This is a genomic window from Curtobacterium uvaldense, assembly GCF_028307415.1.
Classification (GTDB): domain Bacteria; phylum Actinomycetota; class Actinomycetes; order Actinomycetales; family Microbacteriaceae; genus Curtobacterium.
Genome location: NZ_JAQMHU010000001.1, coordinates 279,834 through 325,683 on the forward strand (window position 1 = coordinate 279,834; position 45,850 = coordinate 325,683).

36 protein-coding genes (1 of these 36 running past the window's edge) are annotated in these 45,850 nt (G+C 72.6%); 19 read left to right on the top strand and 17 right to left on the bottom strand.

Annotated features, from left to right (window positions below; translation table 11 throughout):
* Positions 1-175, bottom strand: partial view of a hypothetical protein gene (locus tag PIJ49_RS01380; RefSeq protein WP_271825330.1) — the beginning only. 884 nt of this gene lie to the left of the window's left edge; the window shows 175 of its 1,059 coding nt (coding positions 1-175); the start codon lies at positions 173-175; the stop codon falls past the left edge of the window.
* Positions 176-265: 90 nt separating this feature from the next.
* On the opposite strand from PIJ49_RS01380, the gene PIJ49_RS01385 reads away from it, so the two are divergent.
* The gene (locus tag PIJ49_RS01385) at positions 266-1,279 is read left to right on the top strand and encodes a lysylphosphatidylglycerol synthase domain-containing protein (RefSeq protein WP_271825331.1); all 1,014 of its coding nucleotides are present in this window, start codon (positions 266-268) and stop codon (positions 1,277-1,279) included.
* Between the two features lie 102 nt (positions 1,280-1,381).
* Here PIJ49_RS01385 and PIJ49_RS01390 read toward each other — a convergent pair whose 3' ends face one another.
* On the bottom strand, positions 1,382-2,956 hold the full coding sequence (locus PIJ49_RS01390) for a DUF2142 domain-containing protein (RefSeq protein WP_271825332.1): 1,575 nt from the start codon (positions 2,954-2,956) through the stop codon (positions 1,382-1,384).
* 24 nt (positions 2,957-2,980) lie between these two features.
* Positions 2,981-3,508: a GtrA family protein gene (locus PIJ49_RS01395; protein ID WP_271825333.1), complete on the bottom strand. Its 528-nt coding sequence runs from the start codon at positions 3,506-3,508 to the stop codon at positions 2,981-2,983.
* Positions 3,509-3,639: 131 nt separating this feature from the next.
* Between PIJ49_RS01395 and PIJ49_RS01400 the strand changes: the two genes are divergently transcribed.
* On the top strand, positions 3,640-4,776 hold the full coding sequence (locus PIJ49_RS01400; RefSeq protein ID WP_209685167.1) for a 5-(carboxyamino)imidazole ribonucleotide synthase: 1,137 nt from the start codon (positions 3,640-3,642) through the stop codon (positions 4,774-4,776).
* 124 nt (positions 4,777-4,900) lie between these two features.
* Positions 4,901-5,368: a 5-(carboxyamino)imidazole ribonucleotide mutase gene (purE, locus tag PIJ49_RS01405; RefSeq protein WP_209685282.1), complete on the top strand. Its 468-nt coding sequence runs from the start codon at positions 4,901-4,903 to the stop codon at positions 5,366-5,368.
* Between the two features lie 63 nt (positions 5,369-5,431).
* Here purE and PIJ49_RS01410 read toward each other — a convergent pair whose 3' ends face one another.
* Together PIJ49_RS01410 and PIJ49_RS01415 are read right to left on the bottom strand one after the other, a co-directional pair.
* Entirely contained in the window at positions 5,432-6,118 is a 687-nt protein-coding gene (locus PIJ49_RS01410; protein ID WP_251155547.1) for a hypothetical protein, read from the bottom strand.
* A 107-nt stretch (positions 6,119-6,225) separates the two neighbouring features.
* The gene (locus PIJ49_RS01415) at positions 6,226-7,365 is read right to left on the bottom strand and encodes a glycosyltransferase family 4 protein (protein ID WP_251155548.1); all 1,140 of its coding nucleotides are present in this window, start codon (positions 7,363-7,365) and stop codon (positions 6,226-6,228) included.
* A gap of 126 nt (positions 7,366-7,491) precedes the next feature.
* Here PIJ49_RS01415 and PIJ49_RS01420 point away from each other — a divergent pair, with 126 nt between their 5' ends.
* Both PIJ49_RS01420 and PIJ49_RS01425 read left to right on the top strand, forming a co-directional pair.
* The gene (locus PIJ49_RS01420; protein ID WP_271825334.1) at positions 7,492-9,036 is read left to right on the top strand and encodes a hypothetical protein; all 1,545 of its coding nucleotides are present in this window, start codon (positions 7,492-7,494) and stop codon (positions 9,034-9,036) included.
* Positions 9,033-10,052, top strand: coding sequence for a pentapeptide repeat-containing protein (locus PIJ49_RS01425; protein ID WP_251155550.1), 1,020 nt, complete (start codon positions 9,033-9,035; stop codon positions 10,050-10,052). The genes PIJ49_RS01420 and PIJ49_RS01425 overlap by 4 nt, the downstream gene beginning before the upstream one ends.
* 291 nt (positions 10,053-10,343) lie before the next feature.
* Here PIJ49_RS01425 and rfbD read toward each other — a convergent pair whose 3' ends face one another.
* From rfbD to PIJ49_RS01440, 3 genes are all read right to left on the bottom strand, one after another.
* Positions 10,344-11,198 carry a dTDP-4-dehydrorhamnose reductase gene (gene rfbD, locus PIJ49_RS01430; RefSeq protein ID WP_251155551.1) on the bottom strand — a complete coding sequence of 285 codons (855 nt, stop codon included), beginning with the start codon at positions 11,196-11,198 and terminating at the stop codon, positions 10,344-10,346.
* A complete protein-coding gene (gene rfbB / locus PIJ49_RS01435; protein WP_209685177.1) occupies positions 11,195-12,181 on the bottom strand; it encodes a dTDP-glucose 4,6-dehydratase in 987 nt (328 codons plus the stop codon). Before rfbB ends, rfbD begins: the two co-directional genes overlap by 4 nt.
* A gap of 83 nt (positions 12,182-12,264) precedes the next feature.
* Positions 12,265-13,206, bottom strand: coding sequence for a glycosyltransferase family 2 protein (locus PIJ49_RS01440; RefSeq protein ID WP_209685179.1), 942 nt, complete (start codon positions 13,204-13,206; stop codon positions 12,265-12,267).
* A gap of 110 nt (positions 13,207-13,316) precedes the next feature.
* Between PIJ49_RS01440 and PIJ49_RS01445 the strand changes: the two genes are divergently transcribed.
* From PIJ49_RS01445 to PIJ49_RS01460, 4 genes are read left to right on the top strand one after another with little or no spacing between them, the layout of a single operon-like run.
* A complete protein-coding gene (locus tag PIJ49_RS01445; RefSeq protein ID WP_271825335.1) occupies positions 13,317-14,429 on the top strand; it encodes a glycosyltransferase family protein in 1,113 nt (370 codons plus the stop codon).
* Between the two features lie 24 nt (positions 14,430-14,453).
* A complete protein-coding gene (locus PIJ49_RS01450; RefSeq protein ID WP_066655027.1) occupies positions 14,454-15,062 on the top strand; it encodes a dTDP-4-dehydrorhamnose 3,5-epimerase family protein in 609 nt (202 codons plus the stop codon).
* Between the two features lie 10 nt (positions 15,063-15,072).
* Complete coding sequence (rfbA, locus tag PIJ49_RS01455) at positions 15,073-15,936, top strand: glucose-1-phosphate thymidylyltransferase RfbA (RefSeq protein ID WP_066655026.1); 864 nt, start codon at positions 15,073-15,075, stop codon at positions 15,934-15,936.
* A complete protein-coding gene (locus PIJ49_RS01460; protein WP_271825337.1) occupies positions 15,936-17,861 on the top strand; it encodes a glycosyltransferase family protein in 1,926 nt (641 codons plus the stop codon). Before rfbA ends, PIJ49_RS01460 begins: the two co-directional genes overlap by 1 nt.
* Before the next feature lie 134 nt (positions 17,862-17,995).
* Here the strand turns inward: PIJ49_RS01460 and PIJ49_RS01465 are convergent, their stop codons facing one another.
* From PIJ49_RS01465 to PIJ49_RS01490, 6 genes are all read right to left on the bottom strand, one after another.
* Entirely contained in the window at positions 17,996-19,117 is a 1,122-nt protein-coding gene (locus PIJ49_RS01465; protein WP_251155555.1) for a glycosyltransferase family 2 protein, read from the bottom strand.
* 61 nt (positions 19,118-19,178) lie between these two features.
* Complete coding sequence (locus tag PIJ49_RS01470) at positions 19,179-20,054, bottom strand: glycosyltransferase family 2 protein (protein WP_271825340.1); 876 nt, start codon at positions 20,052-20,054, stop codon at positions 19,179-19,181.
* The gene (locus PIJ49_RS01475) at positions 20,051-21,178 is read right to left on the bottom strand and encodes a glycosyltransferase family 4 protein (protein ID WP_209685187.1); all 1,128 of its coding nucleotides are present in this window, start codon (positions 21,176-21,178) and stop codon (positions 20,051-20,053) included. The genes PIJ49_RS01470 and PIJ49_RS01475 overlap by 4 nt, the downstream gene beginning before the upstream one ends.
* A gap of 1 nt (position 21,179) precedes the next feature.
* On the bottom strand, positions 21,180-22,427 hold the full coding sequence (locus PIJ49_RS01480) for an ABC transporter ATP-binding protein (RefSeq protein ID WP_209685188.1): 1,248 nt from the start codon (positions 22,425-22,427) through the stop codon (positions 21,180-21,182).
* A gap of 3 nt (positions 22,428-22,430) precedes the next feature.
* Positions 22,431-23,327 carry an ABC transporter permease gene (locus PIJ49_RS01485; protein WP_209685190.1) on the bottom strand — a complete coding sequence of 299 codons (897 nt, stop codon included), beginning with the start codon at positions 23,325-23,327 and terminating at the stop codon, positions 22,431-22,433.
* A 91-nt stretch (positions 23,328-23,418) separates the two neighbouring features.
* Positions 23,419-25,986 carry a glycosyltransferase gene (locus PIJ49_RS01490; RefSeq protein WP_209685191.1) on the bottom strand — a complete coding sequence of 856 codons (2,568 nt, stop codon included), beginning with the start codon at positions 25,984-25,986 and terminating at the stop codon, positions 23,419-23,421.
* Between the two features lie 118 nt (positions 25,987-26,104).
* On the opposite strand from PIJ49_RS01490, the gene PIJ49_RS01495 reads away from it, so the two are divergent.
* From PIJ49_RS01495 to PIJ49_RS01510, 4 genes are all read left to right on the top strand, one after another.
* Positions 26,105-27,136 carry a glycosyltransferase family 2 protein gene (locus PIJ49_RS01495; protein WP_209685193.1) on the top strand — a complete coding sequence of 344 codons (1,032 nt, stop codon included), beginning with the start codon at positions 26,105-26,107 and terminating at the stop codon, positions 27,134-27,136.
* A 241-nt stretch (positions 27,137-27,377) separates the two neighbouring features.
* On the top strand, positions 27,378-29,465 hold the full coding sequence (locus PIJ49_RS01500) for a LasA N-terminal domain-containing protein (RefSeq protein WP_251155557.1): 2,088 nt from the start codon (positions 27,378-27,380) through the stop codon (positions 29,463-29,465).
* A 182-nt stretch (positions 29,466-29,647) separates the two neighbouring features.
* On the top strand, positions 29,648-31,018 hold the full coding sequence (locus PIJ49_RS01505) for a hypothetical protein (protein ID WP_209685197.1): 1,371 nt from the start codon (positions 29,648-29,650) through the stop codon (positions 31,016-31,018).
* Between the two features lie 32 nt (positions 31,019-31,050).
* Positions 31,051-31,809 carry a polyprenol monophosphomannose synthase gene (locus PIJ49_RS01510; RefSeq protein ID WP_209685199.1) on the top strand — a complete coding sequence of 253 codons (759 nt, stop codon included), beginning with the start codon at positions 31,051-31,053 and terminating at the stop codon, positions 31,807-31,809.
* 99 nt (positions 31,810-31,908) lie between these two features.
* Here the strand turns inward: PIJ49_RS01510 and PIJ49_RS01515 are convergent, their stop codons facing one another.
* Complete coding sequence (locus tag PIJ49_RS01515) at positions 31,909-33,228, bottom strand: O-antigen ligase family protein (protein WP_271825345.1); 1,320 nt, start codon at positions 33,226-33,228, stop codon at positions 31,909-31,911.
* 94 nt (positions 33,229-33,322) lie between these two features.
* Between PIJ49_RS01515 and PIJ49_RS01520 the strand changes: the two genes are divergently transcribed.
* Positions 33,323-34,849 carry a hypothetical protein gene (locus tag PIJ49_RS01520; RefSeq protein WP_271825346.1) on the top strand — a complete coding sequence of 509 codons (1,527 nt, stop codon included), beginning with the start codon at positions 33,323-33,325 and terminating at the stop codon, positions 34,847-34,849.
* Between the two features lie 9 nt (positions 34,850-34,858).
* On the opposite strand, the gene PIJ49_RS01525 is transcribed toward PIJ49_RS01520, so the two are convergent.
* The gene (locus PIJ49_RS01525) at positions 34,859-36,235 is read right to left on the bottom strand and encodes an O-antigen ligase family protein (protein ID WP_271825347.1); all 1,377 of its coding nucleotides are present in this window, start codon (positions 36,233-36,235) and stop codon (positions 34,859-34,861) included.
* Between the two features lie 24 nt (positions 36,236-36,259).
* Positions 36,260-38,344, bottom strand: a complete 2,085-nt coding sequence (locus PIJ49_RS01530; RefSeq protein WP_209685202.1) for an acyltransferase family protein — start codon at positions 38,342-38,344, stop codon at positions 36,260-36,262.
* A gap of 102 nt (positions 38,345-38,446) precedes the next feature.
* Here PIJ49_RS01530 and manA point away from each other — a divergent pair, with 102 nt between their 5' ends.
* The 5 genes from manA (at position 38,447) to PIJ49_RS01555 (ending at position 45,634) form a co-directional block, all read left to right on the top strand.
* Positions 38,447-39,655: a mannose-6-phosphate isomerase, class I gene (gene manA, locus PIJ49_RS01535; protein ID WP_271825348.1), complete on the top strand. Its 1,209-nt coding sequence runs from the start codon at positions 38,447-38,449 to the stop codon at positions 39,653-39,655.
* A 54-nt stretch (positions 39,656-39,709) separates the two neighbouring features.
* A complete protein-coding gene (gene galE / locus PIJ49_RS01540) occupies positions 39,710-40,672 on the top strand; it encodes a UDP-glucose 4-epimerase GalE (protein WP_066658396.1) in 963 nt (320 codons plus the stop codon).
* 190 nt (positions 40,673-40,862) lie between these two features.
* Entirely contained in the window at positions 40,863-41,201 is a 339-nt protein-coding gene (locus PIJ49_RS01545; RefSeq protein WP_081985311.1) for a WhiB family transcriptional regulator, read from the top strand.
* Positions 41,202-41,354: 153 nt separating this feature from the next.
* Positions 41,355-44,234 (top strand): glycosyltransferase family 2 protein, encoded by a 2,880-nt coding sequence (locus PIJ49_RS01550; RefSeq protein WP_271825349.1) that lies wholly within the window; start codon positions 41,355-41,357, stop codon positions 44,232-44,234.
* On the top strand, positions 44,231-45,634 hold the full coding sequence (locus tag PIJ49_RS01555) for a DUF5719 family protein (RefSeq protein WP_066654999.1): 1,404 nt from the start codon (positions 44,231-44,233) through the stop codon (positions 45,632-45,634). Before PIJ49_RS01550 ends, PIJ49_RS01555 begins: the two co-directional genes overlap by 4 nt.
* The last annotated feature ends 216 nt before the right edge of the window (positions 45,635-45,850 follow it).

Genomic DNA, 45,850 nt, shown 5'->3' on the forward strand with positions numbered 1-45,850 from the left:
CACGGCTCGGTGCGCGGTCGGCGATACGGACGTCCACCGTGAGCGGTGCGGCGGGGGCGTCGGCACTCGGCCGGGCGATGCGCGCGTACTCGTTGTCGAAGTAGCGTCGCCATCCCCGGTGCTCGGTCTGGAGGTTGACGTCGAGAATGCCGTAGAAGCTGTAGGTGGTGGCCATCCCGCTGGATGTTACTGCAGGGCCCTGCCCCGGACGAACCGGACCCCGAGAGCACGTCACCTAGACTGGGGCGTCATCGTGGAGGGTGTTGTGGAACAGACAGGTGCAGGACGGCGCGCTCGGGCGAAGCGGATCCTGACGCGGGCCGTGCCGATCGTCTTCTACGTCGCCCTCGCCGTCTTCGTGTTCCTCTACGTCCGGAGCGTGGACTGGGCGCAGCTGGCCGGCGTCGAGTGGAACTGGTGGTGGGTCGCACTCGCGACGGCCATCAGCCTCGGTTTCCGGTACTGGGGCGTCGGCATCTGGTTCTTCCTCCTGCGCAGGCTCGGCGCCCGCGACCTGCGTGGCAGCGGTACGACGCTCACGTTCGTGTACGCGAAGTCGTGGATGGGGCGGTACATCCCGGGCGCTGCGACCTGGATCGTCGGCAAGGTCTACTTCGCCTCGCGGCACGGCGTGTCGAAGGCGCGTCTGGGGGTCAGTGGACTGCTCGAGGGCGCGTTGCAGATCGCGGCGACCCTGGCGCTCGCCCTGGTCCTCCTGCTGGTCGACCCCAGGACGCACTCCCTCGACGTCTGGCTCGTGGTCCTCATGGTGGTGGCGTTCGTGGGATGCGTCGTCTGCCTCGTCCCGCGGGTGTTCTTCGGGTTGATCCAGCTCGCACTGCGGATCCTCCGACGCCGGCCGCTCGACGACGACGTCAGGCCGGCGCTCGGTACGGTGGTGGTCGGCGCCGGGCTGTACGTCCTCGGCGCCGTGATCTCCGGGACCGCCTACTACTTCATCGCACTCGCGGTGTACCCGGCGCTGCGGGTCCAGGACGCCGCGTTCGTGATCGGCGCGGCGAGCATGGCGTCCGCGATCAGCATGCTCGCCGTCTTCGCTCCCGGCGGACTCGGCGTCCGCGAGGGCGTCCAGGGGCTCCTGCTCGCGATCGTGATGCCGGGCCCGGTCGCCCTGGTCGTCGTCGTCGTCACACGCATCTGGAGCCTCGCGGTGGACGCGCTGTTCCTGCTGACCGCAGCGATCCCGACCTGGTTCGGCTCCGGCCGACGGAAGGTCGTCACCGTGGGTCCCGACGCGGAGACACCCGAACAGGTCTGACGGACCGGCACGGCACCGCACGGCACCCGGGCGACAGGGCGGGCCGGACCGGCGGTCGGGTCACACGTCGGCCCCGCGGGTCGCGTGCGGCAGATCGGCGGGTCAGGTCGTGGCACCGCCGACGTCGGGGGACGACGCGGCGAGGTACCTCTGCCGGCTGATCGCGAGGACGGTCACGACGACGCCGACCGCGACGCACGCGACGACGATGCCGACGACGACGGGCGGCACCGGCGCGAAGGTGCGGAAGCGCTCGGACCCGGCCGCCGTCGGCAGGAGCTCGGCCGCGTTCCAGAACCAGTTGCCGACGACCACGAGCCCGTACGCACCGACAGCGGGGAGGCCGACCGCGAGACCGGTGACGAGGGCGCGCCCGTGGACCCGCCGTGCGAGCCGTCGCCACGCGACCGCGCTCAGGGCGACGAGGCAGAGCAGTGCGGGGAAGTAGTACCGTCCCTGCGTCGCTGCGACCTCGGTCGTCGTGAGGTACCCGCGGGCGCTCGTCGCCGTCTGCACGACCACGAGGAGCGCGGGGAACACCGCGAGGACGACGGCCGGACGTCGGAGCGGACCCGCTCGGAAGGCGAAGAGCGCGACGACCGCCACGGTGACGACCGTGAGGAGCGCGGTCAGGAGGTCACCGATGCTCACCTGGGCACGCATGCCGGGGCTGCCCCAGAACGTCCTGGTGAGCGTCCCCCAGCTGACGTCGAGGAAGTGGAGGACGGACGGCCCCTCGCCGGGCGGGAAGTCCTGCGGCCCCCGGATCGCGGAGTAGCCGTTCGGCTGGACCCGACCGTAGGCCACGAGGTTGTGCAGCCACCACCAGGACCCGAGCGCCGCGCAGATCACGAGCGGTACCGCGGCGCGGACCACACGCGTCCGGAGCGTGGCAGCGCCGGCTCCTCCGACGAACGCGGCGAGTCCGACGAAGGGCACCGCGGGCAGACCGGTGCCCTTCGTCCAGACCAGCAGGCTGAGCACGAGGCCGAGCGACACGAGCGTCCGCGAGCGCACGTCCCCGGTGAGGACCCGTGTCACGATCCAGACCACGACCCCGGAGAGCAGCAGGACCGGCGCGTCGTTGGACACGGAGGATGCGATGGACGCGAGCTGTGGCGTGGCGAAGAGTGCCAGAGCGCCCACCAGCCCGGCCCGGGGAGACCGCGTCAACCGTCGGACGGTGGCCCAGGCCAGCACCGCGAGCGGCGCGACGACTGCGGCGTCGACCAGGCGCAGCACGAGGAGGGCCTGGTCCCAGCGCAGGTCGCCGTAGCCCACCGCACGCAGGACGAGCGCGTACGCCGCGTAGGCCGTGGGCGGGTGCTGGGTCATCTGGTTGACGGTCCCCGAGGCCCCGGGCGCTCCCGCCAACAGCTCGGAGAAGGTCGACCGTTCGTCGTGCGGGACTCCGTCCTGCTGTGCCACCGCGGCCTGCACGGCGTTCAGCACACGCAGGTCTCCGGGATCGACCCACGGTTCGCCCAGTGCGAGGTGCACGGCGGCGTCGACGTGTGCGGTCTCGTCCGGGGCCTGGAAGGCGGGGACCACCATCGCCCAGACGCCGAGACAGAGTGCGAAGGCGGTCGTGACGACCGCCACCGCGACCAGTTCGCGGCGGGACACGGGCGGGACGGCCCCGTCGGTCACTGCTCGGCGTTCCGTTCGGGTCGACACCGGTCGATCCTACGGGGCGGTGCGTCAGCCCTGGTACGGACGGCCCACCTCGGGAGCACCGGGGACCACCGGCGCGTCCTCACGGTCCTGCGCCTCGGCTCCGCGACGGTCGGCGCTCTCGCGCTCGACCCGGTCCGGGTGGTAGACCCAGATCTTGTACAGCCAGAACCGGAACGCCGTCCCGAGTGCCAGGCCGATGACGTTGCCGGAGATGTTGTCCGCGAGGGCGGACGTGAAGTGCAGCACGTAGTGCGACACGGCGAGGCAGCCGAGTGAGATGACCATGCCGCCGAGGGACACGACGACGAACTCGAGCCCTTCCTTCGCCGCGACGGAACGACGCTGGTGACGGAAGGTCCAGTACCGGTTGCCGACCCAGTTGACGAGGATCGCGACCACCGTCGAGACCACCTTCGCCCAGAACGGGCCGGAGTGGACTTCGTCGGGGGAGAGGACCGTCGCCCGCAGCAGGTTGAACACCGAGAAGTCGACGAGGAACCCGAAGGCTCCGACGATGCCGAACCGGGCGAGCTGGGCGATGAGGCGCCGCACGTGGCCTCCAGGATTCCGTAGTCTTGCGGATGCCGGTGGGAACGCCGGCGCCGGGCGGATCGACGATCGGCCTCGCAGGATTGTAGTCGAGTGGACCCTGGCGTGCGCCTGGGGTCGTGGAGGGTTTGAGCATGGTGTTGCGGGTCGGGGTCGTCGGTGGCGGACAACTTGCGCGCATGATGGTGCCCGCGGCGATCGAGCTGGGCCTCGACATCCGGGTCCTCGCTGAGGGACCGGGCATGTCCGCTGCGATCGCGGCGTCAGCGGAGGGCGACTACCACGACGCCGCCACCGTCCTGGCGTTCGCGCGGGACGTCGACGTCGTCACCTTCGACCACGAGCACGTGCCGCAGGAGGTGCTCCGTCGCCTCGTGGACGCCGGGGTGGCCGTCCACCCCGGACCTGCTGCGCTCGACGTCGCCCAGGACAAGATCACGATGCGCACCCGGCTGTCCGAGCTCGGGTTGCCCGTCCCCGACTGGGCTGCGGTCCGCGACCAGACCGAGCTGGCCCGGTTCCTGGCCGCCCACGGCGGACGTGCGGTCGTGAAGACGGCGCGTGGTGGCTACGACGGCAAGGGCGTCCGGGTCGTGCGGGACGCGGGGGAGGCCGACGACTGGTTCACGGCGCTGGCCGAGACGGGCACCGACGAGGCACTGCTGGTGGAGGAGCTCGTGCCGTTCACGCGTGAACTCGCGCAGTCCGTGGCGCGACGCCCCTCCGGGGAGGTCGTCGCGTGGCCGCTCGTCGAGACGGTGCAGCGCGACGGCGTGTGCGCCGAGGTCATCGCTCCCGCTCCGCGGTCCGCCGGGCGGCTCGCGGACGCAGCGGAGAGCACCGCCGTCCGCATCGCCGAGGAGCTCGACGTGACCGGGGTCCTGGCCGTGGAGCTGTTCCAGACCGACGATGAGCGGATCCTCATCAACGAGCTGGCCATGCGCCCGCACAACACGGGGCACTGGACCATCGACGGCGCCACGACGAGCCAGTTCGAACAGCACCTCCGCGCGGTCCTCGACCTGCCGCTCGGTGCCACCGGCGCCCTCGCCCCGGTGTCCGTCATGGTCAACGTGCTCGGCGGTCCGCTCGACGGGGACCTGGCGGCCCGGTACCCCGCCGCGTTGGACGCGTTCCCCGAGGCGAAGTACCACTTCTACGGCAAGGCGCCCCGACCGGGACGGAAGATCGGTCACGTCACGGTGACCGGCGAGGACGTCGACGACGTGGTCTACCGCGCACGCGCAGCAGCCGCGCACTTCGACGACTGACCCGCTGGACGGACCGCAGCGGGTGCACGTTCGGCCGTGCCCTCGACCCCGGGCGGAAGGCCCCGCGGGCTAGGCTCGACGCGTGACCGACACCACCGCTCCTGCACCGCTCGTCTCGATCATCATGGGGTCCGATTCGGACTGGCCGACGATGCGCGCTGCTGCCGACGTCCTCACCGAACTCGGGATCACGTTCGAGGCAGACGTCGTCTCCGCACACCGGACGCCGGACAAGATGGCGCGGTTCGCCCGGGGCGCGGCAGAGCGAGGGGTGCGTGTGGTGATCGCCGGTGCCGGCGGCGCGGCACACCTGCCCGGCATGGTGGCGTCGATGACCACCCTGCCCGTCATCGGCGTCCCCGTGCAGCTGGCGCGGTTGGACGGGCTGGACTCCCTGCTGTCCATCGTGCAGATGCCGGCCGGCATCCCGGTCGCGACGATGGCGATCAACGGCGCTGCCAACGCCGGGCTCTTCGCTGCGCGGATCCTCGGGAGCTCGGACGCCGACGTCGCGCAGCGGCTCGCCGAGCACGCCGGTGCGCTCGAGGAGATGGTGGAACGGAAGGCCGCGGCGCTCCGCGCCCAGCTCTGACGGCCTCGTCGTCGCTGTCGACGTCGCGTCGGCCCGCGGGAGCGCCGGGGAGGCCGCCCCGACTCAGGCGGCCGCGGTCCCGGTCCGCGCGTCGACCGTGACGGAGCGTTCGGCGCCTCCGACGGTGACGACCGCGTTCCAGACGGGCGCCGTGTCGGACCCCTCCAGGACGACGGACCGGAGCGTGCTGCCGGGCACCGCGGCGGTCGCCGACGCCGCCGCCGCAGCTGCGTCGACCTCGGCTGCGGCGGACCGGGCTGCGTCGGCCGCTGCCGTCGCCGCGTCCACGTCGCGGGGGAACGGGCCGGAGGTCACACGGCCCAGGGTCGCGGAGACCACCGACTGGGTCCGGGAGCCGTCGGGGCCCGCGACCACGACGGTCCACTCGTCACCTGACCCGGCGAGCGAGACGACCGTTCCTCCGCCGGCTGCGGCGACGCCCTGGGCCGAGACCGCGGCGAAGTCGACGGAGTCCGGCTGCTCCACGCCGCTGCCGTTGCCCGTACCGGGTCCGGTGCCGTCGTCCACGCCGCCGGACGGGCCGGGGGACGGGACGTCCGACGGTGAGGATCCGGAGGACGGGGGAACGGTCGTCGGTGCGCTCCCGGTCGGTGCCGGAGTGGCCGAGCGGCTCGGGGACGCCGAGGCCGTCCGCTCGGGCCCGTCGCCACCGGAGCACCCTGCGAGCACGACGGCGGCGGTGACGGCGAGGACGACGGAGGCGGCGGTGACGGGGAGTCGACGGGACATGCGATCGATCCTCGCAGGTCACACGCGGAGCCGACGCGGCGACACGGGCGCCGCAGCGCATCGAGGTCGGGTGCGCGGACCGGTCGTCCGGGTCGGGGACCCTCGGATCAGAGGTCGGCGTGCAGCTGCCAGGTCTCGAGGGCCGAGTCGCGCCAGTCGAACATCCGTGCCCGGTCGAGTCCGGCCACGGCCAACTGCGCCGCGAGGTTCTCGTCGGAGACGACCTGGAACACGGCCTGCGCGAGCCGGGTCGGGTACGAGTCGAGCGGTTCCCGGGCGACCGTGACGCCGGCGTCCGCCGCGACCTCGCGGACCGCTGCGTCGTCGGAGTGGACGACCGGGGTCCCGAGACTCATCGCCTCGATGACCGGCAGTCCGAAGCCCTCGGCGAGGCTCGGGAACACGAAGACGGATGCCCGGTCGTAGACCGTCGCCAGGTCGGCGTCGTCGATGCGCCCGAGCACCCGGACGGCCTCGGGAGGGAGTCCGGCTCGTTCGGCGGTCTCGTGGACGTCGACGTCGCCCCAGCCGTCCGGCCCGGCGACGACCAGTGGCACGTCCGACGGTGCCTCAGGGTGTGCCATCGCGGCGATGAGGTGCTGCAGGCCCTTCCGTGGCTCGAGGGTCCCGACCGCCAGCACGTACCGCTCGGGGAGGCCGAGTCGCTCGGCGCGCAGGTCGGCGTCGACGGGGACGCGGAGCTTGCTGCTCGGCGCGCCGCCGATCACGCGGAGCCGGTCGCCGAAGCGGTGGATCCCGTTCAGCTCCTCGGCCACGGCGTGGGTCGGCACGACGACCGCGTCCGCGTACCGGAAGGCGCGACGCACCATCGCCTTGTGGAAGTGGACACCGCGCGGGGTCAGGGTCTCCGGATGGGTCCAGGGAACCGTGTCGTGGACCGTCACGACGGTCTGGGTGCCCGGGTCGCGGAGCGGGTCGTGGCGGACCAGCGGGGCCAGGACACTCGGGGCGTGGACCATGCCGTGGGCGGCGGTGCGCGCGAGGCCGAGCTGCCACGCCACGGACAGCTCGCGACGCGGCAGTGCGGTCCGGGAGAGGTCGACGCCCGGCAGCAGGGCACGGAGTCGGTCGAGCTCGGACGCGGCGGTGGCGGAGACGATCCCCTCGACGTCACACCCGTCCGGTGCCGTCTCGACGAGCCCGCGCGTCAGCTCCTCGGCGTACCGGCCGATCCCGCCCGGCACCGGTGCGACGACCTGGTCGACGATCACGCGCAGAGTCGTCATGGAGCCCCTCTTCGGATCGCGGTCGGACAGCGCGGCAGACACTACCAGGGACGTCCTGCACGCCCGCGGGGGCGGCGCCGGGGGCTAGGCTTGTCCGGTCGTCGACGAAGGGGAGCCTTGACAACCGTGACGCACGCCGCCCTCCGGCGGATCGGCGACCCCCGACGACTGGTCGCGGTGCTCGAGCACCGATGGACGATGCCCACGACGATCGTGGTCTTCCTGGTGATCGGGGCGTTCCTCTCGGTGGCGGTGCACATGCCGGTGGTCGACGGGATGGGGAACGTCCCGTACGCCGGTACGATCGCGCCGGACGAAGGTCGGCACATCGCCAACATCCTCTTCTACGCAGGGCGCAGCTGGACCGCCGGTCCGATCATCACGGACGCCGCCCCGCAGCTGCTGACGATGGGGGAGATCGAGCGGTTCCCGAGCTACGTCTACTACTACCTGATGAGCTTCCCGGTGAAGCCGCTCGTCAACCTCGAGGCGCCCTACACGGTGATCGTGGTCATGCTCCGAGCGGTGAACGTGGTCCTCGGGGCGCTCGGTCTCGTGGTGCTCCGACGCCTGTTCCGGGTCATGGGCTTCTCGACGTCGATCGCCGTGTTCGCCGTCATCGTCGTCGCCCTGACGGGGCGGTACGAGTGGCAGAGCGCCGGGGTCTCCTACGACACCCCGGCCAACACCCTGTACTTCCTGATGCTGTACTGGTGCGCCCGCATGATCCGTTCGTCGTCGGGACACTGGGGGAACCTCGTGCGCGCCGTCGCGTGCGGCCTCGCGGCGATCGTCGTGAAGTACACGTTCGTCCCGTTCGTCGGCGTCGCGCTGGTCGTCGCGCTCGTGCTCGTGGTCCAGCGCGACGGCTTCCAGGCCTTCGCGCACCCGGTGCGCCGGACCGTGGCCGCGTTCCGCGGGCACCCGGTGACGTCGACGCTCTGGACGGTGTCCGTGCTGGGCGTGTCAGCGGTGATGGTCGAACGGACGGGCGGGAACCTGCTGCGCTACGGGCAGTTCAACCCGTCGTGCGTCCGGGTGCACACCCACCAGGAGTGCCTCGCGTTCGACATCTACCGACGCAACTTCGTCGCCGAGCGCGCGCACGACGTCGCGATCCTGCACGACGCACCGCCGGCAGCGTTCGACCTGTTCGGGTTCATCGGTGACTGGATGAGTGCGTACTTCCAGACCATGTTCTTCTACCGCGGCCGCACCACCGAGTGGCAGATCACGACCTGGGTGCAGGTCCTGGGCGCGGTCGTCCTCATCGTGGCCCTCGTCGCGACGCTCCTCGCCGTGCGCATCCTCGTCCGCACGCGTTCCTTCGTCTGGGGGACCGTCGTCGCAGCCACCTACGTCGCCGCCACGTTCTTCTTCAACCTGCGGACCTTCCTGCGCCTCGACAACCAGTACGCCTTCGCCGGACGGTACGTCCTACCGGTCTACCCGCTGCTCGTGGTGTTCGCGATCGTGTCGCTCCTGGCCCTCTGGCGGACGCTGCCCGAGGGCTGGCGCCGTGCGCTCGTCGTCCCGGTGGCCGTCGTCGCGGTGCTCGTCGTGGCGACCTACGCCGGACCGTTCGCCTTCGCCGCCTACGCGCAGGACCCCGGCTGGTACACGCCGCTCGCGCAACGGGTCCTGCCGCACTTCCTGACGGGGGTCCGATGAGCGACGACACGACCGACGACCGGACGGCCGCCGACCGGACGGCCGCCGACCGGACGACCGCGGCCCGGACGGCCGCCGACCAGACGACCCCGGAGCGCGTTGCCGGGACCGGCGCCGCGGGTGCTGCGACCCCCTGGTACCGCCGTCGTCGGTGGTCCGTCGGCACCGCCGTGCTCGTCCTGGCGCTGGTGTCGGTGGGGTACGAGTACGTCTCGACCGGCCCGGCACCGACCACGATCCGTGAGTGCACGATCGTGCGCGGGGCGTCGGTCTCGTCGCACGCCGAGTGCGCCGGGCAGGACCTCGCCGGTGCCGACCTGTCCGGGCTCGACCTGCGGCTGGCAGACCTGCACGGAGCGGACCTCCGCGGTGCCGACCTCAGCAGCACGATCCTCTACGGCGCCGACCTCACGGGGACGGACCTGCGGGGGACCGACCTGTCGCAGTCCGACCTGACACAGGCCGACCTCACCGGGGCGTCGCTGGACGGTACGGACTTCACGGATGCCGGCATCTCCGGCATGGTGGTCGAGGGGACGGTCCTCGCGGCGTCGCAGTACTCCCGGTGGGTCGACGACGACGAGCCCGTCCGGGTCACGCTCGAGGCGGGTACACAGCCGGGGATCACCGAGAACAGCTGCCAGGACTTCCAGGGCCTGTACTACCCGGGGCAGAACGTGGTGCAGTGTCGGCTGTCGACGGACGCCCAGTACGACGGCACGTTGTCCTACGGCCGGATCGTCGAGGTGAAGCGTCAGCCGATCGTCTCCGTCCCCTCCGAGGTGCGACTCCAGGTCGGTCGACGGGCATCCGTGCAGCTCCGCGCCGAGAGCCCGTTCCCCTCGGTCTTCACGTCGTTCTCGGGGTCGTTGCCGCCCGGCATGCGCTGGGACGCCGACACACAGCAGATCGTCGGGACCCCCACCGAGCGCGCGATCGGCACGCGCACACTCGAGTTCGTCGCGGACAACGGGCGGCAGGTGCGCACGAGCATGACCTTCACGGTCACCGAGTGAGTCCACCGGTCGGCGGCACACGACCGCCGGCCGCGGATGCGGGAGCTCCGCACACGACCGCCGGCCGCGGATGCGGGAGCGCCGACCGGGCTCGCAGGTGGGCCGACCGGGGTCGCGGGAGCACCACCAGTACGGTCGGGTGACGGCCCCGCTGCCGCGTCGTCGGCGACGCCCCCCCGCTGCCGCGTCGTCGGGGACGAGGGGCAGCGGGGAGGTCCGCCGGACGGTTCCGCACCGATCAGCGGACGCCCGGGCACGGACGCGCGGCCCCGGCGGACCGCTCGTCCGAGCTCAGGGCTGGTCGAGGACGCCGGCGGCGACCGCCGCGTCCAGCGCCTGACGCCAGTCCCGCATCGGGGGGATGCCGGCCGCCGCCCAGCCGTCGTGTCCGAGGACGCTGTACGCGGGGCGCGGTGCGGGCCGGACGAAGGCGGAGCTGTCCGTCGGGAGGACCCGCTCCGGGTCGAGCCCGACAGCGCTGAAGATCGCGCGGGTGAAGTCGAACCAGGACGCCTGCCCGGCGTTGGTGCCGTGGTACGTGCCCGCGGGGGCGTCGGCGTCGAGCAGCGCCACGACCTGCCGCGCGAGGTCGCCGGTCCAGGTCGGCTGCCCCACCTGGTCGGTCACCACGCTCACCGTGTCGTGGGAGCCCGCGAGCCGGACCATGGTCTTGGCGAAGTTGGGGCCGTGGGCGCCGTAGAGCCAGGCGGTCCGCACGATGTACGACGCGTCCGGGAGGATCGCGCGGACGGCGTCCTCCCCGGCGGCCTTCGTGCGTCCGTAGACACCGAGCGGACGAGTCGGACCGTCCTCGGCGTACGGCGCGGTCCCGGTACCGTCGAAGACGTAGTCGGTCGACACCTGGACGAGCCGCGCACCGCTCGCCGCGGCTGCGGTGGCGAGTGTCTCCGCCCCCCGGGCGTTGACGGCGGTGGCCGCCTCCTCGTGGGACTCGGCGTCGTCGACCTTCGTGTACGCGGCGGCGTTGATCACGACGTCGTGTCCCGCGACCGCCGCGGACACGGCGGACTGGTCGGTGACGTCGAGGTCGGCGCGGGACAGGGCGGTCACGTCACGCCCGGCCAGGGCCAGCTGCAGGTCCTGACCGAGCATGCCGGCGGCGCCGGTGACGAGGTAGCGGGTCATGCGAGGGCCGCGCGCTCCTTGAGGGGCTCCCACCACGCACGGTTGTCCCGGTACCACTGCACGACGTCGGCGAGTCCCTGCTCGAAGGGCACCTGCGGCTCGTAGCCGAGCTCGGCCTGGATCTTCGAGATGTCGACCGAGTAGCGCAGGTCGTGACCGAGGCGGTCCTGCACGTGCTCGACGGACGACCAGTCCTTGCCGGTCGCGTCGAGGAGGAGCTGGGTGAGCTCCTTGTTCGTCAGCTCGGTGCCGCCGCCGATGTTGTAGATCTCGCCCGCGCGTCCCCCGACGAGGACCATCGCGATGCCGCGGGTGTGGTCGTCGACGTGCAGCCAGTCGCGGACGTTGTTGCCCTCGCCGTACAGCGGGACGCTCTTGCCGTCGATGAGGTTCGTCACGAAGAGCGGGATGACCTTCTCGGGGAAGTGGTACGGCCCGTAGTTGTTCGAGCACCGCGTGATCGAGAGGTTCAGCCCGTGGGTGCGGTGGTAGCTGCGGGCGAGCAGGTCGCTGCCCGCCTTCGACGCCGAGTACGGCGAGTTCGGCTCGAGCGGACGGTCCTCGTCCCACGAGCCCTCGCTGATCGAGCCGTACACCTCGTCCGTGGAGACGTGGACGAACCGCTCGGTGCCGTGGCGCAGTGCTGCGTCGAGCAGACGCTGCGTGCCGACGACGTTGGTCTCGACGAAGATCCCGGAGTCACGGACGGAGCGGTCGACGTGCGACTCGGCGGCGAAGTGCACGATCGCGTCGACCGAGGGGACGACCTCGTCGAGCTTCGCGGCGTCGCGGATGTCTCCCTGCACGAACGTGTAGCGCGGCGAGTCCGCGACGGGAGCGAGGTTCTCGAGGTTCCCCGAGTACGTCAGGGCGTCGTACACGACGACCTCCGAGCCCTCCAGCCCGGGGTACGCGTCCTCCAGGGTCCGACGGACGAAGTTCGAGCCGATGAAGCCGGCCCCTCCGGTGACGAGGATCTTCACGCTTGGTTTCCTTTGCAAGGCCGATGTGTGCCGGTCACGGGGCCGACGGCGGTCGGGTCGAGTGTAGCGGGGGCGGTCCGGGGTCAGTCCCCGTACCGCGCGAGCTTCTGCAGGTCGAGCTGCTCCTCGGCGAGCGTGCGGTTCAGCCTCGTCAGGTCTGCGACGACGCCGATCGTGATCGACAGCAGGGCACTGATCATCAGGACCATGCCGAGGATGAGCGACTGCAGGTGGTTGCCGCCGCTGTCCGTCCAGAGCAGCACGAGGTAGCGGACGAAGGGGATGAGTCCCGCGGCGCCCAGGACGGCGCTCACCCAGGCGAAGAGCGCCAGTGGCCGGTACATGAGGTAGACCCGTGCGATCGCGGACCCGGACTGGAACATGTGCTGCCAGATGTTCTTGAACAGTCGTGACTCGCGGGTCTTGGCGTTCGTCGTGATCGGGATGCTGGCGATGGCGAGCCGCTTGTAGCCCGCCTGCACGATGGTCTCCATGCAGTAGCTGAAGCGCGTGACGATGTTGAGCCGGATGAGCGCGTACTTCGAGTAGGCGCGGAACCCGCTCGCCGCGTCGGGCAGGTCGAGCCCCGCGGCACGGCTCGCGACCCACGACCCGAAGGTCTGCATCGCCTTCTTGAACCCGGAGAAGTGCTCGATCGTCCGGGTCTGGCGGTCACCGATCACGATGTCGGCCTCGCCGCGCACGATCGGCTGCACGAGGTCGGCGATCTGCGCCTGCGGGTACTGGTTGTCCCCGTCGGTGTTCACGACGACGTCGGCCCCGTGGAGCAGGGCGTAGTCGACGCCGTCACGGAAGGACCGCGCCAGCCCCATGTTCCGCGTGTGCCGGACGACGTGCCGGACCCCGTGCGCCCGGGCCACCTCGACGGTCCGGTCGGTCGAGCCGTCGTCGATGACCAGGACCTCGATCTCGTCGACGCCGGGGATCGAGGTCGGGATCGTCTCGAGGACCGAGGCGAGGGTCTGCTCCTCGTTGAGGCAGGGGATCTGGACGAACAGTTTCACGAGTGGGTCCCTGAGGTCGTCGGCGCTCCTCCCCGTGCGGGAAGTCGGCGACCATCCTACGTGCCCGTACGAATGCTCAGGTCCAGCGGTCGTCGTGCGACGATGGCCCCATGGCAGCCCTCCGGTCGACCGTCGCCCGTCTCCTCGGTCGTCGGGGCACGGCCCCGTCGACCTCGGCTCCGCCCCTGGTCGGCTTCGTCGTGCACGGTGCCGGTGGCGTGCACCCCGCGTCGGCACACGTCCGGGTGACGGGACGGATGACGGCGCTCGCCGCATCCGGGAGGGCACGGGTCGCGCAGGTGGACCCGGTGCGCTGGGCGGACGGTTCGGACACCGCGCACCTCGACGCGATCCTGGTGCAGCGGGACGCCTTCCCGGTCGCCGCGCTCGACGCCGCGTTCGCCAGGGCCGCCCGCGAGGGCACGCGGATCGTCGCCGAGGTCGACGACGACTTCTTCACCCCGGAGGCGCGCACACGCCTCGCGCAGGCGGAGTACGACCCCGACCGGCTCGCCTCCGTCGATCGGCTCGTCCGGGGCGCCGACGCGGTGGTGGTGTCCACCCCGACGCTCCGGGACGTGCTCGCGGCGCAGGGCGTCGACGCCGTCGTGGTGCCGAACGGCGTCCAACCCGGGCTGTGGGACGCGGACCCCGGCGGCCCTGCCGCCGCCGACCCGGACGACCGCAGCCCGCGACGCGTCCTCTACATGGGCAGCGCGACGCACGGCGGCGACCTCGACCTGCTCCGTCCGGTCTTCACCGACCTGACCGACGACGACGGCCGGCCGGTCCGGCTGGAGGTCGTCGGGGTCACCGGCGACGACGACACCTGGTACGACCGACTCGCGCTCCCCGAGGGGGCGCAGCACTACCCGGCCTTCGTCGCGTTCCTCCGGGCGCAGGCCGACCGGTGGTCCGCCGGGGTCGCACCGTTGACCGGTGACCGGTTCAACGACGCGAAGAGCGACCTCAAGTTCCTCGAGTACACGATGCTCGGCCTGCCCTTCGTCGGGTCGGACCGGCCGTCGTACCGGGGCGCCGACGAGCACGGTGGTCTCCTCGTCGGTGACCAGCCGGAGGCGTGGCAGCGAGCGGTCCGTGCCGCCCTGCGCGAGTCCGACGTCCGTGTCCGACGGGCGCGCCGGTACGTCCTGGCGGAGCGCACCGTCGGGGACGACCGACCCGGCGAGACGGCATGGCGCCTGGCCCTCGGGCTGTCCTGACGCGCTCCTTGCTAGGCTGCCCCGGTGCAGATCCGCGAACTGAAGATCCCCGGCGCGTGGGAGTTCACGCCCGTCCAGCACGGCGACGCACGAGGAGCGTTCCTCGAGGCGTACCGTGCCGACGTCCTCGAGGACACGGTCGGTCACCCGCTCGACCTCCGCCAGGTGAACATGTCGATCTCGTCCGCCGGTGTCGCCCGCGGGATCCACTACGCCCTCGTCGCCCCCAGCCAGGCCAAGTACGTCACCGCCGTCCGCGGGGCCTTCATCGACTACATCGTCGACATCCGTGTCGGGTCGCCGACGTTCGGCCAGTGGGACGCGGTCCGCATCGACGACGTCGACCGCAGGGCCGTCTACCTGTCCGAGGGACTCGGCCACGCCATCGTCGCGCTCGAGGACCGCTCGACCGTGAACTACCTCGTGAGCGCCCACTACGACCCGCAGCGCGAGAAGGGCATCAGCATCCTCGACCCGACGGTCGGCCTGGAGCTGCCCGAGGGGATCGGCGAGCCGGTGCTCTCCGAGAAGGACACCTCGGCCCCGACGCTCGAGCAGGCCGCCGAGCAGGGCCTGCTGCCGACCTACGAGGAAGCGGTGGCCTACACCGAGTCCCTCCGCACGAAGAAGTAAGGACGGTCCGATGAAGGGCATCATCCTCGCCGGTGGTTCCGGCACGCGCCTCTGGCCCATCACCAAGGGCATCAGCAAGCAGCTCATGCCGATCTACGACAAGCCGATGGTCTACTACCCGCTGTCGACGCTCATGATGGCCGGCATCCGCGAGGTCCTGGTCATCACGACGCCGGAGTACAACGAGCAGTTCAAGGCCCTGCTCGGCGACGGTTCGTCGCTCGGCATGGACATCCAGTACGCCGTGCAGCCGAGCCCGGACGGCCTGGCGCAGGCGTTCGTCATCGGCGAGGAGTTCATCGGCGACGACAGCGTCGCGCTGGTCCTCGGCGACAACATCTTCCACGGCACCGGCCTCGGCACGAACCTGCGGAAGAACACCGGCGTCGACGGAGCGACCATCTTCGCCTACCACGTGGCCGACCCCACGGCGTACGGCGTCGTCGAGTTCGACGACGCGTTCACCGCGGTCTCCATCGAGGAGAAGCCCGCGCAGCCGAAGTCGAACTACGCCGTCCCCGGGCTGTACTTCTACGACAACTCGGTCATCGAGATCGCGAAGACCATCGAGCCCAGCGCACGCGGTGAGCTCGAGATCTCCACCGTCAACGAGCGGTACCTCGAGGCGGGCAAGCTCGGTGTGCAGGTCCTCGACCGCGGGACCGCCTGGCTCGACACCGGCACGTTCGAGTCGATGATGCAGGCGTCCGAGTACGTCAAGGTCATCGAGGACCGCCAGGGCTTCAAGATCGGCTGCATCGAGGAGATCGCCTGGCGCAACGGGTGGATCGACGACGCACAGCTCGCCGACCTCGCGGCACCCCTCGTCAAGGGCGGCTACGGCGTCTACCTGAACGCCCTGCTGCAGGGCTGATGGCGTCCCGGCTCGGCCGGCTGTTCGGGCGGACCGCTGCGGCGGGAGCCGAGCGGACGGGTCCCGACGCCACCACCCGCGGTGGTGCGGTCGACGGAGCGGCCGAGCCGCGCCTCCCGGTCGACACGTCCCTCGTGACGGACCGGCCGACGGTCGCACCGGACGGGTTCGACGTCGTCGTGACGGTGCAGGAGCGGTCGTTCCGGGACGGAGCGCACCGACCGGCGGTCGCCGCCGCGGTCGCCGCCGGCGCACGCACGGTCGTCGTCAGTGCGTACGACGTGCACGCCGGCCCGACGAGCACCTACGCGCCGGTCGAGCCAGCGGCGGACCACGTGGTCGCGCGGCGCACGGTCGCGGCGACCTGGGGCGGCGCGGTCGCCGCGGCACGCGCGCAGCTCCGGTCCGCCACGGTCGTGGTCCAGGACGCCGCGATCACCCTCCCCGAGGGCGCCCACGCCCGGCTCGTCGCGACGGTCGGCCGGGAGGCGCGGGTCGCCGTGGCCGTCGTCCGGTCGGCCGACGACGTGGTGCTGAGCGCCGGCGCGGCCCTGCCCCAGCCGACCGCCCCGGTCGCGTCGCTGCTGCGCGGCCACCCCGCCGAGGACGCCGACGGACTCGACGGCACGGCCGTCTTCGCGGCGGACCTGCCCTGCTTCGCCGCGCCCGTCGCCGCGCTCGCGGACCCCGTCCGCACCGTCGACACCCGCACCGCGGTCGCCCGGCTGACCCGCGACACCGCCGACGACCTGCACGGCGACTGCGTCCTCGTGCCGCTCGGGCGGGCCTACGGCGACCCGGCCGTCCGCGAACGGCGCTACGACGCGGACGCGGCGGACGCACTCGCGGTCTGGCGAGGACGTCGCGACGAGTGCACCGCGCCGGCACTGGAGCGCCTGGGATTCCTCCCGATCCGGGGTACCGCGGACACGGTCGGTGCGCCCGTGGCGCTCCGCGAACCCGTCGTCCGGGCCGAGCGGGGCACCGAGCGGCTGTCCCTGCGCGACCGCGGGGAACGGCTGCGCTGGTCGCTGCGGATCGCGGCGCACCCGGGGGCACGGGGGGACGACTGGGGGGACACGTTCTTCGCGCGCGACCTCGCGCGGGCGCTGCGGGGTCTCGGGCAGGAGGTCGTCGTCGACCACCGCGAGTCGCACGTCCGGCCCTTGTCCGAGCACCTCGACGACGTCGCGCTGACCCTGCGGGGACTCGACGACACCCCGGTGCACCCCTCGGCGACGAACGTGCTCTGGGTGATCTCGCACCCGGACCTCGTGACGCCGGCGGAGCTGGCACGCTACGACCTGCGGTTCGCCGCCGGGCCGGTGTGGGCCACCCGGGTCGCCGGGGAGACGGGGCTGCCGGTCGCGCCGCTGCTGCAGGCGACCGACCCTGCCCGCTTCCACCCGGGTGCTCCGGACGCCGCGTTCGGCGCGCTCGACACCGCGTTCGTCGGGAAGACCCGACGGGTGTTCCGGCCCGTGGTCCGCGACGCGGTCGAGGCCGGGGTGGACCTCGCGGTGTGGGGCGAGGGCTGGGAGGGGCTCCTGCCCGAGGGCGTGCACCGCGGCGTGTTCGTGGCGAACGACGAGCTGCCGGCGCTCTACCGGACCGCCCGGGTGGTGCTCAACGACCACTGGGACGACATGGCGCGGGACGGCTTCCTGTCGAACCGGCTGTTCGACGCCGCTGCCTCGGGGGCGCTGGTCGTGACCGATCCGGTGCCGGGGGTCGACGACCTCTTCCACGGCGCGGTGCGGACGTACACCTCGGTCGAGCAGCTCCGCGAGACCGTCCGCGCGGGGGAGTCGGCGACGCTCGAGGAACGTGTGGCGCGGGGGGAGCGGATCGGCGCCGAGCACTCGTTCCGGAACCGGGCCGAGACGCTGCTCGACGCCGTGCGTCGCGTCCGCGCGCAGGGCTGACGGGCAGCGCGCCCGCGCGGGTGCCCCGGCCCGCAGGGCCGATGCGGCTGACGCGGTCGACGGGATCGGCGCGGACGGGATGGTCAGCGCGGCCCACCCGGCTGGCGCACGGTGCCGCACCCGGCCGGTCCTCGTCAGCGCGCGCGGATCCGCCGTGCGACGGCGCCGGCGCGGTCGGCGAGCCGGACGACCCGTCGTGCGCGCACCGCGGACAGTTCGGCCTCGGTCGCACGATGGGCATCGCGTTCGAACTGCACCGTCCGACGCAGCGAGTCCGCGAGCTCCGTCGCCTGGCGGACCTCGTCCTCGAGGTCGGCGATCCGGTGGTCACGGTCGACGACCGCGCGGCCGAGTGCGCGGAGCTCCTCGAGGCGGTCGGTCGGGACGACCGGCTCGGCGTCGCCGAGGGCGGCCGATCCCGCGCGTCGCAGGACGTCGGCGACGCCGTCGTCGCGCGTGAACGGACCCGCCTCGGCCTCGTCCTCGGTGACGAAGCGCAGGGCGAAGACGGGCTGGAGGACCCCCTCCTGCAGGCGGCGCCAGTCGCGCATCCCGTGGTGGCGCGGGCTCGGCGTCAGGTCGGGGTTGGCGTCGTAGGCGCGGCCGGTGACCTCGACCCGGTGGGCGTACTGCGCCCAGGACCGCCACGGCAGGTGCAGGACCTCGAGTGCGAGCTCCTCGGGCACCGGGGCGCCGTTCGCCACGCTGACCTGGTGGTTGCCCTGCACGACCGTGATGTCCGGGTCACCGACGTGGACGGCGTTCGCGGTGGGCGGGGCGAGCAGGCCGATGGCGGTGAGCTCGTCGACGGAGCGCTCGTCGCGCCAGTGCAGGCGTTCGACTCCGGCACCCGACTCGGCGAGTGCGCCGACGAGGTTCACGACGGGGACGGTGAAGGCGCCGACGACCGGGTCGAGGCGTTCGAGGACCCGGCGGACGGTGAGCGACCGGTCGACGGGCAGGACGAACTCGTCGGCGTCCGCGTTCACCACCCAGTCGGCCCCGTGCACCGCCGCGGCGTCGCGGGCCATGCCGGTCACGACGGTGCCCTGCTGCTTGCGGTGGACGGGGTCGTGGCGCAGGTCGACGGTGACGTCGTCACGTTCGGCGAACGCTTCGAGCAGGGCGGTCGTCCCGTCCGTCGAACCGTTGTCGGTGATGACGAAGACGTCGAAGCCCTGGGCGACGTGGTGGTCGAGCCAGGCGGGGATGACGTCCGCTTCGTCGCGGACCATCAGGGTGACGGCGAGGATCATGTGCTGCAATCCGGGTCGGGGGAGGGCGGGTGGGCGTGCTTCCCTGAGAGGTTACCGGGGTTCAGCGGGTCCGCGTGGCTCGCGCACGCACGGCCAGCGCCAGGCGGAGCACCGCTCGCAACGGCCAGAGCCACCACGCGGCGTACTTGCCGGCCAGGAAGCGGTAGGCGCTCTCGTGATGGGCACGGCGCATCCGGTCCGAGGACCCGCGCGTCGCGGTGCCGCCGACGTGGGTGGCGATCGCCTCCGGCTCGTACACGTTCCGCAGTCCGAGGCGGCCGATGCGCCAGCCGAGGTCGACGTCCTCGAAGTACATGAAGTAGGCCTCGTCGAAGCCGCCCAGGCGTTCGAACACGTCGTGGCGCACCAGCACGCACGCGCCGGACAGCCAGCCGGCGTCGCGACGCACCGTGTGGTCACCGTCCTGCCGGTAGCGCTTCGTCCACGGGTTGCCCTGCCAGACGTTCGCGAAGACCGCGTGACCGAGCCCGGTGCGGAGCGAGGGGACGAGCCGCGCCGACGGGTAGACCGCGCCGTCGGGCTCGAGCAGGCGCGGACCGACGGCCCCGATCGCCCGGTCCGTCTCGGCGGTGGCGACCAGGCGGTCGAGCGCTCCGGGGGCCAGCACGACGTCGGGGTTGGACACGAGGACCCACCGCACGTCGGGGTCGAGCGAGGCCACGGCACGGTTGACGGCCGCCCCGTACCCGAGGTTCGCGCCGACCGCGACGAAGCGCGCCCCGGCCGACTCGGTCACGCGGCGGAGCGCGTCGGCGGTCGACGAGTCGTTGTCGGCGACCACGACCTCGACGTCCCGGGTGCTCGCTGCGGCGGTGGACGCCAGGAACGCGGGCAGCACGTCGCCGGACTCGTACGACACCGTGACGATCGCCGCCCTGCCGGCGGGCGCACCACCGTGCGGCGTCCTGTCGCTCACGCGTAGACCTCCACGTGGCGCTCGGCGCAGGCGGCCCAGGTGAACCCGGCGGCTCGCGCGCGGGCCCGACGCACGCGGTCGGCGCGGGCGTCGGCGGGCTCGTCGAGCATCGCCGCGAGCGCGTCGCGGATGGCGTCGGTGTCCGGTTCCGTGTAGGTGACCGCGTCGCCACCGACCTCGGGGATCGCGAGCCGGCGGGTCGTCAGGACGTCGCCGCCGGACGCCATCGCCTCGAGCACCGGCAGCCCGAAGCCCTCGCCGGTGCTCGGGTAGGCCGTGACGCGCGCGGCTCCGAGCAGGACGTGGAGCTCCTCCACCGGCAGGTACCCGAGGTACCGGACGGGCGCGCCGGGCACGTCGCCGGCGGTGGTGAGCTCGGCACGGGCAGGCTCGTCCCAGCCGAGTCCGCCTGCGACGAGCAGCGGTGGGACGGTGGTGCCGCGGGTGCGCAGGGCTCGGTGCGCGGCGAGGAGCGCCGGCACCTGCTTGCGGGGTTCGACGGTCCCGAGGAACGCGATCCAGTCGGTGTCCGGGTCGAGGTCGTGGGCGTCGCGGAAGGCGGCGGTCTCGGTCGCCGACGGCACGCGGAAGACGGTCGCGTCGACGCCGAGGTGTGCGACGACCGTGGCTCGGCGGGCCCGGCCCGCCAGACGGTCGAGCTCCGCGACCGTCGCGGCGCTCGGCGCCACCGTCGCGCGGGCCCACCGGCGCGCCACCCGGGTCCACCCGCGGAAGAACGCCACCTTCAGGCGCGAGTGCGCGGCCGGGTCCGAGAAGAACGTCGCGTCGTGCAGGGTGACGACCGTCCGGGAGGCGCGGGTCACCGGGAACGTGTAGTGCGGACTGTGCAGGACGGTCGCCCCGCTCCGTCGGAGCAGCCCCGGCAGGCCGACCTGCTCCCACAGCAGTCGAAGGGGCCGCGACGCGGTCCAACCGGGGGCGGCGTGGTACCGGTGCGCCGGTGCGAGTCCGCGCAGCCACGCGAGGTCAGTGGGCTTCGCGACGACGTCGACGCGGACGTCCAGGTCGCCGAGGCCCTGCAGCAGACCGGCGATGTAGCGAGCGACGCCGCCGCGGTTCGGGGGGACCGAGGTCGCGTCGACGAGCACGGGGAGTGCCCGCACGTCAGCGGACCTGGCGCTCGGTGGTCTTCGTCCAGGCGATGCCGGACTGCGTGTCCTCGTCGGTGACGACGAAGCGGGCCGCCTCGCGCTGGATCACGATGTGCTCGCCGTTCGGCTTGGCGAGGAACACGTGGACGAAGTACTGCCCACCCCCGAGCCGGAGGTCCTCGAGACGCCACTCGACCGTCGCGGTGCCGTCCAGCGGGGCGTGGTGCGTCTGCAGCTGCCGGCTGTCGACGCCGAACGCGGGGTGACCGAGGTGCGTCTCGATCTTGATGCCGGCGCGCCACTCCGGCAGCACGGTGGCGTGCGAGAAGGTCGCCCGGACGACCAGGTCGTCGCCGTGCCGGTGCTCGGCTCCCGGCTCACGGCCGGGGATCTCGAGCTCGACGTGCTCGACCTTGCCCGGGTTGGCCTCCTCCTCCGGGTGGTTCGCCTCGACCTCGGCCACGCGGCGGTCCTCGAGGATCTCGCGGAAGTTCTTCACCGCGAGTCGGGCGGACCCCTGGAACTTGACCTCGCCGTGGTGCAGGACGACCGCGGAGTCGCAGAGCTCCTGGACCTGCCCGAGGGAGTGCGACACGAGGATGATCGTGCGGCCCTGCTCCTGGAACTCGCGGATCTTGTCGAGGCACTTCTTCTGGAACTGCTCGTCGCCGACGGCCAGCACCTCGTCCACGAGCAGGACGTCCGGGTCGGTGTTGATCGCGACGGCGAAGGCGAGTCGGACGTACATGCCCGACGAGTAGAACTTCACCTGGGTGTCGATGAAGTCGCCGATGCCGGAGAACTGCAGGATGTCGTCGAAGCGGGCCTCGGTCTCCTCCTGCGTCTGGCCGAGGATCGCGGCGTTGAGGTACACGTTCTCGCGACCGGTCAGGTCCGGGTGGAAGCCGGCGCCGAGCTCGATGAGCGCGGCCAGTCGACCGCGGCGCTCGACCGTGCCGGAGCTCGGCTCGAGGATGCCGCCGATCGTCTTGAGCAGGGTCGACTTGCCGGACCCGTTCGGTCCGAGCAGCCCGATGGTCGTGCCCGCGGGGATGTCGAGGCTGACGTCGCGGAGCGCCCAGAAGTCCTCGCTGTGCCGCCGACCGGCGCGGCCGAGCGTGACGACACGTTCCTTGAGCGAGTTGTCCTTACGGATCGTGAACTTCTTCGAGACGTTCCGGACCGTGACGACGTCGGGGGCGCCGGCGAAGGGCGACGCGGGCGAACCGGCGTCGGTGGTCGTGTCGTTGTCGATGCTCATCGATCAGATCTCCTGGGCGAAGTTGCCCTGCAGCTTTGCGAACACGCGCTGGCACGCGAAGAGTGCGACGAGTCCCACGAGCGCGGCGATGCCGAGGCGGAGCAGCAGGTGCTCCGGGTACTCCGAGTCGGCACCGGCGGACCAGAAGGCCCGGTGGATGCCGAGCACGGCGAGCGTGATCGGGTTGGACGTGTACAGCGTGAGCAGCCACTCCGGAGCGCGCGTCGCCACCATCTGCCAGCTGTAGACGATGGGGGAGCCCCACATGAGCAGGAGCACGAGCACCTCGACCAGGTACTGCATGTCACGCAGGTACACGTTGAGCGCGGCGAGCAGCAGGGCCAGCGCGGTGGCCCAGATCAGGATGACGAGCGTCGCGGGGAAGAAGAACAGCAGGTCCGGGCGCCACCAGGCGAACCCGCTCTGCAGCACCGCGGCGACGAGCAGGACGATCATCTGCACGCCGAAGTTGAACAGCGCCGAGCCGACGCTGGCGAGCGGGTAGATCTCGCGGGGCAGGTAGACCTTCTTGATCAGCCCCGCATTGCTGACGATCGACGCCGTGCCGGACGCCACGATCTCGCTGAACAGGCCGTACAGCGTCAGACCGGAGAAGACGTAGATCGCGAACTCCGGGATGTTCCGGGACGCACCGAGGATCTGACCGAGCACGAAGTAGTAGATCGCGAGCTGGACCAGCGGCCGGATGAGGGTCCAGGCGAACCCGAGGACGCTGTCCTTGTAGCGGGACTTCAGGTCACGGCGGATCAGCAGGTCGAGCAGCTGCCGGTGCGCGAGGACCTCGCGCACCGAACCCACGACGGCGGACGCCGGGCGGCCCGCGGGGACCATCCGTTCGTGCCGGAGGCGTTCGAACCGGTCGGTGACGATGTTGCTCATGCGTTCCTCTGTGTTCGTGCACTGGGGGTGGGCGTGCACTGTGGCGACGGACAACTGTACCTCGCAGCCGTCCGCGCCCTCGGTGTGGACGTCAACGCCCGTTCTTGCTCTCGCGCATCAGCCGCACGCGGTCCTGGACCTTCGCCCGCAGGCCGGAGACGCCGTTCTGCCGCAGGTACCAGGTGGCCAGCCGGACGTCGCGGACGACGCCGTGGCGGCTGTTGGCGATCTCGTGGAACTCCATCTCCCGCTGACGCGCCGGGCTCAGCGCGACGCGCGGACGGCTGCCGGCCGTGACGGAGCCGGCCGGCACCGCGGCGTCGTGGGCGCGGTCCGCCGCCGGCTGCGGGTCCTTGCAGAACTCGACGAGCGGGGCGAGCGCGCGCTCCCACGTGAAGTCGTCGCGGACGCGACGGACCGCGTCCCGAGCGGCCTGGGCGGCCTCCGGGTCGTACAGCATCGACTCGAGGGCCGCTGCGAGTGCGTCCACGTCACGCTCCGTGACCGCGACGCCCATGCCCTCGGCTGCGACGAGGTCGCCGAAGCTGTCGCCGTCGGTCGTGACGATCGGCAGGTTCGCCCACATGTAGTCGAGGATGCGGGTGCGGAACGAGAAGGTCGTCTCGATGTGCGCGAAGTGCGTGCTCACGCCGGCGTCGGCCTCGAGCAGGTAGTTCTGCCGGTCGTCGAGCGCGACCCACTGCTCGTTGAAGAACACGTGCTTGCCCGTCAGGCCGAGCTCGTCGCTGATGCGGCGGGTCTCCGAGACGATGGCCATCTCGGGCACGTCCGGGTTCGGGTGCGCGACACCGAGGAAGAACAGGCGGATGTCGTCGTGGCGTTCGGCGACCTGCGCGATCGCGCGGACGAGCGACGGGGTGTCGAACCAGTTGTAGATGCCGCCGCCCCAGATGACGACCTTGTCGTCCTCGCCGATGCCGGGGGTGACACCACGGATGGCCTTGCGCTCGTGCTGCGGGGGCTTCGAGTCCATGCCGAACGGCGCGATGGCGATCAGCTTCTGCAGGTTGTCGTCCGCCAGGTAGTTGTCCGGGTTGACGCGGCCGACCGCCGCGAGCTGGCCGAGCCAGAACAGGCGCTGACGCTCGGAGGCGCACAGGAAGAAGTCCCCGCGCTCGAGCTGCGCGTTGATGACCTCGGTCGTGCTCGTCACCTGGTTGCGCCAGCCGACGTCGCCGTTGTCGCGGGCCTGCTCGAGCTGCTCGAGGTGCATCGGGTCGTACAGGTCGACGACCATGATCTTGTTCGACTGCTGCAGGGTCGTGAAGTGGTGCAGGGCGTAGCCCTGGAAGAAGATGACGTCCGCCCACTCCTCGTGCTCGCGCATGGAGCGCTCGTGCTGGAGCGGGACGCGGGCGACCTCGAAGGTGTCGGACTTGCGGTTCGCGACGTTCCAGGTGACCAGGCGCACGTCGTTGTCCGGGGCGAGGGCCTCGGCGATCTTCCACGCGCGCATCCCCGGACCGGCCATCTTCTCGCCCAGTGCGTCGCCCGTGATGACGAGGACCTTCGTGCGGTGCATCGGTGCCTCGACGTCGAAGGACTCGAGGATCGCGCGGTAGCCCTCGAGGAAGTAGCCGTCCTCGAACAGCGGCTTGAACGCATCGCCGAACAGCCGGAACACGTCCTTGTCGCTCCGCACGCGCTGCGACTGGATGCGTCGACGCTCCTCGGACAGGCGCGGCAGGTCGGCGACGAACTGGTCGAGTGCGAAGAACCCGGCGACGGTCTCCTTCGAGATCGGCGTCAGGGGGTCGAACTCGTCCGGGGCGCCCACGAACCGGCGGATGTCGAACTCCTGCGAGTCGCGACCGCTCTTGGCGACGGCACGGCGCGCCAGCAGCGCCAGGGCCGCGGGCAGGAACACACCGAGGTTCTCCTCGGACAGGTTCTTGTAGAGCAGGTGCAGGGCGTTCCGCTCGAGCAGGTACATCTCGCGGTGGTCGCCGAACGACTTCATCGAGCCGTGGTGCTTGTGGTAGACGACCGACCGCGGCGCGAACCGGACCCGGTAGCCGAGCAGGTTGAGCCGCCATCCCAGGTCCACGTCGTCGTAGAACATGAAGAGGCCGTCGTCGAAGCCGCCGACCTCGAGGAAGACGTCGCGACGGACGAACAGCGCCGACCCGGTGCCGAAGAGCAGGTCACGCGGCTCGTCGAAGCGGCCGTCGTCGAGCTCGGCGATGTGCGCCTTGTAGCCCATCCCGAACCAGCTGAGGCCGGACTCGACGAAGTCGATGGTGCGGCCCTCCCAGTCGAGGACCTTGCTCGCCACGGCGGCGACGCGCGGGCTCGGGGCGAAGCCGGCGATGCCCTCCTTCACCCAGGCCGGGTGCGGCTTCGCGTCGTTGTTGAGGAACGCGACCACGTCGCCGGTCGCCTCGCGCGCGCCGAGGTTGCTGCCGCCGGTGAAGCCGAGGTTCTCGGGGGAGACGATGATGCGGACGTTCGCCCGGTCGCCGAGCTCGGCGCGGAGGCGGGCCTCGCTGTCATCGCCGGAGCCGTTCTCGACCACGACGATCTCGAGCCGGTCGGCCGGCCAGTCCACCTCGCTGAGCCGCGCGATGCACTCGAGCGTGTCGTCCGTCCCGCGGAAGTTGATGACGACGACGGACACGCGGGGCGCGAAGGTGGACATGGGAGGGCTCCGTACGTCGGCTTGCAGTGGTGGCTCGCGGGCGGTGCCCGGAAAGCGGCACCACTATACCCGGGCACCGTCGGCGGACCGGGGCCGCACGGGCTGCGAGACTGGACACGTGGACGTCTCCGTGGTCATCGTCGACTGGCACCAGCCCGAGCTCACCCGGCGCGCGATCGACTCCGTGCGGTCGCAGCGGGTCGACGCCGAGGTCGAGGTGGTGCTCGTCGTCAACGAGGCCGACGACCGCACCGTCGCCGACTACCGCGCCGACCTGCCCGCGGTCGTCCTCGTCGCCGAGCCGACGAACGCGGGCTTCGCCGGCGGGGTCGCGCGGGGGATCGCGGCCGCCTCGGCGCCCGTCGTCGCGCTCCTCAACAACGACGCCGTCGCGGACCACGGCTTCCTCGCCCGCGGTCTCGCGGCCCTGGCCGCCGGTGGGGACCGCGTGGCCGCGGTCGCCGCGACGGTCGTGCTCGAGGGCGGGTTCGTCCCCGTCCCCGTCGGCGCCGCCCCGGGGCCGGACGACCTGGTGGGTGTGGACGGCCGACGGTGGCGTCGCGACGCCGACGGCCGCACGCTCGTCAACGGGACGGGGGTCGTGCTCGACCGCTCCGGCAACGGCCGCGACCGTGACTGGCTGCGGCCGCTGCAGGACGCACCGGAGACCGCACCGCTCTTCGGCTTCTCCGGCGGGGCGGTGTTCCTCCGCAGGGACGCCCTCGCCGACGTCGGGGGCTTCGACGAGTCCCTCTTCATGTACTACGAGGACCTCGACGTGTCGTGGCGGCTCCGGCTCGCCGGGTACGAGGTCCGCCACGCTCCGGACGCGGTCGTCACGCACCGGCACGCGGCGAGCTCCGGCAGCGACTCGCCCCTGGTCCGGTACCAGAGCATGCGGAACCGCCTGGCGGTCGTCCTGCGGAACGGCTCGCCGCCGATGGTGCGCCGGGTCGTGCTGCGGACGCTCGCGCGCGCCGCCCGGGACCTCCTCCGCCCCGCGGGTGGGCAGCTCACGCCGGCGCAGTGGGCGCGACTCGGCCGGGAGGCACCGGGTCTCGTCGCGCACGCCCGTCGCGCCCGCCGCGCGGACGGCACGGGCGCTGCGGCACGTCGTGCCGTCGAGTCGCTGCTCGACACCGGCACCTGAGGGTCGTCCCAGGAACGGGACCGGCCGGGGTGGAGCCGGTCACCCGCCGGAGCGGCGGGCGACCGGCGGCGGTGTGGCGCGCCTCCCGGACGGGGGCCGACGCGGGGGCTGTGTGATCACTGTGACGGAGGTACAGTTTCGTGACACGTGTGGTCTGGACCGTGGACAGGGTCGTTCCGGACCGCTCCCGGAGCACGTGCTCGCTCGCACCCGTCGTCCGCCCCTCAGGAAGGCCCCCGACGTGAAGAAGCTCCTCGCCATGGCTGCGAGCGTGCTGGCGGTCGCCAGCGTGCTCGTCGGTCTGCAGGTCTCCGGTCCGACCGCATCGCAGGAGCCCGCCTCGGCGCTCAGCGGGTCGTCGTTCCAGGCCGGCAACATCATCTCCGACGCCAACTTCTACGACGGCACGGCGATGACCGCCGACCAGGTGCAGGCCTTCCTGAACAGCCAGGTGTCGTCCTGCACGAACAGCAACTGCCTGCGCAACGGCCGGTTCTCGATGAACAGCCGCGGTGGGGACGCCATGTGCTCGGCCGTCACCGGCGGTTCGTCCCTCTCCACCGCGCAGATCGTCACCCGCGTCAGCGCGGCGTGCGGGATCAGCCCGAAGGTGCTCCTCGTCACGCTGCAGAAGGAGCAGAGCCTGGTCACGAACCGCGGTCCCTCCGCCGCGGTCCTCGAGCGGGCCATGGGCTACGCCTGCCCCGACAACGTCGGCGGCCGATGCGATCCCGCGTACGCCGGTGTCGGCAACCAGATGTACTGGTCCGCCTGGCAGTGGAAGCGGTACAGCAACCCGCCGGGGACGAGCAACTACTTCACCTGGTTCAACCCGGGTGCCACCCGCAACATCCAGTACAACGTGCCGGTCTCCTGCGGCACCAAGCCCGTGAACGTGCAGAACAAGGCCACGGCCGCGCTGTACTACTACACGCCGTACACCCCGAACACGGCCGCGCTGAACAACCTGTACGGCACCGGCGACGGCTGCTCGGCCTACGGCAACCGCAACTTCTGGCGCATGTACAGCGACTGGTTCGGCAGCCCGACCGGCAACGCGGCGCCCCCGGTCACCGCGCTCGGCAGCTTCGACGTCCTCACGGCCGGCTACAACTCGGTGACCGTCGAGGGCTGGGCGCTCGACCGGAACACCAGCGCGAGCACCCGGGTCGACGTCACCGTGGGCGGCACCGAGACGTCGACCACCGCGAACCGCGTCCGCAACGACGTCGGTGCCGCGTACCCGAAGCAGGGGCCGAACCACGGGTTCAAGCACACGACCGCGGCGCCCCCGGGCTCGCAGCAGGTCTGCGTCTGGGCGGTCAACGCCGACACCCGGGCTCGTGCCTCGCTCGGGTGCAAGACGGTGACCGTCGCCGACGGTTCCCCGTTCGGCTCGCTCGACCGGGCGTCGGCGGCGCCCGGCGGGGTCTCCGTGGCGGGGTGGGCGATCGACCCGGAGACGAAGTCGTCCATCGGCGTCACGATCCAGGCCGACGGCAAGACCGTGAAGCAGCTGTCCGGCGCGAAGGAGCGGACCGACGTCGGTCGCGCGTACCCGGGGTACGGATCCGCGCACGGCTTCGCCGCGACGGTGCCCGTCGGTGCCGGCAACCACCGCATCTGCGCGACGGGACTCAACGTCGGCGCGGGGTCGAACGCGACGGTGGGGTCGTGCACGACCGTGAACGTGCCGGGGTCCGTCCCGATCGGCTCCCTCGACTCCGTCACCGTCGGTGCGTCGTCGGTCTCCGTCGGGGGATGGGCGCTCGACGGCGACACGAAGGACTCGATCAAGGTCCGCGTCTACGTCGACGGTGACCGTCAGGAGTTCGTCGCGGACCGCACACGGACCGACGTGGAGCGGGTGTACCCCTCCTACGGTTCCGCCCACGGGTTCTCGGCCACCGTCGCAGCGACGAAGGGCACCCACGAGGTGTGCGTCCGGGCGCTGCACGTGAAGTCGGGCAAGAAGGACCCGGTCCTCGGGTGCAGGACGGTCACGGTCACCAGCCAGGCACCCGTCGGCAGCCTCGACGAGGTCACCGCGGTGAAGGGCGGCATCCGGGTCGGCGGATGGGCGTTCGACCCCGACGACGCCGCCGCGACGATCTCCGTCGACGTCTACGACGGGTCGAAGGGCGTCCGCACGACGGCCTCGAACAGCCGGCCGGACGTCGCCAGGGCCTACCCGGAGGCGGGCGCGGCGCACGGGTGGTCGGTGACGTTGACCGCCGCTGCCGGACGGCACACGATCTGCGCCTACGGCCTCGACACGGCGGGCCAGGGCAACACCGAGTACGGCTGCCGGACCGTGACCGTGCCCTGACCCACCCGGACGCAGCACGTCGGCCGCAGGACGCCGCCGCCCGACCCCGGGCGGCGGCGTCCTGCGTCCCGTCGGACGATCGGTCGTCGCGCCGTGTCCGCGCGGGGCGACCGCTGTGAGAGGATCGTCCGGTGGTCGGAACCAGCTCAGTCGGAGGACGCACCTCGAACGATGCGCCAGCAGTGCCGGCCATCCGCCGCCGGTCCGTGGGCGCCGCGGTGGTGCCGGTCGTCCTCTTCCTGGTCATCGCAGCCCTCGGCTGGCTGCGCCTGACACCCGAGGTCCGGAACACGCTGTGGGCCGAGGACGGCAAGGTCTTCCTCCAGGAGCAGTACCGACTCGGCTTCGCGGGAGCGCTCTTCCACGACTACGCGGGCTACCTCCACGTCGTCCCGCGGATCGTGATCGCGATCGCGAGCGAGATCGCCCCGATCGACCGGTTCGCGGTGACCGTCTCCGCGCTCTGCGTCGCCGTCACGGCAGCGGTCGGTGCCGCGGTCTGGGTCCTGACCGCGGGCGTGCTCCGGTCCGTCGTCGCCCGGCTCCTGCTCGCCCTCGTCCCGGTGCTCGTGCCGCTCGGGCCGGTCGAGATCCAGGCGAACGCCGCGAACCTGCACTGGTTCCTCATGTACCTCGTGCCCTTCGCCCTGCTCGCCCCGGTGCGCTCGTGGACGCGGGGCATCGTCCTCGGCGTGGCGACGCTGCTCGCCGGGCTCACCGAGATCCAGGTCGTCGTCTTCTTCCCGCTCTTCTTCCTGGGCATCCGCAACCGCCGTCGCTGGCCGGTGATCGCGGGCACGCTCGTCGGCGGTCTCGCCCAGGTCGCGACCACCCTCGCCCACCCGCGCGCAGCGCCGAACGTCGAGCACAACTCCGTCGGGGACATGCTGCTCGGGTACGCGGTGCAGCCCTTCGCGGGCTCTGCCACGTGGAGCATGTCGCGTGTCGGTGAGGTCATCGCGCACCACGGCACCTGGATCGTCGTCGCCCCGCTCGTGTTCGCCGCGCTCCTCGCCGCGCTCGCGTTCTGGGCCGGGGGATCGGCGCAGCGCTGGGTGCTCGGTTCGATGCTCTGGGGCTCGGCCGCCGTCTGGTTCGGTGCCGTCGCGCTGAACCCGAACGCGATGCTCGCCTTCGCGCACTTCGACACGGCGCAGTGGCTGGGCAACTGGACCTTCCGGTACTCGGCGGCCGGATCCATGTACGTCATCGCTGCGTTCGCCGTCATCGCGGACGTGGCGCTGAGCCGTGGCGTCCGCGTGCCCGGCGTCGTGCACCCGCACCCGCAGGATGCGCCCCGGCGCGCCCTCCCGTGGCTCGCGACGACCGCCGGTGCGCTCCTCGTGCTGGCCGTCGTCAGCTCCTTCGTTGCGAACTTCGAGATGCACGCGTCGAGCCGGCAGGGCGGCCCGTTCTGGGACCAGCAGGTCCAGACCTCGGAGACCGAGTGCGAGCTCGACCCGGACCGCGACGCCGCACTGCAGATCGCCCCCGGCCCGCAGTGGGCCGTGACGGTGCCGTGCGCCGTCATCGACCAGGACGCCGAGCGCTGACCGCGCCGGACCACCCCGACCGTGAGCAGGACATGACCCGCAACACCGAAGCCAAGCCCCTCGTGATCGTGCCGACCTACAACGAGGCCGAGAACATCAAGGACATCGCGGCACGGATCCTCGAGACCGTGCCCTCGGCAGGGCTCCTCGTGGTGGACGACGGCAGCCCGGACGGCACCGGCGACCTCGTCGAGGAGATGGCCCGGACCGACGAGCGGGTCCACCTGCTCCGTCGCTCCGGCAAGCTCGGTCTCGGGACGGCCTACGTCGCCGGGTTCCGCTGGGGTCTCGAGCACGGCTACGACCTGCTCGTCGAGATGGACGCCGACGGCTCGCACCCGGCCGACCGCCTGCCGGCGCTCATCGCCGCGGTCGCCGACGCGGACCCGTCGGACGACGTCCTGCTCGCCATCGGTTCGCGCTGGATGCGCGGTGGTTCGGTCGTGGACTGGCCGAAGCGTCGCGAGTTCCTGAGCCGTGGGGCCAACACCTACGCGCGCATCATGCTCGGCATCGACGTGCACGACATCACCGCCGGGTTCCGCGTCTACCGGGCGGACGCGATCGCGCGCATGGACCTCGGGTCGATCGACTCGAAGGGCTACTGCTTCCAGATCGACATGACCATCCGGACCCACGACCTCGGCGGGCGGATCGTCGAGGTGCCGATCCGGTTCCGTGACCGCATCCACGGTGTCTCGAAGATGAGCAAGGACATCATCGTCGAGGCGATGGTGCGGACGACGCAGTGGGGGCTCCAGCGCCGGTTCCGACCGCGTTCCCGACGCTAGGGACCTCGGCCCCGCGCAGCGCCGGCCACCGGCCGCGGGCTCGCCTGCGAGGGCAACGCGGTCGCCTGCGACGGCAGCACGGTCGGCAGCCGCGCACGCTCAGGGGTGCGGGCGTTCCTCGAGCCGGGGGAGCCGCACGCGCCACGACCGTCGGCGCGCCGCGACCACGAGCACCGTGACGAAGAGCATCAGGCCCGCGCCGTGCAGCAGGTAGCTCTCGGCCAGGCTCGTCACGCCCAGGAGCACGAGGACCGCCGCGGGCCAGACGTAGGCCACGCCGGGGAAGGTCGTCGCCGTCACCCACGACCGGGCGAAGGCGAGGAGTCCCGCTCCGAGGAGCAGCAGCATGCCGGCGAGGCCGACCTGCAGCCAGGCGTCGACGGCCGCGTCCAACCCGGACGTGAACCGGGCGCCGGACGGATCGATGAACGTGACGAACGGCACGACGGGCTCGCTCGGCCAGGTCCCCACCCAGCCCCAGCCCTGGATCGGCTTCTGCTCGATGAACGTGCGGATCTGCTCCCAGAGCTCGAGCCGTGTCGTCGTCCCACCGGCAGCTCCGATGCGGGGGAGCACCCGTGCGCGGGTCACGACGAGCACCACTCCCGCCGCCACGACCAGGGTGGCGAGGACGCCGTCGAGCAGCGGCCGGACCGAGGGCCGTGCGTGCCGCAGGGTCCAGAGGGCGAGCGCGGTCCCGGCGAGGGCGATCGTCGCGAGCCCGGTGATCGGCGACTGCACGAGCATGAGCGTCACGACCGCGCCGCCCATGGACGCGACGGCACGCCACCGGGCCACCGAGCGGGTGAGGAACTCCACGACGAACGTCACCAGGGCGGTCACCGCGATGAAGCCCATGAAGTTGCGCGTCCCGCCGATGCCCTGGATCGGACCGCCGAAGGCGATGTCACCGCGGATGCCCAACGCCGGGATCGGCAGGTCGAGCACGAGCCCCGACAGCACCTCGAGCCCGAGAGACACGACCAGCAGGATGCGGAAGGCGTCGCCGCACGCCCGGATGACCTGGACGAGGTCGCGACCGAGCGCGAGGTACAGTCCGAGTCCGACGAACCCGACGGTGGCGGTGAGCCCGCGCAGGGCGACCCAGGAGTACTCGCTCCACAGCACGCTCAGCGCGCAGTACCCGACGAAGACGAGCAGTGACAGCGGCAGGACGCCGTGCCACTCGATCCGGTAGCGCTGCCCGAGCAGGCTGAGCCCGGCGAGCACGGCGAGGGTCACGAGCACCGACCAGGTGCCGGCAGGACCCACCAGGACGCGGACGGTCGGCTCGCCGAACGCGAAGAGCACGATGGTCGTCGCGAGTGCCTGGCTGAACCGACCGCCGGCGGAGAATCCGATCCAGGCGGACAGGTACCGGCGCGCGCGGATGCGTCGCGTCGTCCCGCCGTCCGTCATCCGTCCAGTCTGACGTACTCGGCCGCACGGGACCTGCGCCGTACCGGAGCGTCGATATCGCGGATCGTCGATCGCTCGCTAGCGTCGGACCCCGATGACATCGACGAGGGACCGGCTCCGACGCTCGGGCGCGGCCGTCGGGGTGGGGCTGCTGGCGGCGCTCGCGGCGTGGGTCCGACTCGGACCCGTCGCGCGCGGGACCGCCTGGGCCGAGGACGCCGGGCTCTTCTTCCGCGAGCACCTCGCCCTCGGAGCAGCCGCGAGCGTCGTCGAGCCGTACGCGGGGTACCTGCACGTCGTCCCGCGACTCGTCGTCGACGTCGGGTTCGCGCTGCCGATCGCCTGGTACGCCCTCACGGTGACGACGCTCTGCTGCGTCCTGACCGGAGCTGCGTGCGCCGGCGTCTTCGTCCTCGCCGCGGACGCCGTGCCGTCGCCGGTGCTCCGCGTCGTGCTGGCCGCGGTGCCGGTCCTGCTGCCCACGGCACCGTGGGAGGTGCTGGGCAACGCTGCGAACCTGCACACCACCGCCCTCCTGCTCGCGCCGTGGGTGTTCGCGCAGCGTGCCCGGACCCGGACCGGGGCGGTGACGCTCGCCCTGGTCGCCGTGCTCGTCCTCACCACCGAGGTCCAGGCGCTGCTCTTCCTGCCGCTGCTCCTGCTCGCCTGGGTGCCGGGACGCGACCGAGCCCGGGCGACCGGAGCGTCCGCCGGACGCGCCGACGCGGCGTCCGCTGCGGTGCCCCCCGCATCGTTCGCGGTGCCCTCCCGCCGTGCGCGCGTCCTCCGCGCGCTGCCCGTCACCGTCGCGGCCCTCGGCGCTGGGGCCGCGCAGGTCGTGACGGCCCTCACCACCGACCGGGACTCGCCGCGGGGCGACCCCTCGGTCCGCGACGTCGCCTCGGGGTACCTGCTGCAGACCGTCGGCGGCCTGTGGCGAGCGGACCTGGCAGCGGTCGGCCGCGCGGTCGTGGCCTCGGGCTGGTGGGTGGTCGGGGTCCCCGCTGCGGTGCTCGTCGCGATCGTCGTCACGGCGGTCGTCGTCGGGCTGCGGGAGCGACGCCGTCGTGCGGTGCTGCTGGCGTCTGCCCTCGCCGTGGGGTCGGTCGTGGTGTGGTCGGCGGCACTGCTGGCCAACGCCTCGGCGAACGGACGGTGGTCCCGGTCCGACCCCGGCGCGCTGCTCGACGCGACACCCTCGCGCTACGCGGCCGCGGCCGGCATGCTGCTGAGCGCAGCGCTGGTGGTGTCGGCGTCGGTGCTCGTCGGACACGTGCTGCGGTCGGGCGCCCTGCACGCCACGGGCACGGACGCGGGCACGGACGCGGGCACGGGCACGGGCACGGGCACGGACGCGACGGTCGTCGGTGGGCACCGGTCGGTCCGGGTGGTCCGCCGCGTCCTCGGGTGGACGGTCGTCGCGGTCCTCGTGGCCACCTGGGTCGCCGCCTTCCCCGGTACGGCGCAGCGCGCGACGGGGCCGGAGTGGTACCCGCAGGTGGTCGCCGCCGAGGCACGGTGCCGACAGGACCCTGCCGGGACGGTGATGATCGGGGCGCTGCCGTGGGAGGCACGGGTGCCCTGCGTGCTGGTGCTCGGCACCGGTGCCACCGGGCGGTGACGCCGCCCCTCAGCCCGACGTGGCGCGGAAGGCGCGTTGCGCGAGGGGAGTGCGCGGCCCGTCCCCGGTCGACGGCGGTTCCTCGTTCACGAGCACGATCCGCGTCTTGATCGCGACGAGGGCGAACAGCACCCAGTTCCCCTGGTAGAGCAGGCGCGACTCCGCGAGCGCCTGCACGAGCAGTGCGACCACGACGAGCAGCGGGAAGAGCGAGACCGGATCGAACGGCCGCTGCACGAGCCCGGGACCGTAGGACTCCCGCACGGCCCCCGACCACGACCTGCCGAAGGTGGTCAGGACGTACACGAGGAAGAGCGCCAGACCGACCAGGCCGGTCTGCATCCACACGTCGAGCGCCGCATCGTGCGCCTGGAGGTACTGGACGCCGTTCCGCGGCGCGAGTTCGGCGAGCATCGGGATGTTCGGCCACCAGTAGCCGATCCACCCCCAGCCGAGCACCGGGTGCTGCTCCGCCAGACCCACGACCGCGGTCCAGATCGTGCCCCGGCCCGTCAGGTCGGACGAACGGCCGAGCAGCGCCAGCAACGGAACGCGCGCGGCGACGGCGGCGACGACCAGGACGACCAGGCCGGCGACCACCGCGAGCACACGCGGTCCCCGGCGCCCGCTCGGGACGCGTCGGATCCACAGGGCGACCAGGAGGGCAACGACCACCGCGACCACGGCCAGGAACACCGTCGAGGACCGGGTGAGCAGCAGGGTGGCGGCCGCCACGACCAGCCACGCGACCGCCCGGCCCCGGCGCATCCGGCCGTCGACGAGCTGCACCGCGACGGCGATCGCCGCGAGCAGGGCGACCATCGCCAGCAGGTTGGCGTTGCCCGGCAGACCCTGGATGCGTCCGCCGGTGAACAGCTCGGCGCGCGAGAAGTAGAAGGCGTCCGGGATGTCCCGGTCGCCGTAGTCGGTCCAGATCGGCGCGATGGGGTGCCGCACGACGACGGCCACCACGGCCTCGAAGACCAGGGAGAGGCCGACGACCCAGCGGAACGCGGTGCTCGCGGCGTCGAGGATCTGGCGCCAGGAGAGCGTCGACGCGATCGCGAAGGCGACCAGCGCGCAGACCACCTGCGCCACGATGCTCGCGAGCGTCGCCGGTCGCCAGTGCGACCACGCGACCGACACCAGGCACCAGGCGAGGAAGAACCAGAGCGCGCGGGGCGTCCGGGTCAGCGGCGGTCGCGCACGCACCACGACGCTGATGCCCCAGGCGGCCTCGATCGCCCAGATCGTCGCGGCGCCGTACCACGTCGTCGTGTTCGGGACCGCGTCACCGGCGAACATCGTCAACAGGACGGTCACGGCGAGGGCGAACGCCTCACGCTCGGACACGGTCCCGCGGGCGATCGGCCAGGTGTTCGTCACGGGAGACAGGCTAGCGCCCCCGGTTCAGCGCTCGAGCGACGCGAGCGTCGAGCTGAGCCGGTCGCCGAGTGCCGGGGCGAGCGTCGTCGCGAACGTCGCCGTCAGGTGCGTCGGGTCGCGGTGCGTCACGACCCCGCCGATCACCGCGGGGCACGTGGTCCGGTCGCAGTACCAGTCCGTCATGTCGACGTACCGGGCACGGTCCCCGATCGCCGCAACGGCCTGCTCGCTGCCGTCGAAGGCCGCCAGGGCCTGGTCGCGCGGGAGGTCGCAGGCCCCGGTGGTCGGGCCCTGCATCTGCGCGAGGCACGCGATGACGTCGTCGCGCGCGGTCGGGTTGTCGCGGATCGCGATCACCGGGACGCCCGCGTCCGTCGCCGCCCGCCACGCGCCGACGAGACCGTCGACCACGGTCGCGTCGTTGCTGCTGCCGTCGGGGACGATGACCGGGCTCTTGGTCGCCGCGTGCGTCACCACGACGGCGTCGAGCTCGTCGTCGTGCTGCCGGACCCAGTCCACGGCGTTCTGCTTCCAGCCCTGGCAGCTGTCGGTGTAGCCCTGCGTGGGGGCCTGCTGCACGGCCGTCGTGAAGTAGCAGCCGATGTGCCCGGCGACGTCGATGCGCCAGTGTTCCCGCTCGGCGATCGCGCGGTAGGCCGTCATCAGGGCGTTGTTGTGCGAGTCACCGACGGCGAGCAGGTGCTTCCGGTACCCGGTCCTCGGTCCCAGCGCGCAGACGTTGAAGTCGGCCGTCGTGTTCGACCAGCAGTCGCCCGAGTTCGCGTCGTCGTGCTGGGCGGCGGCCGGGGCGGGCACCCGGACGTCGGCGAGGCGCGGGTTGACGCACGGGTCGTCCGAGCCGATGCGCGCGGCCGCGCCGAAGCAGTCGACGTCCCCGCGCGTCAGGCGCTCGGCGAACGCGGCCGCCTGCACCTGCTGGACCTGCACCGCGGCCAGCGTGCCGACGCCGAGCGCGACGACCGCCACCGACGCGACCACGCCGAGCACGGCGACGCGTCGCGGACGGACACGTGCGGAACGGACCCGAGCGCGCAGCGGCTCCTCGACGAGCAGCGTGGACGCCGCGGCGAGGACCAGTGCCCCGACCAGGACCGCCACCTTGCTCGTGGTGCCGAGCGGGTGGCCGAGCACGATCGGCAGCAGGACGACGGCGGGCCAGTGCCACAGGTAGACCGCGTACGACGTCCGGCCGACGAACGCGACCGGCGGGGTCCGGCCGACGACGTCGAGGCCGCTGCGGGCACCGAGGGCGACCACGAGCGCGGCCGACACGACGGGCAGGAGCGCCGCGGTGCCGGGGTAGGGGGTCGTCGGCGTGATCACGAGGACCGACGCGACCAGGCCCGCGACGCCCAGCCACGTGCCTCCCGTCCGGACCGCACGCGACCGACGCGAACGGGCGACGGCGAGCGGGACCGTCGCGACCAACCCGCCGAGCGCGAACTCCCACGCGCGCGTGGCGGTCGAGAAGTAGGCGATGCCGGGCGCGGTCTGCGTCTGCACTATCGACCACGCGAGGGAGAGGACCGCGACCGTGCCGAGCAGGAGGCGTGCCGTGAGGACGGGGTCCCGACGCCGCGCGCGGGCGAGCACGGCGCCGAGCAGCACGAGGAGCACCGGGAGTGCGATGTAGAACTGCTCCTCGACCGAGAGCGACCAGAAGTGCTGGAACGGCGACGGCCGGTTGTCGCTCGCCAGGTAGTCGACCGCGTCGGAGGCGAGCTGCCAGTTCTGCAGGTACACCGTCGACGCGATCAGCTCGCGCCCGTACTGCCCCCACAGCGAGCTCGGGACGAGCAGCAGCACCGCGGCGCCCGTGGCCAGGAGCGTCAGGAACGCGCCGGGCAGCAACCGCCCGGCACGTCGTGCCCAGAAGGCGCCGAGGCGGATGCGCCCCGTCGCGGCCTGTTCGCGCACGAGGTGGCCGGTGATGAGGAAGCCGGAGACGACGAAGAAGACGTCGACCCCGACGAAGCCGCCGGGCAGCCGGTTCGGCCACAGGTGGTACAGCACGACGGCCAGCACGGCGAAGGCGCGCAGGGCCTGCACGTCCCATCGGGTCGACTCGGGGCGGCGCGGCTCGGACATCGCGGGGAGTCTATGCGAGAGCGGTTCGTCGATGCCCCGGTCGGCTCCGGCACCACGGGCGGCGCCGAGCGGACGCCGGTCCCCGCCCGGTACGCTCGCGGCATGTTCCTCGGCATCACCAACACGCCACGCGACTACGCCTGGGGTTCCACCAGCGCGATCCCCGAACTCCTCGGCCGCACCGTCACCGGTGCACCGCAGGCGGAGCTCTGGCTCGGCGCGCACGCGGGGAGCCCCAGCGTCGTCGTGAACCCGGCGATGGTGGGCGGTGCCGACACCCTGCGCGACTGGATCGACGCCGAGCCCGAGGCCGCGCTCGGCCCGGACCGCAGCGGCCTGCCGTTCCTGCTGAAGCTCCTCGCGGCGGCGGCACCCCTGTCGCTCCAGGCGCACCCCACGCCCGAGCAGGCCCGCGAGGGCTTCGCGCGCGAGGAGGCCGCGGGGATCCCGCTGGACGACCCGGCGCGCAACTACAAGGACCCGTTCCCCAAGCCCGAGCTCGTCGTCGCCCTCAGTGACCGGTTCGAGGCGCTCAGCGGCTTCCGCCCGGTCGGTGACTCCGTGGCCGAGGTCGAGTCGCTCGACGGCGGGAGCGGACGGCTCGGACCGCTGCTCGCGCACCTCGCGCAGGGGCTCGAGGACACCGTGCGCTGGCTCGAGACCGCCGATGCGTCGGCGCTCGCCGTGGTGCAGGCGGCGTCCGACCTCGCCACCGCCCTGCCGGAGGACGACCGCACCCCGAACGCGCAGACGGTGGTCGACCTGGCCGCCGCGTACCCGGGCGATCCCGGCGTGGTCGTGTCGATGCTCATGCACCGCGTCACGCTCCGGACCGGCGAGGCGATGTACCTGCCCGCGGGCAACGTGCACGCCTACCTCGACGGGCTCGGCATCGAGCTCATGGCGCCGTCGGACAACGTGCTCCGTGGTGGCCTGACGGCGAAGCACGTCGACGTCCCGGAACTCCTGCGGGTGCTCGACTTCACCGCGTACCCGGCACCGGTGCTGACCCCGGAACGCCTCGACCAGGGCGTCGACCGGTTCGCTCCGGACGGGGTCGGGTTCGCGCTGGTCCGCGTCACCGGCGACGGTCGTCCGGTCGGCCTCGGCACCGGCGGTGTGGCACCGCTCTCCGGGCCGAGCATCGCGGTCTGCACCACGGGTGCCGTGACCCTCGTCGGCGCGCGGTCCGCGACCCTGCTCCGCCAGGGGGAGTCCTGCTACGTCACGCCGGACGAGGGCGACGTGACGGTCGAGGCCGACGCCGCGACCGGTCTGACGTCCACGGTCTTCATCGCGACCGGTGCGTGAACACGCAGCGGCCTGCGGCCCGGGGGGACGGTGCCGTCCGCTAGCGTGACGAGCATGAGTTGGCTGGTCACCGGCGGTGCCGGGTACATCGGGTCCCACGTCGTCCGCGCGCTGCGCGCCGCAGGGATCGACACCGTCGCGTTCGACGACCTGTCGAGCGGGTTCCGTGCCTTCGTGCCGGAGGACGTGCCGTTCGTCGAGGGGACGATCCTGGACGGCGACCTGCTGGCCAGCACCCTCCGTGCGCACGCGGTGACCGGCGTCGTGCACGTCGCCGGCTTCAAGTACGCCGGCGTCTCGGTCGAGCGGCCGCTGCACACCTACGAGCAGAACGTCACCGGTACCGCGACCCTGCTCCGGGCGATGGCGGAGAACGGCGTCACCAAGGCCGTGTTCTCGTCGAGCGCCGCGGTCTACGGCACACCCGACGTCGACGTCGTCGTCGAGGACACCCCGAAGGCACCGGAGTCGCCGTACGGCGAGTCCAAGCTCATCGGCGAGTGGCTGCTCCGGGACATGGAGGTCGCCGCCGGGTTCGCCACCACCTCGCTCCGCTACTTCAACGTCGTCGGGTCGGGGGAGCCGGACCTGTACGACGCCAGCCCCCACAACCTGTTCCCGCTCGTGTTCGAGGCGCTGCTCGCCGGCCGGGTGCCGCGCATCAACGGCGACGACTACGACACCCCGGACGGCACCTGCGTCCGCGACTACATCCACGTCGCCGACCTCGCGCACTCGCACGCCGTCGCGGCGCAGAAGCTCGAGGCGGGCGAGCAGCTCGAGCGCGCCTACAACCTCGGCAGCGGGGACGGCGTGAGCGTCCGGCAGATCATGGACGCCATGGCGTCGGGCACCGGGATCGCGTTCGAGCCCGAGGTCGCGCCCCGGCGTCCGGGTGACCCCGCCCGGATCGTCGCGACCGGCGAGGCCGCCGCGCGCGACCTCGACTGGGCGATGCGGCACTCGCTCGACGAGATGGTGTCCAGCGCCTGGGAGGCCCGTCGCCGCGTCGGCTGAGGCCCGGGCACGGCGGTCGGAGTGCGCAGTGTGTCCCCCGATCGCCGGACAGACGGCCTGCGACACGCCCGTACGGGGGACATGACACGCCGCAGCGGTCAGCACCTTCTATGATCCGCGACTTGACGGAACGGAATCACACCGCTGTAATTACAGGCAGCGGCTTCGGTCGTTGCAGGCCGTCGTCGACATGTCAGGGGTGATCAGGGTGAACGGTTCCGACTTCCACGCCGGCGTGCCGGAGGACTGGCACGTCGACCCGGTGTCGCTCGGTGTCCCCGGTGTCCGCCGTGCCGAGGGCGACGAGGAGAACCCGCTGTCGTGGCAGGTCGACTCGCTCTGCGCCCAGACCGACCCCGAGGCGTTCTTCCCCGAGAAGGGCGGCTCCACCCGCGAGGCGAAGAAGATCTGCGGGTCGTGCGAGGTCCGGTCGCAGTGCCTCGAGTACGCGCTCGAGAACGACGAGCGCTTCGGTATCTGGGGCGGCCTCTCCGAACGCGAGCGCCGGAAGCTCCGCCGCCGCGCCTGACGCACCCACCGCGCGCAGCGCGACGGGCGTCGGTCGGCCTGGAGGCGCCTCCCGCCTCCGCCACCCACCGTCCGTTGATGGTGCGCACAGGTTGACGGCGCGCCGTTCCCGCAGACCGGTCCCGCGCCTCCAGACCGTAGAGTGACGCGCGTCATGCAGCCCAGTCCCGCGCAGCCCCGGTCCGCCCAGCCCCGCGTCACCGCGGTCCTCGTGACCGCGAACGGCGGCGAGCACCTCGACCGGACCCTGGACGCCCTCGTCGCCCAGACCCGGCACCCCGACAACCTGGTCGTCGTCGACGTCGGTTCCACCGACGGGTCGACGGCCGAGCTCGCCCTGGGCGGGTCCGCCGGGCTCGTGCGCCTGCCCGCCGGGCGCCCCTTCGGCGAGGCCGTCGCGGCGGGGGAGCGCGAAGCGCCGACCGCCGACGGCGACGACGGGACCGACGCAGCGCCCGACGAGTGGCTGTGGCTGCTCGGACACGACAACGCTCCGGCACCGACCGCACTCGCCGAGATGCTCTCCGCGGTCGAGATCGCGCCGTCCGTCGTGGTCGCCGGGCCGAAGCTCGTCGACACGGACGACCCCGCACGGATCCGTGCGTTCGGGGAGAGCACGACGCGCGCCGGCCGATCGCTGGCCCTCGTGCAGGACGAGCTCGACCAGGGCCAGCACGACCGGCACACCGACGTGATGGGCGTGTCCGCCGCCGGCATGCTCGTGCGCCGCTCGGTCTGGCGCGAACTCCGCGGCTTCGACCCGGCGCTGCCGGACGTCGACGCCGCGCTCGACCTCTGCATCCGTGCGCGCCTCGCCGGACACCGCGTCGCCGTGGTGCCCGAGGCCCGCGTGACGAGTGCCGGACCGATCGAGGAGTTCGGCCGCAAGCGCGTCTCCGAGGGGCGGCGCGTGCGCCTGCACCGCCAGGCGCAACTGCACCGCCGGCTGACGTACGCCCCCGCCGGGCTGCTCTGGTTGCACTGGCTGCTGCTCGTGCCGACCGCGCTCGTCCGGGCCGTCGGCCACCTCGTCGCGAAGCACCCCGCCGCGGTCTCCGGTGAACTCGCCGCCGCCCTCGCCGTGGCCTTCGGTGGCGGCGTCCGACGGGCGCGGGCGAACGCCGCGCGGACCCGTCGGGTCGGGTGGGCTGCCGTCGAGCCCCTCCGTGTCAGCTGGCGCCGGGTGCACGAGCGACGGACCACCTCGCGCGACGTCGAACTCGCCCGGGTCGAGGACGCCCCGATCGCGCGGGCATCGTTCCTCGGCGACGGCGGCGTGTGGGTCGTGCTCGCGGCGGCCGCGCTCAGCGTGGTGACGCTGTACCCGCTGCTCGGCACCCCCGCGGTCACGGGCGGCGGACTCCTGCCGCTCAGCACCTCGATCGGGCGGCTGTGGCAGAACGTCGGCTACGGCTGGCACTCGGTCGGGACCGGCTCCACCGGCCCGAGCGACCCGTTCGCCGCCGTGCTCGCCGTGCTCGGCTCGATCACCGCCTGGTCGCCGTCGGCCTCGGTCGTGGTCGTGCTCCTGCTCTCGTTCCCGCTCGCCGCGCTCGGCGCCTGGTTCGTGGTCCGCAAGGTCACCACCCGCACCTGGGTGCCCGTCGTCGGTGCCGCGCTGTACACGATCACCCCGACGCTCGTCGGCGCCGTCACGACCGGACACCTCGGGGCCGTCATCGCGCACGTGCTGCTCCCGTGGCTGCTGCTGGCGGTGCTCGAGGCGCACCGCTCGTGGGCATGGGCGTCCGGCGCGTCGCTGCTCTTCGCGGTCGTCGCGGCCTCGGCGCCGTCGCTGCTGCCGGTCCTGCTGGTCGGGTGGGTCGTGTCCCTCGTCGTCGGCTGGCGGCGTGCGCACCGTCGGGTCTTCATCCCGGTCCCCGCCGCCGTGCTCTTCCTGCCGCTCGTCCTGGCGCAGGTCGCCCGCGGCAACCCGCTCGCCGTGTTCGCGGACCCGGGCGTCCCCTCCGCCACGCGCGCCCCCTCGGCGCTCCAGCTCGCGGTCGGGCAGCCGCTGCCGGACTGGAGCGGGTGGCTCCCCGCGACGACGCCCCTCGGGCTCGCGGCGTCGGTCCTGCCCGTCGCGATGGCCGTCCTCGCGCTGCCGGTCGTCATGCTCGCGGTCGGGGCGCTCCTCGGACACCGCTGGGCCGTCGCCGGTGCAGCGCTCGTCCTGGCGCTCCTCGGCTACGCGACGGCCTTCGGTGCGACCCACCTCACCGTCACCGGGGTCGGTTCGACCACGACGATCGTCTGGCCCGGCAGCGCCCTGTCCGTGACGGCGCTCGGCATCGTGCTCGCGGCGTCGATCGGCATCGACGTGCTGCCGCGGACCGCTCCGGTCACCGCACTCGTCGCGGCGGTGTTCGCCGGGGTCGCGGTCACCCCCGCCTTCGCCGCGTCCACCCTCGGTGACACGCTCCTGCAGCCGACCACCGGACGGGTCCTGAGCGCCTACGTGAACGCCGAGGCCCAGGCCAACCCGGACGTCGGCACGCTCGTGGTCGACCCGCAGACCGACGGCTCCCTCGCGGTGTCGCTCGAACGCGGCCAGGGCTCGACGCTCGACGACCAGACGACGCTCGACTCCACCGCGCTCCGCCTCAGCAGGTCGGGCGCGCAGCTGGCCACACTCGCCGGGAACCTCGCCAGCCGCAGCGGGTACGACCCCGAACCCGCGCTCCGCGAGCTCGGCATCTCGTTCGTGCTGCTCGACGACGCACCGGACGCCGACGCGGCGCAGCAGGTGCACGACCGTGCGGCCGGAGCGATCGGCCAGGACGCCCGGTTCACGAGCATCGGCGAGACCACCTCCGGCCGGCTCTTCCACTACGAGGGCGACGTCGACCGGGTGTCCACCGGTTCGGCCGCGACCCAGGCGACGCACGTGCTGTACCTGATCGTGCTCGGCGTGGTCTTCGGCGCAGCGGCCCTGCTCGCCGTCCCGACCGCACCGCGTCGCCGCCGTGCCACCTCGAACGTCATCGAGGCCGAGGAACCCGCCACCACCTTCGACGAGGAGCGCGACGAATGAGCACCGAGCACCGGTCCGTCCGACGGTGGGTCGTCCGCGGCACCGCGACCGCGGTCGCCGTGGTCGTCGCCGCCGGCGCCGTGACGGCCGCGCACGCGATCGGCACCGAGAGCACCGCGCTCCGCCCGGCCGGTCGACTCGTCACACCGGTGCCCGCCGACGCCGAGCGTGTGTGCGCCGGCAGCGCGCTGCGGCTCTCGGACGAGTCCGGGAACGACGCGACGACGGCCAGCACCGTCGGGTCGTCGGAGGTCGCGACCGGCACCACCGGCAGCACCGTCGACCGGTCGACCCTCGGCTCGTCGACCACCGGCGGCAGCGACCCCCAGCTCCTCACCGCGCCCGCCGGTGACAGCACGCCGCAGGTCGCCGGCAGCACCTCGCAGAGCGTGTCGTCGGGGGACCTCGTCGGCTTCGGCGCGGCGTCCTGCGACGACCCCGGCCAGTCGACCTGGCTGGTCGGCGGCTCCACCGAGACCGGCCGGACCAGCCTCATCACGCTGTCGAACCCGACGGACGTCAACGCCACCGTGGACCTCGACGTGTTCGACGCCTCCGGTACCGTGCAGGCGCCCGGGACCACCGGCATCGTGGTCGCACCGAACACGCAGAAGGTCGTGCCGCTGTCCGGTTTCGTCGCCGACCAGGGGTCGACGGTCGTGCACGTGACCTCGTCCGGCGGGCAGATCGTCGCGCACATGCAGGAGAGCATCGTGCGGACGCTGACCCCGGGCGGCTACGACGTCGTCTCCGGCGGCGCCGCACCGGCGCGGACGCAGGTGATCCCCGCGGTCGTGCTGAGCGGCGCCGAGGAGGCGCAGCGCGGGGACGACACCGAGGACGCCACCCCGGTGCTCCGCCTGTTCGTCCCCGGCGACCGCGCTGCACGCGTGACCGTCGGCATCACGACGGCGGACGGCGGCGGTTCGACGGTGAACGCGACCGCTGAGCCCGGGGTCGTCACCGACGTCGCCCTCGACGACTTCCCGGACGGGCGGTACTCGCTCACGGTGACGTCGACGGAGCCGCTCGTCGCGGGGGCCCGCACCACGAAGCCGACCGACGACGGTCGGACCGACCTCGGCTGGTTCGCGTCCGCGGAGCCCCTCGGCGACCGTGTCGTGACCGCGGTCGCGCCCGGCGGCGGGTCGCGGATGAACCTCGTCAACCCGACGCGGTCGGACGCGACGGTGACGATCACCTCGGGGGACCGTGAGCAGGAGGTGGACGTCGCCTCGGGCAGCACGGCCACCGTGCAGGTCCCCGTGTCGACGCAGCTCGAGCTCACCGGCGCCGAGGGGCTCGTCGCGGGCGTCAGCTACGACGCGGACGACGGCATCGCCGGCTTCCCGGTTCGGCCGGCGACGGAGGTCTCGACCCCGGTGCGCGTCTACCCCTGACGCCGGGGCCCGTCGGTCAGCGGTGGCGGTGCCCGTCCGGCGCGTCGTCCGTGTCGGTCACCGGTGGCGGTACCGGTCGAGTGCCGGGTCCGGCCGTGGGTGCTGGTCCGTGTCGGTCACCGGTGGCGGTACCGGTCGGGTGCCGGGTCCGGCCGTGGGTGCTGGTCCGTGTCGGTCACCGGTGGCGGTACCGGTCGGGTGCCGGGTCCGGCCGTG

What these genes read in the sequence shown, in the direction of transcription:
- PIJ49_RS01400 (WP_209685167.1), top strand. Translation starts at nt 3,640, where the DNA reads ATGGTGTTGCGGGTCGGGGTCGTCGGTGGCGGACAACTTGCGCGCATG.
- PIJ49_RS01515 (WP_271825345.1), bottom strand. Translation starts at nt 33,228, where the DNA reads ATGACGGACGGCGGGACGACGCGACGCATCCGCGCGCGCCGGTACCTG.
- rfbA (WP_066655026.1), top strand. Translation starts at nt 15,073, where the DNA reads ATGAAGGGCATCATCCTCGCCGGTGGTTCCGGCACGCGCCTCTGGCCC.
- PIJ49_RS01520 (WP_271825346.1), top strand. Translation starts at nt 33,323, where the DNA reads ATGACATCGACGAGGGACCGGCTCCGACGCTCGGGCGCGGCCGTCGGG.
- PIJ49_RS01545 (WP_081985311.1), top strand. Translation starts at nt 40,863, where the DNA reads ATGTCAGGGGTGATCAGGGTGAACGGTTCCGACTTCCACGCCGGCGTG.
- PIJ49_RS01490 (WP_209685191.1), bottom strand. Translation starts at nt 25,986, where the DNA reads ATGTCCACCTTCGCGCCCCGCGTGTCCGTCGTCGTCATCAACTTCCGC.
- PIJ49_RS01555 (WP_066654999.1), top strand. Translation starts at nt 44,231, where the DNA reads ATGAGCACCGAGCACCGGTCCGTCCGACGGTGGGTCGTCCGCGGCACC.
- PIJ49_RS01425 (WP_251155550.1), top strand. Translation starts at nt 9,033, where the DNA reads ATGAGCGACGACACGACCGACGACCGGACGGCCGCCGACCGGACGGCC.
- galE (WP_066658396.1), top strand. Translation starts at nt 39,710, where the DNA reads ATGAGTTGGCTGGTCACCGGCGGTGCCGGGTACATCGGGTCCCACGTC.
- PIJ49_RS01410 (WP_251155547.1), bottom strand. Translation starts at nt 6,118, where the DNA reads ATGTCCCGTCGACTCCCCGTCACCGCCGCCTCCGTCGTCCTCGCCGTC.
- PIJ49_RS01465 (WP_251155555.1), bottom strand. Translation starts at nt 19,117, where the DNA reads ATGATCCTCGCCGTCACCCTGATGGTCCGCGACGAAGCGGACGTCATC.
- PIJ49_RS01485 (WP_209685190.1), bottom strand. Translation starts at nt 23,327, where the DNA reads ATGAGCAACATCGTCACCGACCGGTTCGAACGCCTCCGGCACGAACGG.
- rfbD (WP_251155551.1), bottom strand. Translation starts at nt 11,198, where the DNA reads ATGACCCGCTACCTCGTCACCGGCGCCGCCGGCATGCTCGGTCAGGAC.
- PIJ49_RS01445 (WP_271825335.1), top strand. Translation starts at nt 13,317, where the DNA reads ATGGCAGCCCTCCGGTCGACCGTCGCCCGTCTCCTCGGTCGTCGGGGC.
- PIJ49_RS01510 (WP_209685199.1), top strand. Translation starts at nt 31,051, where the DNA reads ATGACCCGCAACACCGAAGCCAAGCCCCTCGTGATCGTGCCGACCTAC.
- manA (WP_271825348.1), top strand. Translation starts at nt 38,447, where the DNA reads ATGTTCCTCGGCATCACCAACACGCCACGCGACTACGCCTGGGGTTCC.
- PIJ49_RS01415 (WP_251155548.1), bottom strand. Translation starts at nt 7,365, where the DNA reads ATGACGACTCTGCGCGTGATCGTCGACCAGGTCGTCGCACCGGTGCCG.
- PIJ49_RS01460 (WP_271825337.1), top strand. Translation starts at nt 15,936, where the DNA reads ATGGCGTCCCGGCTCGGCCGGCTGTTCGGGCGGACCGCTGCGGCGGGA.
- PIJ49_RS01550 (WP_271825349.1), top strand. Translation starts at nt 41,355, where the DNA reads ATGCAGCCCAGTCCCGCGCAGCCCCGGTCCGCCCAGCCCCGCGTCACC.
- PIJ49_RS01530 (WP_209685202.1), bottom strand. Translation starts at nt 38,344, where the DNA reads ATGTCCGAGCCGCGCCGCCCCGAGTCGACCCGATGGGACGTGCAGGCC.
- purE (WP_209685282.1), top strand. Translation starts at nt 4,901, where the DNA reads ATGGGGTCCGATTCGGACTGGCCGACGATGCGCGCTGCTGCCGACGTC.
- PIJ49_RS01480 (WP_209685188.1), bottom strand. Translation starts at nt 22,427, where the DNA reads ATGAGCATCGACAACGACACGACCACCGACGCCGGTTCGCCCGCGTCG.